At 68.3% G+C, this 57,671-nt stretch carries 45 protein-coding genes and 1 pseudogene (1 of these 46 running past the window's edge); 29 read left to right on the forward strand and 17 right to left on the reverse strand.

Features of this window, described 5'->3' with window-relative positions:
• The 13 genes and pseudogenes from ABB22_RS18510 to ABB22_RS14270 all read left to right on the forward strand — a co-directional run.
• A pseudogene (locus tag ABB22_RS18510) lies at positions 1-258 on the forward strand (methyl-accepting chemotaxis protein); the annotation flags it as partial.
• A 278-nt stretch (positions 259-536) separates the two neighbouring features.
• On the forward strand, positions 537-2,915 hold the full coding sequence (locus ABB22_RS14215) for a methyl-accepting chemotaxis protein (protein WP_057505292.1): 2,379 nt from the start codon (positions 537-539) through the stop codon (positions 2,913-2,915).
• A 133-nt stretch (positions 2,916-3,048) separates the two neighbouring features.
• Positions 3,049-3,822, forward strand: a complete 774-nt coding sequence (locus ABB22_RS14220; protein ID WP_055768921.1) for a flagellar brake protein — start codon at positions 3,049-3,051, stop codon at positions 3,820-3,822.
• Between the two features lie 86 nt (positions 3,823-3,908).
• On the forward strand, positions 3,909-4,400 hold the full coding sequence (locus ABB22_RS14225) for a chemotaxis protein CheW (RefSeq protein ID WP_055768918.1): 492 nt from the start codon (positions 3,909-3,911) through the stop codon (positions 4,398-4,400).
• Positions 4,401-4,512: 112 nt separating this feature from the next.
• Positions 4,513-4,893 (forward strand): hypothetical protein, encoded by a 381-nt coding sequence (locus ABB22_RS14230; RefSeq protein ID WP_055768915.1) that lies wholly within the window; start codon positions 4,513-4,515, stop codon positions 4,891-4,893.
• An 85-nt stretch (positions 4,894-4,978) separates the two neighbouring features.
• Positions 4,979-7,369 carry a methyl-accepting chemotaxis protein gene (locus ABB22_RS14235; protein ID WP_055768912.1) on the forward strand — a complete coding sequence of 797 codons (2,391 nt, stop codon included), beginning with the start codon at positions 4,979-4,981 and terminating at the stop codon, positions 7,367-7,369.
• A gap of 202 nt (positions 7,370-7,571) precedes the next feature.
• A complete protein-coding gene (locus tag ABB22_RS18910) occupies positions 7,572-9,722 on the forward strand; it encodes a methyl-accepting chemotaxis protein (RefSeq protein ID WP_057505293.1) in 2,151 nt (716 codons plus the stop codon).
• A 10-nt stretch (positions 9,723-9,732) separates the two neighbouring features.
• Complete coding sequence (locus ABB22_RS14245) at positions 9,733-10,578, forward strand: CheR family methyltransferase (protein ID WP_055773249.1); 846 nt, start codon at positions 9,733-9,735, stop codon at positions 10,576-10,578.
• Positions 10,575-11,171 carry a chemoreceptor glutamine deamidase CheD gene (gene cheD / locus ABB22_RS14250; protein WP_055773248.1) on the forward strand — a complete coding sequence of 199 codons (597 nt, stop codon included), beginning with the start codon at positions 10,575-10,577 and terminating at the stop codon, positions 11,169-11,171. The genes ABB22_RS14245 and cheD overlap by 4 nt, the downstream gene beginning before the upstream one ends.
• Positions 11,168-12,247, forward strand: a complete 1,080-nt coding sequence (locus ABB22_RS14255) for a protein-glutamate methylesterase/protein-glutamine glutaminase (RefSeq protein WP_055773245.1) — start codon at positions 11,168-11,170, stop codon at positions 12,245-12,247. The genes cheD and ABB22_RS14255 overlap by 4 nt, the downstream gene beginning before the upstream one ends.
• 3 nt (positions 12,248-12,250) lie before the next feature.
• Positions 12,251-14,794 (forward strand): sensor domain-containing protein, encoded by a 2,544-nt coding sequence (locus ABB22_RS14260; protein WP_082443829.1) that lies wholly within the window; start codon positions 12,251-12,253, stop codon positions 14,792-14,794.
• A gap of 178 nt (positions 14,795-14,972) precedes the next feature.
• On the forward strand, positions 14,973-15,761 hold the full coding sequence (locus tag ABB22_RS14265; RefSeq protein WP_055773242.1) for a YggS family pyridoxal phosphate-dependent enzyme: 789 nt from the start codon (positions 14,973-14,975) through the stop codon (positions 15,759-15,761).
• 85 nt (positions 15,762-15,846) lie between these two features.
• The gene (locus tag ABB22_RS14270) at positions 15,847-16,914 is read left to right on the forward strand and encodes a restriction endonuclease (RefSeq protein ID WP_055773240.1); all 1,068 of its coding nucleotides are present in this window, start codon (positions 15,847-15,849) and stop codon (positions 16,912-16,914) included.
• A gap of 44 nt (positions 16,915-16,958) precedes the next feature.
• On the opposite strand, the gene hutC is transcribed toward ABB22_RS14270, so the two are convergent.
• Together hutC and ABB22_RS14280 are read right to left on the reverse strand one after the other, a co-directional pair.
• A complete protein-coding gene (gene hutC / locus ABB22_RS14275; protein ID WP_055773237.1) occupies positions 16,959-17,690 on the reverse strand; it encodes a histidine utilization transcriptional repressor HutC in 732 nt (243 codons plus the stop codon).
• Positions 17,691-17,709: 19 nt separating this feature from the next.
• Positions 17,710-19,080 (reverse strand): formimidoylglutamate deiminase, encoded by a 1,371-nt coding sequence (locus ABB22_RS14280; protein WP_055773234.1) that lies wholly within the window; start codon positions 19,078-19,080, stop codon positions 17,710-17,712.
• 61 nt (positions 19,081-19,141) lie between these two features.
• Between ABB22_RS14280 and hutI the strand changes: the two genes are divergently transcribed.
• The 5 genes from hutI to ABB22_RS14305 all read left to right on the forward strand — a co-directional run bounded on the left by hutI (position 19,142) and on the right by ABB22_RS14305 (position 25,480).
• The gene (gene hutI / locus ABB22_RS14285) at positions 19,142-20,353 is read left to right on the forward strand and encodes an imidazolonepropionase (protein ID WP_055773231.1); all 1,212 of its coding nucleotides are present in this window, start codon (positions 19,142-19,144) and stop codon (positions 20,351-20,353) included.
• 80 nt (positions 20,354-20,433) lie between these two features.
• Positions 20,434-21,972: a histidine ammonia-lyase gene (gene hutH, locus ABB22_RS14290; RefSeq protein WP_055773229.1), complete on the forward strand. Its 1,539-nt coding sequence runs from the start codon at positions 20,434-20,436 to the stop codon at positions 21,970-21,972.
• A 94-nt stretch (positions 21,973-22,066) separates the two neighbouring features.
• Complete coding sequence (gene hutG, locus ABB22_RS14295; RefSeq protein WP_055773226.1) at positions 22,067-22,918, forward strand: N-formylglutamate deformylase; 852 nt, start codon at positions 22,067-22,069, stop codon at positions 22,916-22,918.
• On the forward strand, positions 22,915-24,582 hold the full coding sequence (gene hutU, locus ABB22_RS14300; RefSeq protein WP_055773223.1) for a urocanate hydratase: 1,668 nt from the start codon (positions 22,915-22,917) through the stop codon (positions 24,580-24,582). The genes hutG and hutU overlap by 4 nt, the downstream gene beginning before the upstream one ends.
• A 97-nt stretch (positions 24,583-24,679) precedes the next feature.
• Complete coding sequence (locus ABB22_RS14305; protein WP_055773220.1) at positions 24,680-25,480, forward strand: restriction endonuclease; 801 nt, start codon at positions 24,680-24,682, stop codon at positions 25,478-25,480.
• A 9-nt stretch (positions 25,481-25,489) separates the two neighbouring features.
• Here ABB22_RS14305 and ABB22_RS14310 read toward each other — a convergent pair whose 3' ends face one another.
• Positions 25,490-25,909, reverse strand: a complete 420-nt coding sequence (locus tag ABB22_RS14310; protein ID WP_055773217.1) for a DoxX family protein — start codon at positions 25,907-25,909, stop codon at positions 25,490-25,492.
• A 125-nt stretch (positions 25,910-26,034) separates the two neighbouring features.
• On the opposite strand from ABB22_RS14310, the gene ABB22_RS14315 reads away from it, so the two are divergent.
• The 3 genes from ABB22_RS14315 to ABB22_RS14325 all read left to right on the forward strand — a co-directional run bounded on the left by ABB22_RS14315 (position 26,035) and on the right by ABB22_RS14325 (position 29,719).
• The gene (locus ABB22_RS14315; protein ID WP_055773214.1) at positions 26,035-28,272 is read left to right on the forward strand and encodes a CocE/NonD family hydrolase; all 2,238 of its coding nucleotides are present in this window, start codon (positions 26,035-26,037) and stop codon (positions 28,270-28,272) included.
• A 99-nt stretch (positions 28,273-28,371) separates the two neighbouring features.
• On the forward strand, positions 28,372-29,175 hold the full coding sequence (locus tag ABB22_RS14320) for an NYN domain-containing protein (RefSeq protein ID WP_055773210.1): 804 nt from the start codon (positions 28,372-28,374) through the stop codon (positions 29,173-29,175).
• A gap of 37 nt (positions 29,176-29,212) precedes the next feature.
• Positions 29,213-29,719 carry a GNAT family N-acetyltransferase gene (locus tag ABB22_RS14325; RefSeq protein ID WP_055773207.1) on the forward strand — a complete coding sequence of 169 codons (507 nt, stop codon included), beginning with the start codon at positions 29,213-29,215 and terminating at the stop codon, positions 29,717-29,719.
• 112 nt (positions 29,720-29,831) lie between these two features.
• Here ABB22_RS14325 and ABB22_RS14330 read toward each other — a convergent pair whose 3' ends face one another.
• The 3 genes from ABB22_RS14330 to ABB22_RS14340 form a co-directional block, all read right to left on the reverse strand.
• Positions 29,832-30,557, reverse strand: a complete 726-nt coding sequence (locus tag ABB22_RS14330) for a hypothetical protein (protein WP_235504363.1) — start codon at positions 30,555-30,557, stop codon at positions 29,832-29,834.
• A 107-nt stretch (positions 30,558-30,664) separates the two neighbouring features.
• Positions 30,665-30,934 carry a hypothetical protein gene (locus ABB22_RS14335; RefSeq protein WP_055773203.1) on the reverse strand — a complete coding sequence of 90 codons (270 nt, stop codon included), beginning with the start codon at positions 30,932-30,934 and terminating at the stop codon, positions 30,665-30,667.
• Positions 30,935-31,640: 706 nt separating this feature from the next.
• On the reverse strand, positions 31,641-32,705 hold the full coding sequence (locus ABB22_RS14340) for a serine hydrolase domain-containing protein (RefSeq protein WP_055773200.1): 1,065 nt from the start codon (positions 32,703-32,705) through the stop codon (positions 31,641-31,643).
• Positions 32,706-32,755: 50 nt separating this feature from the next.
• On the opposite strand from ABB22_RS14340, the gene ABB22_RS18280 reads away from it, so the two are divergent.
• Positions 32,756-33,025, forward strand: coding sequence for a hypothetical protein (locus tag ABB22_RS18280; RefSeq protein ID WP_152984195.1), 270 nt, complete (start codon positions 32,756-32,758; stop codon positions 33,023-33,025).
• 643 nt (positions 33,026-33,668) lie between these two features.
• Here the strand turns inward: ABB22_RS18280 and ABB22_RS14345 are convergent.
• Positions 33,669-36,146 (reverse strand): S9 family peptidase, encoded by a 2,478-nt coding sequence (locus ABB22_RS14345; RefSeq protein WP_055773197.1) that lies wholly within the window; start codon positions 36,144-36,146, stop codon positions 33,669-33,671.
• A 227-nt stretch (positions 36,147-36,373) separates the two neighbouring features.
• Here ABB22_RS14345 and ABB22_RS14350 point away from each other — a divergent pair, with 227 nt between their 5' ends.
• Positions 36,374-37,384: a GGDEF domain-containing protein gene (locus ABB22_RS14350; RefSeq protein WP_082443825.1), complete on the forward strand. Its 1,011-nt coding sequence runs from the start codon at positions 36,374-36,376 to the stop codon at positions 37,382-37,384.
• 440 nt (positions 37,385-37,824) lie between these two features.
• Here ABB22_RS14350 and ABB22_RS14355 read toward each other — a convergent pair whose 3' ends face one another.
• A complete protein-coding gene (locus ABB22_RS14355) occupies positions 37,825-38,523 on the reverse strand; it encodes a YiaD family glycine zipper/OmpA-like lipoprotein (protein WP_055773194.1) in 699 nt (232 codons plus the stop codon).
• Between the two features lie 416 nt (positions 38,524-38,939).
• Positions 38,940-39,383: a Cif family virulence factor gene (locus ABB22_RS14360; protein ID WP_055773191.1), complete on the reverse strand. Its 444-nt coding sequence runs from the start codon at positions 39,381-39,383 to the stop codon at positions 38,940-38,942.
• 107 nt (positions 39,384-39,490) lie between these two features.
• Between ABB22_RS14360 and ABB22_RS14365 the strand changes: the two genes are divergently transcribed.
• Both ABB22_RS14365 and ABB22_RS14370 read left to right on the forward strand, forming a co-directional pair.
• On the forward strand, positions 39,491-41,173 hold the full coding sequence (locus tag ABB22_RS14365; RefSeq protein WP_055773187.1) for a long-chain fatty acid--CoA ligase: 1,683 nt from the start codon (positions 39,491-39,493) through the stop codon (positions 41,171-41,173).
• 158 nt (positions 41,174-41,331) lie between these two features.
• A complete protein-coding gene (locus tag ABB22_RS14370; RefSeq protein ID WP_057505294.1) occupies positions 41,332-42,207 on the forward strand; it encodes a crotonase/enoyl-CoA hydratase family protein in 876 nt (291 codons plus the stop codon).
• Positions 42,208-42,231: 24 nt separating this feature from the next.
• Here the strand turns inward: ABB22_RS14370 and ABB22_RS14375 are convergent, their stop codons facing one another.
• The 4 genes from ABB22_RS14375 to prfB all read right to left on the reverse strand — a co-directional run bounded on the left by ABB22_RS14375 (position 42,232) and on the right by prfB (position 48,428).
• Positions 42,232-44,406: a response regulator gene (locus tag ABB22_RS14375; RefSeq protein WP_055773180.1), complete on the reverse strand. Its 2,175-nt coding sequence runs from the start codon at positions 44,404-44,406 to the stop codon at positions 42,232-42,234.
• Position 44,407: 1 nt separating this feature from the next.
• On the reverse strand, positions 44,408-45,469 hold the full coding sequence (rpfG, locus tag ABB22_RS14380; RefSeq protein ID WP_055773178.1) for a cyclic di-GMP phosphodiesterase response regulator RpfG: 1,062 nt from the start codon (positions 45,467-45,469) through the stop codon (positions 44,408-44,410).
• 194 nt (positions 45,470-45,663) lie between these two features.
• Positions 45,664-47,196 carry a lysine--tRNA ligase gene (lysS, locus tag ABB22_RS14385; RefSeq protein ID WP_055773175.1) on the reverse strand — a complete coding sequence of 511 codons (1,533 nt, stop codon included), beginning with the start codon at positions 47,194-47,196 and terminating at the stop codon, positions 45,664-45,666.
• Between the two features lie 106 nt (positions 47,197-47,302).
• Positions 47,303-48,428 (reverse strand): peptide chain release factor 2 gene (gene prfB, locus ABB22_RS14390; RefSeq protein WP_152984196.1). Its coding sequence is split into 2 segments (ribosomal slippage): positions 47,303-48,352 and positions 48,354-48,428, totalling 1,125 coding nucleotides; the frame shifts between segments, so codons are not numbered across the junction.
• A gap of 167 nt (positions 48,429-48,595) precedes the next feature.
• On the opposite strand from prfB, the gene ABB22_RS14395 reads away from it, so the two are divergent.
• The gene (locus ABB22_RS14395) at positions 48,596-49,741 is read left to right on the forward strand and encodes a PPC domain-containing protein (RefSeq protein ID WP_055773173.1); all 1,146 of its coding nucleotides are present in this window, start codon (positions 48,596-48,598) and stop codon (positions 49,739-49,741) included.
• 128 nt (positions 49,742-49,869) lie between these two features.
• Positions 49,870-51,225 carry an ABC transporter substrate-binding protein gene (locus ABB22_RS14400; RefSeq protein ID WP_152984197.1) on the forward strand — a complete coding sequence of 452 codons (1,356 nt, stop codon included), beginning with the start codon at positions 49,870-49,872 and terminating at the stop codon, positions 51,223-51,225.
• Positions 51,226-51,537: 312 nt separating this feature from the next.
• Here ABB22_RS14400 and ABB22_RS14405 read toward each other — a convergent pair whose 3' ends face one another.
• Positions 51,538-52,407, reverse strand: a complete 870-nt coding sequence (locus ABB22_RS14405; protein WP_055773168.1) for a LytTR family DNA-binding domain-containing protein — start codon at positions 52,405-52,407, stop codon at positions 51,538-51,540.
• A gap of 163 nt (positions 52,408-52,570) precedes the next feature.
• Here ABB22_RS14405 and ABB22_RS14410 point away from each other — a divergent pair, with 163 nt between their 5' ends.
• Positions 52,571-53,779 carry an acyltransferase family protein gene (locus tag ABB22_RS14410; protein WP_055773166.1) on the forward strand — a complete coding sequence of 403 codons (1,209 nt, stop codon included), beginning with the start codon at positions 52,571-52,573 and terminating at the stop codon, positions 53,777-53,779.
• 85 nt (positions 53,780-53,864) lie between these two features.
• On the opposite strand, the gene ABB22_RS18285 is transcribed toward ABB22_RS14410, so the two are convergent.
• Positions 53,865-54,269 (reverse strand): hypothetical protein, encoded by a 405-nt coding sequence (locus tag ABB22_RS18285; protein ID WP_152984198.1) that lies wholly within the window; start codon positions 54,267-54,269, stop codon positions 53,865-53,867.
• A gap of 98 nt (positions 54,270-54,367) precedes the next feature.
• Here ABB22_RS18285 and ABB22_RS14415 point away from each other — a divergent pair, with 98 nt between their 5' ends.
• Positions 54,368-55,567 (forward strand): acyltransferase family protein, encoded by a 1,200-nt coding sequence (locus ABB22_RS14415; protein WP_082443821.1) that lies wholly within the window; start codon positions 54,368-54,370, stop codon positions 55,565-55,567.
• Between the two features lie 63 nt (positions 55,568-55,630).
• Here ABB22_RS14415 and recJ read toward each other — a convergent pair whose 3' ends face one another.
• Complete coding sequence (gene recJ / locus ABB22_RS14420) at positions 55,631-57,358, reverse strand: single-stranded-DNA-specific exonuclease RecJ (protein ID WP_055773164.1); 1,728 nt, start codon at positions 57,356-57,358, stop codon at positions 55,631-55,633.
• Positions 57,351-57,671 carry the 3' portion of a hypothetical protein gene (locus tag ABB22_RS14425; protein ID WP_055773162.1) on the reverse strand. 624 nt of this gene lie beyond the right edge of the window, so the window shows 321 of its 945 coding nt (coding positions 625-945); its start codon lies beyond the right edge, outside the window; its stop codon occupies positions 57,351-57,353. The genes recJ and ABB22_RS14425 overlap by 8 nt, the downstream gene beginning before the upstream one ends.

A 57,671-nucleotide genomic window follows, 5' to 3' on the forward strand; every position in this document is an offset into this window, starting at 1 on the left:
ACCACCCAGCAGAACGCTGCGCTGGTGGAGGAAGCCACCGCCGCGGCGCGTTCGATGGAGGAGCAGGCCAGCCACCTGGCGGCGGCGGTCGCGCTGTTCCGCATCGACGACGCGGCAGCTGCGGCCTCCCCTACCCGGGCTCCGGCCACCTCGCAGCCGGCAGTCCTGTCTCCCGCCGCTCCGCGGCGCCCGGCGCCTGTGGCCCCGCGCAAGGTCGATGCGGCGCTGGCCGACGGCGGCGACTGGCAGGAGTTCTGATCCGGTACCGGCGGATCCTGGCAGGCAGGATCCGTCGGTGGATGTTCCGGCGGCACGGACCGGAAGTGTCGCCGGAGACCCGCCATTCCGAAACGCCTGTTCCGTGATGCCGGTCCAGCTCCAATCCGGCGTCACGTCACGCAATGGCATGCCGAAGCCGCGGATGCTGAAGCCGCGCGAAGCAGCGCCGATAACGCGGGAAGGCAACTGGCCGTTTCGTGGTCCGAGGACGCAGGGCCACCCCTTCCATGCATGGTGACGGAAAAGGAACCAACCGTATGAACACCCACTCAGCCCTGCGCTTCTTCAGCGACCTGCCGCTGCGCCGGAAATTCGTGTTGATGCTCGCCATCCTGGCGGCCGGCATCGTCGCCCTGTGCCTGGTCGCCGCCCGGCGCAACCACGCCGAGCTGCTCCAGAACGAACGCAACGCTCTGCATACCCGCGTGGAAGCGGCGTTGGCGCTGGCCAACCGCTACGCCGACCGCGCCGCCGCCGGCGAGCTGAGCGACGAGGACGCGCGCCGGCAGGCGCTGGCGGCCATCGAATCGCTGCGCAGCGCCAACGGCAGCGACTACCTGTGGGTGAACGACGGACATCCCACCATGCTGATGCATCCCTACCAGACCGCGTTGAACGGCAAGGACCTCAGCGACACCACCAGCGCCGACGGCAAGAAGATCTTCGTCGAGATGGCCAGGCTCGGGCAGCAGGAGGGCGGCGGCTTCCTCGACTACACCTGGCCCAAGCCCGGCGTCGACGGGGCGGTGCAGAAAATTTCCTACGTCGGCCTGCACAAGCGCTGGGGCTGGATCATAGGCAGCGGCGAATACACCGACGACATCGCCGCGCGCGCCTGGAGCTTCAGCAAGGTGCTGGTACTGGCCGGCGTGCTGGTGCTGCTGTCGGCGCTGCTGCCGTGCTGGCTGATCGCCCGCTCCATCCTGCGCCCGCTCTCCGGGGCGCTGGGCGCGATCCAGGCGGTCTCGCACGGCGACCTGGACGTGCGCGTGGAGCACCATTCGCGCGACGAGATCGGACAGATGTATGCCGCCATCGGCGAGATGGTCGGCCAGCTCCGCACCCGCGCCGGACAGGACCGCGCGCGCGCCGCCGAGGACCTGCGCATCCGCACCGCGCTGGACGATGTCACCACCAGCGTGATGATCGCCGACGCCGACCTCAACATCATCTACGCCAACCGCCCGTTGATGGAGATGCTGGGCAAGGCCGAGCAGGACATGCGCCGCGACCTGCCGAACTTCGACATGCAGACGCTGATCGGCAGCAACATCGACATCTTCCACAAGCATCCGCCGCACCAGCGCAAACTGCTGGGCGACCTGCGCGGCACCCACCGCGCGCAGCTAAGCGTCGGCGGCCACGTGATGCGCCAGATCATCAACCCGGTCGCCGACGCCGACGGCAAGCGCATCGGCTATGTGGTCGAGTGGGACGACCGCACCCTCGAGGTGCAGGTGGAGAAGGAAGTCAGCGACATCATCGTCGCCGCCTCGCGCGGCGATCTGTCCGGCCGCATCCGGCTGGAAGACAAGAGCGGTTTCCTGTTGCAGGTCTCCGAGCAGCTCAACGGCCTGCTGGCGGCCATCGGCACCAGCGTCGAGCAGGTTTCCGGCGTGCTGCGCGCGCTCTCGCAGGGCGACCTCACCGTGCAGATGGAGGGCGACTACCGCGGTACGTTCGCCGACATGCGCGACGACGCCAACGCCACCGTCATCCAGCTCACCGGCATCATCGACCGCATCCAGACCGCGGCATCCAGCATCCACCGCGCGGCGGCGGAAATCGCCACCGGCAACAACGACCTGTCGCGCCGCACCGAGCAGCAGGCCGCCAACCTGGAAGAAACCGCCGCCTCGATGGAGGAGCTGACCTCCACCGTGCGCCAGAACGCCGAACACGCCCGCCAGGCCAACCAGCTGGCGCAGGGCGCGGCCGGTGTCGCCTCGCAGGGCGGACAGGTGGTCAGCCAGGTGGTCACCACCATGTCGGCCATCGAGGCCTCGTCGAAGAAGATCGCCGACATCATCAGCGTCATCGACGGCATCGCCTTCCAGACCAACATCCTGGCCTTGAACGCCGCGGTGGAAGCCGCACGCGCCGGCGAGCAGGGCCGCGGCTTTGCCGTGGTCGCCTCGGAAGTGCGTACCCTCGCCCAGCGCTCGGCGGGCGCCGCCAAGGAGATCAAGGACCTGATCGAGACCTCGGTCGACAAGGTCTCTGAAGGTTCGCAGCTGGTCCACCAGGCCGGCACCACCATGGGCGAGATCGTCAGCTCGGTGCAGCGGGTGACCGACATCATGGCCGAGATCAGTGCCGCCTCGCAGGAACAGAGCGCCGGCATCGAACAGGTCAACCAGACCGTGGTGCAGATGGACGAAACCACCCAGCAGAACGCTGCGCTGGTGGAGGAAGCCACCGCCGCCGCGCGCACGATGGAAGACCAGGCCAACGACCTGGCCACGGCGGTATCGATGTTCCGCACCACGACGACCCGCGCTGCGCCCGCTGCCCGGCCGCTACTCACCGTCGTGCCACCGGCGGCGAAGCCGCAGCCGGCGCCGGGCACGCCGCGTCCACGACCGGTGCCTGTATCCACGCTCCAGGCCGACGGCGGCGACTGGCAGGAGTTCTGAGCGGCGGACACTGCCGCATCGCACCGGTGCCATCGCATCGGTGCTAAAGAGCCTTGGAGCGGGGCCGATACTCCATGAAGCCCTGCCGGTATGCTGTTGCCTCCAGGCCTCCGCCACCCCTGTTCCAGAGATCATGTCAGAGCGCGAACCGACGGAATCCGCCCTTCCCTCCTTCGACGGCAACCTGTATGCCGACGAGAAGTACATGGTCCGCAATCCGCGCCAGATCCGCCTCCTGCTGCAGGCGATGATCGATCAGCGCGCCACGATCGCGGTCCATCCGGACGGCCGCGAACAGTCCTATCCCAGCGCCGTGCTGGAACTGGACGAGGACACCCTGCTGCTCGACGGCAGCCCGATGCCGCAGGTCAACCGCAGCGTCGGCGAGGCTTCGCGCCTGCTGTGCTTCGCGCAGGTGGACAAGGTCATGGTGCGCTTCCGCCTGGAACACCCGCAGGTGCTGGTCGAGGACGGACGCACGGCGTTCCGCGTCGGGCTCCCCGAAGAGGCCTACCACCTGCAGCGCCGCGAGCTGTACCGGCTGGAGACGCCGGTCGGCGATTCGCCCTGGTGCGTCTTCCCCGATCCGCAGGGGGGAGACCCCCTGCGCTGGCGCGTGGTGGACATCAGCGCCGGCGGCCTGGCCGTGCTCCTGCCCCCCGACCTGGACCTGCTGCGCCTGCAGCAGCGGCTGGGCGGGTGCGAACTGCTGCTGCCCGATTCGGCGCCGATCCCGGTCACCCTGGTGGTCTGCAGCCAGCTGATGCGCAAGCAGGCCAACGGCGTCGAGCAGCAGCGCGTGGGCCTGCGCTTCGAGGATCTGCCGCGCGGTGCCGATGCGGCCATTCAGCGCTACATCTTCCGGGTCGACCGCGAGCGCAAGGTGCGCAGGAACGGCGGCGCCTAGGGTTCCACCTAAAGTCCCGGCGGCCGGTGCCGATACACGGAGGTGAGCCATCTCCGCACCGCATGCCGCCAGGACCAGGAACCCAGATGAACGACACCAGCGCCCACGCTGCCACTTCCGGCGGCGAGTACCTCAGCTTCACACTCGGCAACGAGCATTACGGGGTGGATATCCTCAAAGTGCAGGAAATCCGCGGTTACGACGCTGTCACCCGCGTTCCCGACGCACCGGACTACATCAAGGGCGTGATCAACCTGCGCGGCACCATCGTGCCGGTCATCGACCTGCGCCTGAAGCTGCGCCTGGACGAGGCCCGCTACGATGCCTTCACCGTGATGATCGTGCTCAACGTGGAAGACCGCGTGGTCGGCATCGTCGTGGACAGCGTCTCCGACGTGATCCCGCTCAGCGCCGAGCAGATCCGCCCGAAGCCGGAATTCGGCGCCGCGGTGGACACCCGCTTCATCTCCGGCATCGGCACCCAGGACGAGCGCATGCTGATCCTGCTGGACATCGAGACCCTGCTCGATACCGCCGACCTGGGCCAGGCCGCCGTCGCGGAAGAAGCGGCCGCCTAAAACGTTATATCCGTCACATTTTCATGTGCGGCGTATCAATCATCGGCCGTGCCTGCCGATACCGAGCGCATGGCCGGCCGTTCGCCGGCGAAACCCCAATCCGGAGAAAAAGATGTCCAAGCCCTTCATTTCGCTGATGTCCGCGGCCCTGCTGGCAAGCCTGTCCCTGGTCGCCGCCGCCGACGAGATGATCCCGCCCGAGAACGCGGCCCGTTTCGCCGGCAAGGACGGCATGGTCTGCGGCAAGGTCGAAAAGGCCCGCTACGCCGAAGGTTCCGAAGGCCAGCCGACCTTCCTGCACATGGGCGGCTCGTTCCCGCGCCACACCTTTTCGGCGCGCATCCCCGGCTCGGCGCGCGGCAACTTCAGCTTCGACCTGATGTCGCTGGAAGGCAAGACCGTGTGCGCGATCGGCAAGATCCAGCGCGATGCCTCGCGCGCCGAGATCGAAGTCACCTCGCCGTCCAGCCTGAAGCTGGCCAACATCAAGTAATCCATCCCGACGTCGCCGCGCCGGCCATGCCGGCGCGGTCCCCGCCGTGCCTTGGCCGGGGGATGCAGCAGGAGACAGCGCAACCATGCAGTGGATCAAGAACCTCAACCTGATGCCGAAGCTGATGCTCACCTTCGGCATCGTCCTGTTCGTGATGCTGATCCAGGGCATCGTCGCCTATCGTGGCCTGCACTCGCTGGACAGCGTCACCAACGAGATCGCGGAAAAGCGCATGGCCGGCCTGCGCACCAGCGGAGAACTGGCCGGCATGGTCAGCGAGTACCGCAACGCGTCCTACCAGAGCCTGATCCGCGCCAGCGCCGACGTGAAGACGGAGGCCAAGACCCGTGCCGGCGAACTGCGCGTCCAGATCGACGAATCCATCGACAAGTATTCCAAGCTGATCGACAACCCGCAGCAGCGCAAGCTGTTCGACACCTTCGTCGCCGACTGGGATGCAACCAAGAAGTCCTACGACTCGGTCACCGAGCTGCTGGAACTGGACCTGCCCGACGACGCGATCGACACCTTCGTCGGCGAGACCCGCAACCTGCACCGCAAGGCCTATGCTTCGCTCGAAGCGCTGGCGACGGACGAGAACACCCGTGCGCAGGCAGCCAGCGGCCAGGCCGCCGACACCTATTCGGCCTCCGTCGCCGTCACGTTGATCGCGGTGCTGGTCGGCGCCGGCGCCGGCCTGCTGCTGGCCTGGCTGTTTGCCCGTTCGCTGGTCGGTTCGATGCGCGGCGCGGTGGACGTGGCCAACGAGATCGCCGGCGGCAAGCTCGACGGCACCATCGACACCCGCCGCTCCGACGAGGTCGGCGAGCTGCTGCGCTCCATGCAGCGCATGCAGCGCGACCTGCGCGAGCGCATCGAGCGCGACCAGGCCGTCGCCGCCGAGAACCTGCGCATCCGCACCGCGCTGGACTATTCCTCCACCGGCGTCTACCTGACCGATACCGACCTGCAGATCGTCTATGCCAACCGGGCGCTGGCGCACACGCTGGAGCGCTACGCCGACGACATCCACGGCGCGCTCGACCATTACGACGCCTCGCGTCCGCTGGTCGGCCAGCCGGTGACCTCGCTGGAGTTCCGCGGCGAAATGGACCGCAGCGTGCTCGACGCGCTGCAGCGCACCGGCGTGGCCTCGCGCGAAATGCGCTACGGCGAGGCCCAGTTCGCGCAGACCATCTCGGCCATCCGCGACGAGGCCGGCAGCGTGGTCGGCCATGTCGTCGAATGGCGCGACCGCACCACCGAGGCCATGGTGGAACGCGAAGTCGCGCGGGTGATCGACGCCGCCGCCGCGGGCGACCTGAGCGGCCGCATCGGCACCGATGGCAAGGACGGCTTCTTCCTGGAGCTGGCGCGCCAGCTCAACAGCCTGCTCGACGCCAACGCCAGCAGCCTGGAGCAGATCTCCGGCCTGCTGTCCGCGCTGTCGCAGGGCGACCTGACCGTGCGCATGCAGGGCGATTTCCAGGGCGTGTTCGCGCGGATGCGCGACGACGCCAACGCCACCACCGAACAGCTGACCGCCATCGTCGGCCGCATCAAGCAGTCCACCGCGGCGATCAACTCCGCCGCCGGCGAGATCGCCTCGGGCAACAACGACCTGTCGCGCCGCACCGAGCAGCAGGCCGCCAACCTGGAAGAGACCGCCGCCTCGATGGAGGAATTGACCTCCACCGTGCGCCAGAACGCCGAACACGCCCGCCAGGCCAACCAGCTGGCGCAGGGCGCGGCCGGCGTCGCCTCGCAGGGCGGCGAAGTTGTCGGCCAGGTGGTCACCACCATGTCGGCCATCGAGGCCTCGTCGAAGAAGATCGCCGACATCATCAGCGTCATCGACGGCATCGCCTTCCAGACCAACATCCTGGCCTTGAACGCGGCGGTGGAAGCCGCACGCGCCGGCGAGCAGGGCCGCGGCTTCGCCGTGGTCGCCTCGGAAGTGCGTACCCTCGCCCAGCGTTCGGCCGGCGCCGCCAAGGAGATCAAGGAGCTGATCCAGGACTCGGTCGGCAAGGTCGGCGAAGGCTCGCAGCTGGTGCGTCGTGCCGGCAGCACCATGGGCGAAATCGTCAGCTCCGTGCAGCGCGTGACCGACATCATGGCCGAGATCAGCGCCGCCTCGCAGGAGCAGAGCGCCGGCATCGAGCAGGTCAACCAGACCGTCACCCAGATGGACGAGACCACCCAGCAGAACGCCGCGCTGGTGGAGGAAGCCACCGCCGCGGCGCGTTCGATGGAAGAACAGGCCTCGCATCTGGCGGAAGCCGTAGCCCTGTTCCGCCTGGACGAACACGATGCCCCCGCGGTGGCGGTCAAGGTGGCGCCGGCCGTGGTGGCGGTCGCCGCCGCGGCGCCGGCTTCCCCGGCGCCGGTTGCCTACACGCCCGAGCCCAGGCCGCGCGGCCAGGCCCGCGCGGCCGTCGCCGAAGCACTCGATTCGGACTGGCAGGAATTCTGATCCGTCCCCACAGCAACCCCGGCATATGCCGGGGTTCTGCTGTCGGCCCTCCGCCGCGGCGAGCCGCACTTCCAGACTGAGCCCGCCGCCGCTTCCGGCCCCCGCAGCTCAACTTGCGGGATTCCTGGCCGATATCCAGCAGTGAAGTCCCGTCTCCGTGCCCGACGTCGCGGCGGCCATTCCCCCAAATCACCCATCGCGCATGAATATTCTCCGTACCTGGTCGAGTTTCATTTCCAACATCTCCGTGCGCGGCAAGCTCAACCTGCTCACGGTCATCATCGCGATCGGCGTGGTCGCGCTGGCGGTGGTCGCCGCCCGCATGCAGTACCTGGACCTCTACGAGACCCGCAAGGTCTCGCTGCAGAGCGACGTCGAACTGACCTACGGCGTGCTGGACCATTACGCCGAACGCGTCGCCGACGGCAGCCTCCCGCTGGAACGCGCGCAGGCCGAAGCCATCGCCGCGCTGGAAGCCATGCGCGCCAAGGGCGAATCCAGTTACTTCAACATCTACAGCACCGACTACGTCATGCTGATGCACCCGTTCCGCAAGGAGCTGGTCGGCAAGGACATGAAGGACTTCCGCAGCGAGGATGGCGTGCCGCTGTACCGCGACCAGGTCGAGGCCGCGAAGAACGGCGGCGGCTACGTCGCTTACGAATGGGCCAAGCCCGGGAAGAAGAAACCGGTTCCCAAGCTCGCTTACGCGGGCATGTACAAGCCCTGGAACTGGGTGATCTCCACCGGCGTCTACATGGACGACGTGCAGACCCAGGCGCTGCGCTTCACCGGCATCATGACTGTCGCCGGCGGCGTGCTGGTGTTGCTGGTGTTCGCGCTGAGCTGGGTGATCGGCAGCCGCATCGTGCTGCCGCTGCGCAAGGCCACCGCCGTCGCCGACGCCATCGCCAACGGCCGCCTGGACAACACCATCGTCCAGACCTCGCGCGATGAAGCCGGCCAGCTGCTGGGCAGCATGCAGCGCATGCAGGTGCAGCTGCAGGCGGTGATCGCCGCGCAGCGCGAGATGGAGCGCCAGCATGACGCCGGCATCATCAGCTACCGCATGGACAAGGGCGCGTTCCCCGGCGACTACGGGGTGATGGTCGACGGCACCAACCAGCTGGTGGGCAACCACATCGGCGTGAAAATGCAGGTGATCGAACTGGCGCAGCGCTATGCCGTGGGCGACCTCAGCCGCGATATGCCGCAGCTGCCCGGCGAGAAGGCCGAGATCACCGAGACCATGGCCACCATCAAGCGCAACCTCACCGCGATCAGCGCCGAGATCCGCCGCCTGAGCGGCGCCGCGGCCGCCGGCGACTTCAGCCAGCGCGGCGACGAGGAGCGCTTCCAGTACGACTTCCGGCAGATGGTGCACAACCTCAACGCGATGATGGAGGTCACCGACGGCAGCCTGGCCGAGACCTCCAGCCTGCTTCAGGCCATCGCCCGCGGCGATCTCACCGCACGCATGCACGGCGATTTCCACGGCGTGTTCGCCAGGATGCGCGACGACGCCAACGCCACCGTCGCCCAGCTGACCTCCATCGTCGGCCGCATCCAGCAGGCCGCCGGCAGCATCAACCTGGCCGCCTCGGAAATCGCCACCGGCAACAACGACCTGTCGCGCCGCACCGAGCAGCAGGCCGCCAACCTGGAGGAAACCGCCGCCTCGATGGAGGAACTGACCTCCACCGTGCGCCAGAACGCCGAGCACGCCCGCCAGGCCAACCAGCTGGCGCAGGGTGCGGCCGGTGTCGCCTCGCAGGGCGGCCAGGTCGTGGGCCTGGTGGTCACCACCATGGCCGACATCGAGGCTTCGTCGAAGAAGATCGCCGACATCATCAGCGTCATCGACGGCATCGCCTTCCAGACCAACATCCTGGCCTTGAACGCCGCGGTGGAAGCCGCGCGCGCCGGCGAGCAGGGCCGCGGCTTCGCTGTGGTCGCCAGCGAGGTGCGTACGCTGGCGCAGCGCTCGGCCGGTGCCGCCAAGGAGATCAAGGAACTGATCGAAACCTCGGTCGACAAGGTGTCCGAGGGCTCGCAGCTGGTGCACCAGGCCGGTACCACCATGGGCGAGATCGTCACTTCGGTGCAGCGCGTGACCGACATCATGGCCGAGATCAGCGCCGCCTCGCAGGAACAGAGCGCCGGTATCGAGCAGGTCAACCAGACCGTCACCCAGATGGACGAGACCACCCAGCAGAACGCCGCCCTGGTCGAGGAAGCCACCGCCGCCGCGCGCGCGATGGAGGAACAGGCCATGGTGCTGAACGACGCCGTGTCGGCCTTCCGCCTGCAGGCCTCCGCGCACGCTTCCCGTCCCCTGGCGCTGGCCAGCTGAGGTTTCCACGGTGTCCCTGTCCGCTCCCGCCTCCCGCGATTTCGAGTTCAACGACCGCGACTTCCGCCGCGTCTGCGAGCTGATCCACAAGCGCGCCGGCATCGCGCTGGCGCCGGCCAAGCGCGACATGGTCTACGGGCGCCTGTCGCGCCGGCTGCGGGCGCTCGGCCTGCAGTCGTTCGAGGAATACCTGGACCAGCTCGAGCGCAGCGGCGGCGACGAATGGCAGGCGTTCACCAACGCGCTGACCACCAACCTGACCTCGTTCTTCCGCGAGCCGCACCATTTCGAGAAGCTGCGCGAGGAGCTGCAGGCACGCGCCCACCGCGCGCCGCTGCATATCTGGTCGTGCGCGGCATCCACCGGCGAGGAGCCCTACTCGCTGGCGATCACCGCCTGCGAGACCTTCGGCAGCCTCGCCCCGCCGGTACGCATCCTGGCCACCGATGTCGATACGCAGGTGCTGGCCACCGGCGCCCAGGGCGTGTATCCGGTCGAGCGCATCGCCGGCCTCGATCCGTCGCTCAAGCGCCGCTACTTCCAGCGTGGCAGCGGCCCCAACGAAGGCAAGTGCCGGGTGGTGCCGGCGCTGCGCAAGCTGATCGAGTTCCGTCAGCTCAACCTGCTGGCGCCGCGCTACGACGTCGGCGGTCCATACGACGCCCTGTTCTGCCGCAACGTGATGATCTATTTCGACAAACCGACCCAGCGCGGCATCCTGTCGCGGCTGGTGCAGCACATGGGCGACGACGGCCTGCTGTATACCGGCCACTCCGAGAACTACCTGCACGCCGCCGACCTGATCCAGCCTTGCGGGCGCACCCTGTACCGCCGCGCGCGCGGTGCCGGGGCATGAGCATGGCCGCTCCCGCCGACGACGTGATGCGCTACCGCGACACGCGTTTCCAGACCATCGCCGCCAAACTGCTGCCCACCCAGTACCTGGTGGTGGACGACGACACCGCGCTGACCACCACGCTCGGTTCCTGCGTGGCCGCCTGCATCCGCGACCCGGTGCTCAAGATCGGCGGCATGAACCATTTCCTGCTGCCCGACGGCAACGTCGGCGACGGCGCCCCCGCGCGCTACGGCAGTTACGCGATGGAACTGCTGATCAACGACCTGCTCAAGCGCGGCGCCAACCGCAAGCGCCTGGAGGCCAAGGTGTTCGGCGGCGCCAACGTGCTCAAGGGCTTCACCAGCAATCCGGTCGGCACCCGCAACGCCGAGTTCGTGCGCCAGTACCTGCGCGCAGAACACATCCCGGTGATCGCCGAGGACCTGCTCGGCATCCATCCGCGCAAGGTCTGGTTCTTCCCGCAGACCGGGCGCGTGGTCGTGCAGCGCCTGCCGCATGCCCACGAGGCCGAAGTCGCCGCTGCCGAATCGGCGGTGCGCGCCCGCCTGTCCAAGGCGCCGGTCACCGGTGGCGTGGAGTTGTTCGAATGAGCCTGCAGGCCCCCTGCCGCGTGCTGGTCGTGGACGATTCGGCGCTGGTCCGGCAGATCCTCAGCGACCTGCTGGCGCGCGATCCGGGCATCGAGGTCGTCGGCACCGCCTCCGACCCGCTGATCGCGCGCGACAAGATCAAGCGCCTGAATCCGGACGTGCTGACCCTGGACGTGGAAATGCCGCGCATGGACGGGCTGGCCTTCCTCGAGAACCTGATGCGCCTGCACCCGCTGCCGGTGGTGATGGTGTCCTCGCTGACCGAGCGCGGCGCCGACACCACGCTGCAGGCGCTGGCGCTGGGCGCGGTGGATTTCGTCGCCAAGCCCAAGCTCGACGTCGCCCGCGGCCTGGAAAGCTATGCCGCCGAGATCTGCGCCAAGGTCAAGATGGCCGCCCGGTCGAAGGTGCGCGCGCTCGCCGTGCCGTCGCAGGCCAAGCGCACGCTGGACACGATCGCGCCGGCCGGCGCCGCGAATCCGTCGTCGCTGAAGTTCCGCACCACCGACCGCCTCATCGCCATCGGCTCCTCGGCCGGCGGCACCGAGGCGCTGCGCGTGGTGCTGGAGATGATGCCGGCCGACGCGCCGGCCATCGTACTCACCCAGCACCTGCCAGCCAGTTTCAGCACCGCCTTCGCCGAACGCCTGGACCGCCACTCGGCCATGTCCGTGCGCGAAGCCAGCGATGGCGAGGCGATCCTGCCCGGCCATGCCTACCTGCCGGTCGGCGGCCGCCACCTGCGCATCATCCGCGACGGTGCCCGCTGGCGCTGCCGCATCGACGACACGCCGCCGGTGAACCTGCACAAGCCTGCGGTGGACGTGCTGTTTCGTTCCGTCGCGCAGAACGCCGGCGCCAATGCCATCGGCGCCATCCTCACCGGCATGGGCGACGACGGCGCGCGCGGCCTGCTGGAGATGAAGCAGGCCGGCGCCCGCACCCTGGTGCAGGACGAAGCCTCCAGCGTGGTCTGGGGCATGCCCGGCGCCGCGTTCAAGCTCGGCGCCGCCGACGAGGTCGTAGCGCTGGACCAGGTGGCCCCGCGCCTGCTGGCCTGGGCGCAGCAGGGCTGACGGATGTCGCACGCCGGACCGGCCGGGCCATGGGCATCGACAGCGCGACCGGCCGATGCGGCCAGTGAAACGGCGCTGCGCCAATGCCTGCAGGAAGCGCCGGACGGCATTCTCGTTCTCGACCGGGACGACCGCATCCTGCTGCGCAACCGCAGGGCGGACGAGTTGCTGGGGCTGGCGCCAGAGCGCACGGACGCTCCCGCGCTGCCGGAGCTGCTGACCCCCGACGAGTACCTGCAATGGCATGAAGCGCTGCAGGCACAGCCGCCTGTACCGCTGCTGCTGGCCGCCGAGGCGCGGCCCGGACGCCATGGCGACCTCTGGCTGGCGGTCGGCCCGGGCGGGTTCCCGCGCTTGGCCGTGCTGCGCCCGGCCACCGAACATGCGCAGGAGCAGGAGCGCATCCGCCTGCTGTCGCAGGCGCTGGACTGCAGCGACAACGCGATCTTCCTGTGCGACAGCCAGGCGCGCATCCGCTACGTCAACGAGGGCTTCGTGCGCATGCTCGGTTATGCGCCGGACGAAGCATTGGGCAAGCTGCCGGGCGAACTGATCCGCGGCCCGCACACCGACGCGGCGACGCTGGACCGGCTGGGCGAACAGCACCGCGCCGGCCGCGCCCACCGCGACCACCTGCTCGGCTACCGCAAGGACGGCAGCCCGCTGTGGCTGTCCGTGGTGGCCACGCCGCTGGCCGATGCCAGCCGCAGCCTGGTCAACGTGTTCACCGACATCACCGAATCCAAGACCCACGAGGTGCTCAACGGCAAGGTGCTGGATGCGCTGGTGCGCGAGGAACCGCTGGCCACGAGCATGGCGCTGGTATGCCAGGAGGTGGAACGGGTTGCGCCCGACCTGCGCGTGGTGGTGACCCGTAGAGAGGCCGACGGGCAGTTGTCGGTCCTCGCCGCGCCCTCCGCCCTGATGCCGGCCGACGGCACGGCCGCCTGGGATCATCCGGCCTGCATGCAGGCGCTGCGCCGTGGACGGGCGGTGGAAGTGAAGGACATCGCCAGCGCCCCGATGTTCGACAGCCACCGCGCGACGCTGCTGGGACTGGGCCTGCGCGGCTGCTGGTCCAACCCGATCCGCTCCACCGCCGGCCAGGTGCTGGGCACGCTGGCGTTCCACTGCCACCGCCCCGGCCCACCGCTGTCCTGGCATCGCCGCCTGGCCGAACTCTGCCTGCACCTGTGCGCGCTGGCGCTGGAGCGCGAGCAGGCGCGCTCGCGCATGCACCGGCTGGCGTTCTACGACGTGCTCACCGGCCTGCCCAACCGGGTGATGTTCAACGCGCTGAGCGAACAGCCGTTGATGCAGGCCGAACAGCAGGGCGCGCCGATGGCGCTGCTGTTCGTGACCCTGGACCGCTTCAAACGCATCAACGAAAGCCAGGGGCATGCGGCCGGCGACGGCCTGCTGCGCGACCTGGCGCGCCGCCTGCACGACATCGCCGGTCCCGAGTCCGTGGTCGCCCGCCAGGTCGCCGACGAATTCACCCTGCTGGTTCCGCACTGCGCGCAGCACCAGGCCGTCACGCTGTGCGAGGAACTGCTGGCCATGGTCGCCGCCCCCAACGTGGTCGGCAGCATGACCCTGCATGCCAGCGCGAGCATCGGCGTGGCGATGTACCCCGAAGACGGCCGCGCGATGGACACCCTGCTGCGCCACGCCGACCTGGCCATGCGCCGGGCCAAGGACGAAGGCGGCGGGCGTTTCCGTTTCTTCAGCGCGGACATGAACCGGCTGGCGCAGGAACGCCTGCTGCTGGAGGCCACGCTGCGTGATTCGCTGCGCCATGGCGGCCTGCGCCTGCACTACCAGCCGCAGGTGCAGGGCGACGGCAGCAGCCTGTATGGCGTGGAAGCGCTGCTGCGCTGGCGCCATCCGCATCTGGGCGAGATTCCGCCGGCGCGCTTCGTGCCGCTGGCCGAGGAATGCGGGCTGATGACCGAACTGAGCCGCTGGGTACTGGAGGAGGCCTGCCGCCAGCATGCCGACTGGCGGCGCCGCGGACTGGAGGTGCCGCGGATCGCGGTGAACCTGTCGGCCAGCACCTTCGAACTGCCCTCGCTGGTGGATGAGGTACGCCAGCTGCTGGAACGCCACCAGCTGGCGCCCGGCGCGCTGGTGCTGGAGATCACCGAGAGCGTCATGCTCTCCGAACAACCGCAGGTGCCCGCCAACCTGCACGCCCTGCATGCATTGGGCGTGCGGCTCTCGCTGGACGATTTCGGTACCGGCTATTCCAGCCTCAGCCATCTGCACCGGCTGCCGATCAGCGAGATGAAACTGGACCGCAGCTTCATCAGCGAGATCGGCCACGATCCGACCGCCAGCGCGCTGATCCTGTCGGTACTGCGCATCGGTGAAAGCCTGGGCAAACACGTGGTCGCCGAAGGCGTGGAAACCGAGGCCCAGCGCCGGTTCCTGATCGACAACGGCTCGCCGGCGCTGCAGGGCTACCTGTTCTCGCACGCGCTTTCCGCCGACGACTTCGAACAGTGGCTGCACGACCAGGTCCCGCTGCAGCCACCGCTGCTCTGAGCGCCCGCCTCGTCCCCGCAGGCGCGGCTTCGGCCGCGACAGGGCGTTGCCGGGTAGCGCCCCGCCGCGGCCTATGCCGTTCCTGCAGAGGAACCCACGCCGGCGATTGCGGTGCCGGGCGTTTGCCGGCCGGAGCGCCGATAATGCAGCTGCACCATCGCTGCCCAAGGAACGCCCAATGACGGACACCCCCACCCGCCACGACCAGCACGGCCGCTACCCCCGCGCCGAGACCACCGACGATTTCCGCCACAACCTCGACGTGGTCCACGCGCGCATCGCCGCCGCCTGCCGCCGCGCCGGGCGCGACCCGGCCGGCGTGCGCCTGCTGCCGGTGAGCAAGACCATCGACGAAGCCCGCATCCGCCATGCCTATGCCGCCGGCTGCCGCTTCCTCGGCGAGAACAAGGTGCAGGAAGCCCACCACAAGTGGGAGGCGATGCAGGACCTGGGCGACCTGCGCTGGTCGGTGATCGGGCACCTGCAGACCAACAAGGCCAAGCTGGTGGCGCGCTTCGCCAGCGAGTTCCAGGCGCTGGACAGCCTGCGCCTGGCCGAAACCCTGGACCGCCGCCTGCAGCTGGAGGGCCGCACGCTGGACGTGTTCGTGCAGGTCAACACGTCCGAAGAAGCCAGCAAGTACGGCCTGGCGCCGGATGACGTGGCGGCCTTTATCCGCGAACTGCCGGGGTTCCCGGCCCTGCGCGTGCGCGGGCTGATGACCCTGGCGCTGTTCTCCGACGACACCGAACGGGTGCGCGCCTGCTTCGTGCGCCTGCGCGGGCTGCGCGACCGGCTGCGCCAGGACGCGCCGGACGGCATCGGCCTGGACGAACTGTCGATGGGCATGTCCGGCGACTTCGAGATCGCCATCGAGGAAGGCGCCACCGTGGTGCGCGTCGGCCAGGCCATCTTCGGCGCGCGGGCGGTCCCGGACAGCCATTACTGGCCGGGCGGCAACAGCTGAACGCCTGCCTGCCAGCACGCTTCGACCACGCGGGAAGCGCTATAAACTGCGCGCCTGCCCTCTCGCCTGCTCACCGGACGTAACGATGTTTTCCTGGATTTTGGCCCTGCTGCTCGCACTGTTCGTATGGGGCCTGACCTCCGCCTGGCTGTGGATGGTCAAGCGCCGGAAAACCGAGACGCAGCACGGCCTGGCCGCGCTGGCGGGAATGCGCTGGCGCGAGTTCTCGCAGATCGTGCGCCGCGCCATGAACGAACAGCGCGGCCTGCACGACCTGACCGGCGAGGACAACAGCGACCGCGGCACCAGCAGCGATTTCCTGATGGAACGCGACGGCCAGCGCTGGCTGCTGTCGTGCAAGCACGGCCGCGCCTACCGGATCGGCGCCCCGGCGATCACCGAACTCGGCGCCGCCCTGCGCCTGACCGGCGCGGCCGGCGGCATCCTCATCACCGAGGGCCTGGTCGAGCGCGACGGCCTGGCCGCGGCGGAAAAGGAATCCATCGAAGTGCTGGACGGCCGCGTGCTGTGGCAGTTCCTCGCTCCGTGCGTCCCGGAGGACATGCGCACGATGGTGGAAGGCATCGCCCGCCGCGAAGCGGCACGCCAGACCGGCATCGCCGCGCTCGGCGCGACGGCGGTGGGCCTGCTCGCCGGCCTGGGCTACATGACCGCGCAGGTGGACGAGAACCTTTCCCCGCGCCCGCCCGCGCCGGTGGCCGCATCGACGCCGGCGGCCGATGCGCGCCATCCCGCGTCCGCAGCGGAAGCGCCCGCCCCGGCAGCGGCGCCCGCGATGGCCGACGCCAGCGCTTCCACCGCTACCGCCAGCGCGGCTCCGCAGCCGACACCGGCCGCGTCTGCCGCCGTGGCCGCGACGGACGACCTGCAGGAAGATCCCGATCCGGAAACCCTGCTGCGCTACCAGCAGGCCGTGTCCAGGAAACTGGCCGCCACGCCGGGCGTCATCAGCGGCATCTGGCTGACCCGTTCCACCCTGTCGGTCGAACGCAGCGGCGACGACGCCACGGTCTGGCCGCTGATCTGCCGCGAGGTCGAGCACTATCCGGCGCTGCGCACCGTGCGCGTCCAGCTCAACCCGCGTCCCGGCACCGGCGAGCCGGTCCGCTGGCGCCAGTGCCGGACTTTTTGAAGCGGTAACCCGGAAAAGCAAAACAGCCGCCGTTCCGCTGCTTCCTAGATCTTCGCTCCGGGCGCAAACCGCGCCACCAGATCGTAGGCATCGCCCAGGAATTTCTGCCGCACCCAGGTGATCGGCGTTTCGCCGCGCCAGGTCTGGCGGTCGATCACCAGGCAGGCGGTACCCACCGGCACGTCCAGCAGCGCGGCTTCGGCGGCGGTGGCGGCCACCGCGCTGATGCGATGCTGGCCGCGCGTCCACGACACGTTCTGCAGCAGCCAGCTGCCCGGTGCGTGGGCGGAGAAATCCACCGCCAGCGTTTCCGGCACCGCCCCTGGGTTGATCAGGCGCCGCTCCAGCGCCAGCGGCCGGCCGTCGGCCAGGTGCAGGCAGCGCATCGCCAGCAGCTCGCCCTCGCCCACCAGCCGCAGCTCCTCGGGCACCGCTGGATCGGCGCGGCGCTGCTGCCGTTCCAGCAGCTGGAAGCCGTAACGGTGGCCGCGCCCGTTCACCGCCAGCGCGATGTCGGGGATCTCCAGCGCCACCTGCTCCAGGTGCGGCGGCTGCCGCGCGACGAAGGACCCGGCGCGGCGGCGGCGTTCGATCATGCCGCTCTCGGCCAGCGCGGTGAGCACCTTGTTCACCGTCATCCGCGAGCAGGCGTACTGCGCCATCAGTTCGTGCTCGTAGGGAATGCGGAAACCGGGCGCCCACTCGCCACTGAGGATGCGGCCCTCGATGTCGCCGCGGATGCGCTGGTTGAGGCTGGGCGCCTTCTTGTCCTTCACTCGTGGATCCTGCCTGGAGTCAGCCCAGTATCCGCTGCAATGCCGCCCGATAGCGCGCGGCCACCTCGTCGCGGCGCACATGGCGGCCGTCGCGCACCCATTGCCGGCCTTCGCGCCACACCGAACGCACTGCGCCGCCGCGCGCGGCGAACACCCAGCTGTCCAGCAGCGCGTCGCCCGCGCGGCCATGCAGCGACGGATGCGCGGCATCCAGTTCGACCAGATCCGCCGGCGCGCCGGCGACCAGCCCGGCCGCCACGCCCAGCGCCTGCGCGGCGCCCTCCTGCGCCTGCTGGTACAGCCAGCGGCCGCTGGACAGTTCGCCCGGGGAGACCACGTTGCGCCCGCGCAGCGCCAGCCGCTGGCCGTATTCGAGCAGGCGCAGTTCCTCGGCCGCGTCGATCAGCACGTTGGAGTCGGAACCGACGCCGAAACGCCCGCCGTGCTGCACGAACCCGCGCATCGGGAACAGGCCGTCGCCGAGGTTGGCCTCGGTGACCGGGCACAGCCCGGCCACGGCGCGGCTGCCGGCGATGCCGCGCACTTCGTCGTCCAGCAGGTGGGTGGCGTGCACCAGGCACCAGCGCTCGTCCACCGGCGCATGGTCCAGCAGCCAGCGCACCGGACGCTGCCCGCTCCAGGCCAGGCAGGCCTCGACTTCGCGCACCTGCTCGGCGATATGGATGTGGATCGGTCCGTCCACCAGCGCCGGCAGCGCCTGCAGTTGCTCCGGCGTGCAGGCGCGCAGGCTGTGCGGCGCCAGCCCCAGCACCGCGTCCGGCGTGTCGCGCAGCGCCTGCCGGCAGCCGTCCAGCAGCGCGGCGAAACCGTCGACGTCATGCAGGAAGCGGCGCTGCGCCGGCAGCGGTGCGGCGCCGCCGAAATCGCTGTGCGCGTAGAACACTGGCAGCAGGGTCAGGCCCAGCCCGGTCGCGGTCGCGGCAGCGGCGATGCGGCCGGACATTTCGGCGTGATCGGTGTAACGCCGGCCATCCGGTGCGTGATGCAGGTAATGGAATTCGCCGACCCGGGTGAAGCCCGATTCCAGCATCTCCATGTAGGCCTGCTCGGCCACGGCCTGGAGGTCATCCGGGGTCAGCCGGTCGAGGAAGCGGTACATCAGCTCGCGCCAGCTCCAGAAACTGTCGCCCGAGCGCCCGCCGACCTCGGTCAGGCCGGCCATGGCGCGCTGGAAGGCGTGGCTGTGCAGGTTGCCCAGTCCCGGCACCACCGCGCCCAACGGCTGCGCGCCGGGGCCGGCCGGCGCACCGGCGGTCACCGACACGATGCGGCCATGCGCGCACTCGATGCTCACCGACTGTGCCCAGCCCTGCGGCAGCAAGGCCTGCGCGGCGTGGAAACGGACCGGACTGGAAACTTCGTTCGCCATCACTGGACACTCTCCGTGGGTGGTGATTATTGTATATACAAATAAACGCGGAAGGGTGCACATGCACTGCGATACGGTCTGGCACAACGCCCACCTGATGACGCTCGACGACGCCGCGGGCGGCTTGGGCATCGTCCGCGACGGCACCGTCGCCGCGCGCGACGGGCGCATCGTGCATGCCGGCCCGGCCGCGGACGCGCCGGCCTTCGACGCCGCCCGCCGCATCGACTGCGAAGGCCGCTGGATCGGCCCGGGCCTGGTCGACTGCCATACCCACCTGGTCTACGCCGGCAACCGCGCCAATGAGTTCGAGCAGCGCCTGCAGGGCGTGAGCTACGCCGACATCGCCCGCGCCGGCGGCGGCATCGTCGCCACCGTGCGCGCCACCCGCGAGGCCGACGACGACGCGCTGATCGCCGCCACCCTGCCCCGCCTCGACGCGATGCTGGCCGAAGGCGTCACCACCATCGAGATCAAATCCGGTTACGGGCTGACGCTGGACGACGAGCGCAAGCAGCTGCGCGTGGCCAGACGGCTGGAACAGCTGCGCCGGGTCGACGTGGTGCCCACCTTCCTCGGCGCGCATGCGGTGCCGCCGGGCCGGCAGGCGCAGGACTACATCGACGAAGTCTGCGAGGCCATGGTCCCGGCCATCGCCGCCGAAGGCCTGGCCGAGGCGGTGGATGTGTTCTGCGAGAACATCGCCTTCTCGCGCGAACAGGCCGCGCAGGTGTTCGAGGCCGCGCATCGCCACGGGCTGGCGGTGAAGATCCACGCCGAACAGCTGAGCAACCAGCATGGCGCCGAACTGGCGGCGCGGCATGGCGCGCTGTCGGCCGACCACATCGAACACCTGGACGAGGCCGGCATCGCCGCGATGCGCGCGGCCGGCACCGTCGCCGTGCTGCTGCCGGCCGCGTTCTACTTCACCCGCGACACCACCGTGCCGCCGATCCAGAAACTGCGCGAGGCCGGCGTACCGCTGGCGCTGGCCACCGACAGCAACCCCGGCACCTCGCCGCTGACCAGCCCGCTGCTGGCGATGAACATGGGCGCGACCCTGTTCCGCATGACCGTGGACGAATGCATCGCCGGCTTCACCCGCGAAGCGGCGCGCGCGCTCGGCCGCTACCACCGCGTCGGCCGGCTCGCCGCCGGCATGGACTGCGACCTCGCGATCTGGGACATCGACGCCCCGGCCGACCTGGTCTACCGCATGGGTTTCAACCCGCTGCATGCGCGCGTGTTCCGCGGGCAACCAACAACACCGTAGGTGCGGGGCTTGCCCCGTACCTCGCCGAAAACCGTGCGGGGCAAGCCCCGCACCTACCCTTGAAAATCTGGAGTAACCCGATGATTTCCCCCCTCGTGCTTCGCCCCGGCCATGTTCCGCTGGCCCAGTGGCGCCAGATCTACCGCGGCGCCAGCGTGCGCCTGGACGCATCGGCGCAGGCCGCCGTGCTGCGCAGCGCGCAGGTGGTGGAAGCCATCGTCGCCAAGGGCGAGCCGGTGTACGGCATCAACACCGGCTTCGGCAAGCTGGCCAGCGTGCGCATCGAGCGCGAGGACCTGGAAACGCTGCAGCGCAATATCGTGCTGTCGCATGCCGCCGGTGTCGGCGAGCCGATGCCGGCCAGCGTGGTGCGGCTGATGATGGCGCTCAAGCTCACCAGCCTGGCGCAGGGCGCCTCGGGCATCCGCACGCAGACGCTGGCGCTGCTGGAAGCGTTCCTGCAGCACGACTTCATCCCGATCATTCCGTGCCAGGGCTCGGTCGGCGCCTCCGGCGACCTGGCGCCGCTGTCGCACCTGGCCTCGGTGATGATCGGTGTCGGCGAAGCTTTCGTCGATGGCGTGCGGATGTCCGCCACCGATGCGCTCGCACGGATCGGCCATGCCCCGCTGACGCTCGGCGCCAAGGAAGGCCTGGCCCTGCTCAACGGCACCCAGTATTCGACCGCCTATGCGCTGGCCGGCCTGTTCGAGATCGAGACCGTGTTCCAGGCCGCGCTGGTCACCGGCGCGCTGTCGGTGGAAGCGGCCAAGGGGTCGGACACGCCGTTCGACCCGCGCATCCACAGCATCCGCGGCCAGCGCGGGCAGATCGCCACCGCCGCCGCGCTGCGCACGCTGATGGCCGGTTCGGCGATCCGCGAATCGCACCGCGACAACGACGTGCGCGTGCAGGACCCGTACTGCCTGCGCTGCCAGCCGCAGGTGATGGGTGCGGCGTTCGACGTGATCCGCCAGGCCGCGACCACGCTGGAGATCGAGGCCAATGGCGTGTCCGACAATCCGCTGGTGTTCACCGACACCGGCGAGGCGCTGAGCGGCGGCAACTTCCACGCCGAGCCGGTGGCATTCGCCGCCGACATGTTGGCCATGGCGGTATGCGAGATCGGCTCGATCAGCGAACGCCGCATCGCCATGCTGGTGGATCCGGCGCTGTCCGGCCTGCCTGCGTTCCTGACCCCGAAGCCCGGCCTGAATTCCGGTTTCATGATCCCGCAGGTCACCGCCGCGGCGCTGGTCTCGGAGAACAAGCAGCGCGCCTATCCGGCCAGCGTCGATTCGATCCCGACCTCGGCCAACCAGGAAGACCACGTGTCGATGGCCGCGCACGGCGCGCGCCGCTTGCTGGCGATGGCGGAGAACGCCGCCAATGTCGTCGGCATCGAACTGCTGGCCGCCGCGCAGGGCTGCGACTTCCACGCCCCGCTGCGCTCCAGCGACGCGCTGGAACAGGCTCGCGCCACCGTGCGCGCGCAGGTGCCGACCCTGCAGGACGACCGCTACTTCCACCCGGACATGGTCGCCGCCACCGCGCTGGTGCGCGACGGCGCCCTCGCCCGCGGGCTGGAAAGCGTGCTACCGCAGGTGGAGGCCCTGTAACGCCGGGCCTCGCCCCGCCGGGGCCTGCCCCGGCGACATGGCTTCAGCGGGGCTTTGCCCCGCCCTACATTCCACACCCTGCGGAGATGCGCAGATGAACACCCCTCCCGACTGGCTGCAGGTCCACGAAGGCGACGCCCCGCTGATCGTCAGCTTTCCGCACACCGGCACCGAACTGCCCGACGAGCTCGCCGGCCATTTCGTTTCGCCGTGGCTGGCGCGGCGCGATGCCGACTGGTGGGTGCACGAACTGTACGCCTTCGCACGCGGCCTGGGCGCCACCACCGTGCGTACCGCGGTCTCGCGCTCGGTGATCGACGTCAACCGCGATCCGTCCGGCGCCTCGCTGTATCCCGGGCAGAACACCACCGGCCTGTGCCCCACCACCACTTTCGACAACCAGCCGCTATACCGCGCCGGCCACGAACCGGGCACGGCCGAGATCGCGCGCCGCCGCGACAGCTACTTCGCGCCCTATCACGCCGCGCTCGCCGCGCAGATCGCACGCCTGCGCCAGCGGCACCCGACCGTGGTGGTCTATGACGCGCATTCGATCCGCTCGCACATCCCGCACCTGTTCGATGGCGAACTGCCGCAGTTCAACATCGGCAGCGCCGGTCCCAGCGGTGCGCCGGATACCTCCTGCGACAACGCGCTGACCGACGTGGTCGAGAACCTGTGCGCGATCAGCGGCATGAGCCATGTGCGCAACGGCCGCTTCAAGGGTGGCTGGATCACCCGCCACTACAGCAACACCGCCCATGGCGTGCATACGCTGCAGATGGAACTGGGCTGCCGCGGCTACATGCACGAACCGGCGCCCGAAGACGTCGACGAGCACAGCTGGCCCACGCCCTACGACCCCGACCACGCCACCCCCGTCCGCAACACCTTGCAGCAAGTGCTTGGCGCTTGCCTGGAATTTGCTACCCGGAGAAATGCATGACCCGCCACGACCCTACCCGCAGCCCGCGCGCACCGCGTGGCAATACGCTCAACTGCAAATCCTGGCAGACCGAAGCGCCGTTCCGCATGCTGCAGAACAACCTGGACGCCGAAGTGGCCGAGGATCCCGCCTCGCTGGTGGTCTATGGCGGCATCGGCCGCGCCGCACGCGACTGGGAGAGCTACGACAAGATCCTGGAAACGCTCAAGCGCCTGGACGACAACCAGACCCTGCTGGTGCAGTCCGGCAAGCCGGTCGGCGTGTTCCCCACCCATCCCGACGCGCCGCGCGTGCTGATCGCCAACTCCAACCTGGTGCCGCACTGGGCCAACTGGGAGCACTTCAACGAGCTCGATAAGAAGGGCTTGATGATGTACGGCCAGATGACGGCCGGCTCGTGGATCTACATCGGCTCGCAGGGCATCGTGCAGGGCACCTACGAAACCTTCGTCGAGATGGGCCGCCAGCACTACGGCGGCAGCCTCACCGGCAAGTGGATCCTCACCGCCGGGCTGGGCGGCATGGGCGGCGCGCAGCCGCTGGCCGCCTCGCTGGCTGGCGCCAGCTCGCTGACCATCGAATGCCGCCAGAGCAGCATCGATTTCCGCCTGCGCACCCGCTACGTGGACGAGCAGGCCAGCGACATCGACGACGCGCTGGCGCGCATCGCCAGATACACCGCCGCCGGCGAAGCCAAATCCATCGCCCTGCTCGGCAACGCCGCCGAGATCCTGCCGGAACTGGTGCGTCGTGGCGTGCGCCCGGATGCGGTCACCGACCAGACCAGTGCCCACGACCCGGTGCACGGCTACCTGCCGATCGGCTGGACGGTGGAGCAGTGGCTGGCCGAACAGAAGGCCAATCCGGAGCAGGTGCGCGACGCCGCCAAGGCCGCCATGCGCGTGCACGTGGAGGCGATGCTGGCCTTCCATGCCGCCGGCATCCCGACCGTGGACTACGGCAACAACATCCGCCAGATGGCCTTCGACGAGGGCCTTGAGAATGCCTTCGACTTCCCGGGCTTCGTACCGGCCTACGTCCGGCCGCTGTTCTGCCGCGGCGTCGGCCCGTTCCGCTGGGTCGCGCTGAGCGGCGACCCGGAAGACATCTACAAGACCGATGCCAAGGTGAAGGAGATCATCGCCGATGATCCGCACCTGCACCGCTGGCTGGACATGGCGCGCGAGCGCATCAGCTTCCAGGGCCTGCCGGCGCGCATCTGCTGGGTCGGGCTGGGCCTGCGCCACAAGCTCGGCCTGGCCTTCAACGAGATGGTCCGCAACGGCGAACTGAAGGCGCCGGTGGTGATCGGCCGCGATCACCTGGATTCGGGCAGCGTCGCCTCACCCAACCGCGAGACCGAATCGATGAAGGACGGCAGCGACGCCGTGTCCGACTGGCCGCTGCTCAACGCCATGCTCAACGTCGCCGGCGGCGCCACCTGGGTAAGCCTGCACCACGGCGGCGGCGTGGGCATGGGTTACAGCCAGCACTCCGGCGTGGTCATCGTCTGCGACGGCAGCGCCGAAGCGGACCAGCGCATCGCCCGCGTGCTGTGGAACGACCCCGGTACCGGCGTCATGCGCCACGCCGACGCCGGCTACGACATCGCCATCGACTGCGCGAAGGAAAAGGGACTGGACCTGCCGGGTATTCTCGGCTGATCGACCTCCTTCCAAGGCAGCCGCCGCAACCGGTGGCCGCCGTCGATGCATGCGTTGCGCCCTGTTATCTTCATGCTTGGACGCAAGGAGGGCCGGCATGGGACGCAGACGGCGCAACGACGGATTGATGGACGCCATGGCTGCGTTGCCGTGGCCAGCAGGCATCGCGGCCGGGATCCTCGGGTTCCTGGTACTCCGTCTTGGATTGCCTGCATGGCTGGGCGACGCCGGGCCATTTGCCGGCGCGCTTTCCCCGATGTCCGGCGTGCTGGCTTGTCTATGGCTGGCTGCCTGCCTGTTGGGCGCCCTCATTTCCGCTATCCGCAGCAGGAACCGCCGTCGCCTGCTCGACACCCGCACCGACCTGGAAAGCCTGTCCGCAACCGGCTGGCGCAATTTCGAACGCCTCGTAGGTGAAGCCTTCCGCCGGCAGAGCCATGCCGTTGAAGAGAACCACCACGGCGGCCCCGACGGCGGTATCGATCTGGTGCTGGTCAAGAACGGCCGCCGCATCCTCGTGCAATGCAAGCAATGGCGAAGCGAGCAGGTGGGCGTGGCCATCGTGCGCGAGATGTACGGCCTGCTTGTCCATCACCACGCCGACGCGGTGAAGATCGTCTCCACCGGCGCCTATACGGAAGCCGCAGCCGCCTTCGCGGCAGGCAAACCCATCGAACTGATCACCGGCGAACAACTGCTGGCGATGATCCGTGCAGTGCAACCGGCAGCGCCCACATCGGCATCCGCTACCGATGCACGGCAACCCGCCAGCGCATCGCCCACCCACGTGACGACCTGCCCGCGTTGCGGCGCTGCCATGGTGGAGCGGCGCAACCGGCAAACCGGCGCCTTCTTTATGGGCTGCAGCCGTTTCCCGACCTGCCGGGGCACGGCCTGAGGTGCACGCTCAGCGCGGCCGCCCGACCACCGCATAACGCCCGCCGCCGGTCACCGCCAGCAGCACCAGCCCGCCGGCAATGGACAGGTTCTTCAGGAACTGGGTCATGTTCATCGCGCGCTCGGCGCCTTCCATGCTCCAGAACGCATGGCCGAGCACGCCGGTGCCCAGCACGAACAGGACGAACAGCAGCGCCAGCAGCCGCACCTGGATCCCCAGCAGCAGGGCGATGCCGACCAGGAATTCCATGCAGACCGCCACACCGGCTGCCACCTGCGGCAGCGGTGCGTGCAGCGAGGCCATGTAGCCGACCGTGCCTTGGAAATCGGTCAGCTTGGCCCAGCCCGACACCACGAACAGCACCATCAACAGGATCCGCGCCAGCAGGATCAGCCCATCGCGGTTGCGTTCCACCCATCCATCCAGCATGGCAGCACTCCCGGTCGTTTCCGGTATCTGACGACCGGCGTCGTAAGCGCGGCGTGACGTATCGGAACGGCCCTCCCGTGTCCGCGATATGGTATCCAGACGCATTCTTCGATCATCGACCGTCCATGTCCCTGTCGCGCCTGCTGGGCCTGCTGCTGTTGCTCGCCACCGGAACCACCTTCGCCCGGCCGGCGACCGTTCCCATGCCGGCGCATCTGCTCGACGGGGGCATGGACGCGGCCATGCCTGGTTTCGCCCGACAGGTGATGGCGCACTACCGCGACGAGGATCGGAAGCGTTACCTGGGAACGCTGTTCCGCCTGCAGTCGGCCACCGGCCAGTATCCGCAGGCCATCGCCAGCATCCACGAACTGCGCCAACTGGGAGACCATGCTGCTGGCCAGTCACCGCTGTTCCTGCAATACGAAATCCATGCCCTCGCCAGACAGCGCCAGGCCAACACGCACGCGTCCTATGCCGATGCCTGGCAACAGGAATTCGCCGAACGGTTCGGAGCGCTCGACGAGCGCACCGCACTGCAGGCCGAGTTCGCCTTCGGCGGCTGGCTGCCGCGCATGCGCGACGAACTGGATGCACAGATCGCCAGTGCCCGCGGCAAGCCGCGGCTGTCCATCGATGAAGCCATCGCCCTGGTCCGCGCGTGGCAGGTGCACGATGCCTATGCCGCGTTCCAGCCGTACTTCACCACTGCCCTGAAGGTGGATGACGCACGCCGCTACGCGATCGACCGCGACGCGATGGTGCGCACGCCCGACGGCGTGGAACTGGCCGCGCTGGTGGTGCGCCCGGAGACGGCGCCGCCTCTGCCGGTGCTGCTCACTTTCACGATCTATGCCAACGACGACTGGGCCTGGGCCGATGCCAAAAAGATGGCCGCGCACGGCTATGCGGGCGTGGTCGCCTACAGCCGCGGCAAGGGCCGCAGCCGCGATGCCATCGTCCCCTTCGAACACGATGGCGCCGACGCCGCTGCGGCGATCGCATGGGCCGCGGCGCAGCCATGGAGCGACGGCCGCGTCGGCATGTACGGCGGCAGCTACAGCGGCTACACGCAATGGGCAGCGCTCAAGCAGCGACCGCCGGCGCTGAAGGCCATTGCCACCTCGGCCACGGCGGCGCCGGGCATCGACGTGCCGATGGAAGGCGGCGTCTTCCTGAATTTCATGTACCCGTGGCCCTTCTACGTCGCCGGCAACCGTTCGCTGGACGACGCCACCTACGGCGACAGCGAACGCTGGGAGAAGCTCAACCGCGAGTGGTACCGCAGCGGCCGCGCCTACCGCGAGCTGCCGCGCATCGACGCTGCCTCCAATCCGGTGTTCGAACGCTGGCTGCAACACCCGGTCTACGACGACTACTGGCAGGCGATGACCCCACAGGGGCGCGAGTTCGCCGCCATCGACATCCCGGTGCTGGTCACCACCGGCTATTTCGACGGCGCGCAGATCGGTGCCCTGCACTACTTCCGCGAACACCTGCGCCAGCGCCCCGACGCCGACCACACCCTGCTGATCGGCCCCTACGAGCACTTCGCCATGCAGGCCGGCGTAGCGCCGGTGGTGCAGGGCTACACGCCGGACGCCTCCGCGCGCCACGACCTGCAGGCACTGCGCCTGGCCTGGTTCGATCATGTATTCAAGGGCACGCCCAGGCCGGAACTGCTGGCCGACCGCGTCAACTGGCAGGTGATGGGCGCCGACCGCTGGCGGCACGCCCCCACGCTCGAAGCGATGGCCACGCGCAGCGAACGCCTGTACCTGCTTCCCGGCGAGGCTTCGCACCGGCTGGCCGACGCACCGTCCGCTGATGCCGTCACCGTTCAGCGCGTGGATTTCACCGATCGCGGCGACGCCGGCTGGACGCCTTCGCCCACCGTGCTCAACCGCGAACTCGATCCGCACGCCGGGCTGGTGTTCCGCGGCGAACCGCTGCCGCACGACACCGAACTGGCCGGTCCGTTCGGCGGCGAACTCGATTTCGTCCTCAACAAGGCCGATGCCGACATCGCCATCGGCATCTACGAACAGACCGCCGCCGGCGACTACCTCGATCTGGCCTGGTGGCTGCAACGCCTGAGCCATGCCGCTGACCGCAGCCACCGGCAGCTGCTGCAGCCGGGCGCGCGGCAACGCCTGCGCATCGCCGACACCCGCCTGCTCGGCCGCCGTCTTGCCGCCGGCAGCCGGCTGGTCGTCACCGTCGGTGTCGTCAAGCAACCCGATCAGCAGCTCAATCTCGGCAGCGGCAGACCACCGGCCGACGAAACCCTGGCCGATGCCGGGCAACCCCTGGAGATCGGCTGGTTCGGCAGCAGTTATCTGGATTTCCCGGTGCGCGAATGACCTGCCGGGCCGATACGACGCAAAAAAATGGAACCCGATCCGCTGCTTGCATCAATACTGCTATCTTCCGGGCTGGAATGAACGCAGGAAATCAATGGAATGAGCGCGCAACCCCACCATCCTGACGGCCGTGTCGCGGTGCTTGTCGATTGCGACAACGTGCCGCCCGACATTCTCGAACACGCCCTTCTGATGGCCGCGCAGTTCGGACGCGTCGTCCTGCGTCGCGGCTACGGAAACTCCGGCACACTGAACAGCAGATGGCAGGATGCGCTGATTCGTTTCGCCTTCACCCCATATCTGCAGTACCAGTACGCCTCGGGCAAGAACACGGCCGATATCGCGTTGGCACTCGACGCATTGGAAGCAATGTTCGATGGCCGCGTCGAAACCTTCTGTCTGGTCACCAGCGATTCCGACTTCGCCTATCTTTCCCGCAAACTGCGCGAACGAGGGGCCACCGTCTGCATCGTCGGAGAGCCCAAGACTCCGGATGCCCTGCGCAACGCCAGTGATCAGTTCTTCGAATGGACACGCCCGACTACGACAGTGGAACCCGTCGACGAGACCACAGCCAAGACATCGGTCAAGGTCGAAGCTCCCAAGCAGGAGACGGCCAAGGTCGACCCTTCACGCCCGCTACCCAAGCGTCGTCCACGCTTCGTTATCGAAGCGGTAGCCCTCCTTGCCGGCTCCACCTCGGATGGTAAGGTTTCCCTGGGTGCCTTGGGCCAATACCTGAAACGTACCGATCCGGCGTTCTCGCCAAAGCTCTACGGCCATTCCGGTCTTCTGGATATGCTCAAGACCTATGACCTGCTGGTGCCACAGCAGGAAGTGGGTGGTCACTGGTCGGCCAGCGTGAAGCAGACCACCGAGCTCGAAGGTGCAGCGGAGCCCTGAAACCACGAAAATCGCGATTCATGCACTGGACCGAACCATGAACATGATCATCCGCGATGAACACCCTGGCGACGTCGATGCCATCGCCCGCCTCACCGAAGCCGCATTCGCCAATGCGCCGCATGGCAGCCACACCGAACACCTCATCGTCGCCGCCCTGCGCGAGGCCGGGCAGCTGAGCGTCTCGCTGGTGGCGCGGGAAGGCGACGATCTCATTGGCCATGTCGCGGTGTCGCCGGTGACGTTGTCCTCCGGTGACGCCGACTGGTACGGACTCGGTCCGATCTCGGTGCGTCCGGACCGGCAAGGCCGCGGCATCGGCTCGGCATTGATGGCTGAAGCCATCGAAAAGCTCAAGGCGATGGGCGGCGCCGGTTGCGTGCTGCTGGGCGATCCGGGCTACTACGCACGCTTTGGGTTCGAGGCATGCGGACAGTTGGTATTGCCCGGTGTGCCTGCGGAGTATTTCCAGGCGTTGCCGTTGGCCGATGGAGTACCCGCCGCTGAAGTCCGCTATCACAGCGCATTCGAGGCGGGCGCCTGAGCTGCTCGGCCATGGACGGGCTCACGACCCGCTTTCACAAGCTGCCCGGACATCAAGCTGATCTGCCACGCTGCCGCTTCGCCTGCCGTCGACCGATACGCCAACGCGCCCTTCAATGGCGGGCGCGTCGAACGCTTTTGCCACTGTTGCCCTGTGCGGTCGAGCGGCTCCGGGCGAACTCGGGAAAGGTCTCCGCCAGCGACGCCTTGTCCGGCAGGATGTAGAAAACCCCGCCCCGTTCGAACGTCTTGCGGACGACCTGCTCGTAGAACCCGGGCGAGACGTTGATGCAGCCATGGGTGATGCGGTTGTCGTCCGGTGAAGGCGATGCGAGACGTTCAGGGCGCCTCTCGGACGGCACGCCGGTGGCGGTGGGATGGATGGAGACCGCCGAATCGTAATCCACCCACAGCACGCGTCCGGCATCGATCGACGGGCCGAAACCGCCGACGAAGCGACCCGCGGGCGTCGTGCGATCCCGGCCCGGAATCTCGCGAAGCGCCAGGCCGGCGACACCGGGAGCAATGTGATCGCCGATTGCCGAGCCAAACAGCGCCGGCGCCGCGCCACGAAGCCTGCCGTCGCCACCGAACACCAGGATCTGTGCAGCGGCCTTGTCCATGATCGCGAAGGGATAGCCTTCGCTGTCCCTGCTTGCAACCACCCAGCCGGCGAGCTCGATCACCGTGTCGGACACGTCCTGGCCCTGCGGAAGCTGATCGACGGACGCTTCCGCCTGCGTGGCGGCATCCTCGGCACTGGCCACGCCGATGCCCGCGCATGCCAACACCACCAACAGCGCGCCATGAACGATCCGGACGGCAGCGTATCTGTACATGCGGATGGAATGACTCCCTGGAACAAAGACCGTGTGATGGAAGGAAACCAGTGGCCTGCAAAGGCCACCGGTTCCTGATTCAGGCGTTACGAACGGTGCAAGAGCGGTCAGCCGCGCGCCGCGCGGCGAGGCGCCGTTTCGAGCTGCTGGACGCGACCTTCGATCTGGTCCAGGCGTTGGTTGGCCCGCTGCGCTGACTGATTGGCGGATTCGGCGCTCTGGGCTGCGCCCTGCACCTTGGCGTCGAGCTGGTCCAGGCGGGTGTTGATGTTCGCGAACTCGTTCTTGTAGGTGGCACAGGCGCCAAGGCCAGAGGTGGCGACGAATGCGACGCCGAGCATGCCCGCGGTTTTCAGATGTTGTCTGGTCAGAAACATTCCACTCCTCCTTCGTCGGGGAGCTTGGAATATAGCGGCCTTTTCGCAGAAGCCATGACCCCGCCTTCAGCTGATGTTGGCGCACGTGGAAGGGTCGTGAAGATGCGTAAACGCGCAGGAACTGCGACCTGGATCCATCGATATCGTGCAGAACCTGCAGCATCCGATCAGCTGTCACAAAGCTGTCTGAAGCATCCGAGCCCCAGTCAGGGACGAGCAGCCTGCCTTGATGAGTGCATCGCTTTTACACGGCGGGTCTTCCAGGGATGTCGCCGGCTCCTCCCGATTCATCTGCGAGGACAGCCATGTCGATTGCTTCGATGCGGCATGGTCACGCGACAACACCGGCAATGCGCCGGATACAGGCATGCGGACACTGCGTCGCGCTCCCTGCGCAAAGCGGGCAGCAGGAGTCACATCGGTGACGTTGGATGATGACGACCTCATGCACCGCGCGGAGTCGCCTCTGCGGCGACTCCGGCGAAGGGTCCGGCCGTACTCCGCGCGCCTGGAGCGCAAGAGCGCGGCATCGGCTCAGCGCTGATCAAGGCTGGCAGCCAAGCGAGCTGTCGCGTTGCGCTTCAGTTGAGCGACAGCAATGGCGTCTGCTGCCCATGGGCCCATTGCGGGCTTACGACCGACACCAGAGATCCACCATGTGGAAGGACGGGTCGCGCCCGCCGGACGTCCTGCGGATATGGAGCGGCTACTTTATTTCTGGAAACGCAACGTCATCGCCATAGACGATGCCCACGATGGTTTCCAGAAACGCATTGGTCGGAATGCGCTCGCCATTGGTCGAGTAGGCGATGGCCACCTCGTCCTTCGGGTTGTAGATGACCCGCGAATGAGAGCCGAGCACGTCGCCGGCGTGGCCCAGAAAACGCTTCTCTCCGTACCTGAACTCCGCCAGGCCCCGGCCCCAGCCGTTGCCCGGGGCCGGCTCCATCTGCTCCAGGGTGTCCCTGCGCAGGATCCTGTACTGGAACAGGCCGGTGATCAGCGCCCCCATGTCCCGCGTCGTGCTTGCGATGTCACCCACGCCGATCACATTGGAGTAGGCGATGTCCTTGATTTCTCCCCACTGCCCCGCGAATGCATAGGACTTGAAGGTGTTGGCGGGATGGGATCCTGCCGAGGCGAAATTCCTCAGGCCAAGCGGCTCTGCGATCTCCTGCGCGACGATCTCATGGTAGGCACGCCCGTATTTCTGCTCGAGGATCATCCGCAGCAGGAAGTAGGCGGAGTTGGAATAAGCGACGCGTTCGCCGGGCTCGAAAGCCGTGCCCTGCCGCTTTATCTCCTCCAGGATCTGCGGCTGGCGGACTTCGTCGACCACCCAGACCGAGCCGTTCCGGATCGCGAAATTCCCCAGGCCACTGGTATGCGCCAGCAGGTTTCCGATGGTGATTTCCCGCGACGACGGCATGTCGGGATAGAAGGCGGACAGGCGGTCATCCAGGCTCAAACGCCCGTCTTCGATCAACTTGAACGCCAGGATCGCCGTCACCATCTTCGTCACGGACGCGATCTGGTACTTGCTGTTCCCATCATGGGCAACGCCAGGCAGGTTGTTCTGCCCGAAGCTCCTGCCATAGACCTCGCGGCCGCCCCTGAAAATGGTCAGGCTGCCGATGCCGCCATTGTTGTTTTCCACGTAGCCGAGGAAATCGTCCAGCCTTTCCTCATGCAGGTCCTGCGCCGATACAGGGGCCGCATGCGCGAGCACGAACGCCGGAAGAAGCAACAACAGGGCAGCCAATCTCTTCATATCGCTCGCTTGGGTGGATGGGGTGGGTGATGCCCTGCCAGCGACAGGCAATGAACCTGTCGCACCGGATGAGCGTTGCTTTGACAGAGCCAGCCAGTCCCCAGTTGCCGGGTCCGGACGGCGATGGCCGGAAGGTGATCGGCCATGGTTCCAGGCCGTCATCAGGCGCTGCCCTGGCAATCTTAGGTCGGCCGAATCCGGCCAACAAGCGATCGGCGGACCGGCATTCCGCCCTGTCGGCCGAGCGGTATCGCCTCGCCTTTTTCTGCTTCGGATCAATGCGGGAAACCCGCTACGGCGAATTCCGCAGCGGGGTTTGACAGCCTGAAAGGCGGAGCTGCACAGCCCCCGTCATTGATGCTGGCGCCTTCCGCGCATGACCAAATGGCAGGTGGTGCGCAGAGACCGCATGGTCCCCCAGTCCGGTCTGCCAACCGTGTACCGTCCGCCATCGCGATCGACAGCGCCATGGTGGACTCCCACGAAACGGGGAATCCGACAGCAGCCTTTTCAAGCGTTCCATCGACGTTCCCTCCATCACGACGACGCACCACGCTTGAATGCGCAGGATGCCCGCAAAGGAAACAGCAACAGGCACGCCCTCCCCCGCTTGCGACTCCTCGCCGCGCACGCCAGCCCACGCGCTGCACGATGGGCCATTGCACTGCCCCGCGCGCCACGGTGAGCAGATCATCGGCTGTGCGGTGCGCAGGCTTCGTTTGTCCGGCGCTGGCTGGAGCATTGTGGGTTTGCGGTGGGCGATGGTTGTAGGTGGCAGTCGGCAACGGGGTGTTGTTGATCAGCCATGGCAAGAAGGGCGAGCAGGCGGTCCCGGGCAGCAGTGATTCAACCACCAGCGCACGCCGCTGGCTTTATTCGCGCAACCCAATCCGCCAACACGCGGAAAGGAAGAAGCCCGCTTGCGCGGGCTTCTTCCTGTTGATCGATCAACTCACCTTCGGCTCACTTGGACGAAGCCGCCGGCGCGTTCTTCACGTAGCGGTCGAACCAGGCCAGCATTTCGGCCACCAGCTGTTCGTTGGATTCCAGCGCGGTGTACCAGTGCGGTTCGTGCGGCAGCATCACCAGGCGGGTGGTGCCGCCGTTGCCGCGGATGGCCTGGTAGAGCTTGCGCGACTGGAACGGTTCGGTGCCGGGGTTGGCGTCGTCCTCGCCATGCACCAGCAGCAGCGGCAGCTTGATCCTGTCGGCGTAGAAGTACGGCGAGGCCTTCAGATACACGTCCTGCGCCTGCCATACCGAGCGGCGCTCGTTCTGGAAGCCGAACGGGGTGAAGGTCTTGTTGTACGAACCGCTGGTAGCCACGCCGGCCTTGAACAGGTCGGTGTGGGCGATCAGGTTGGCGGTCATCAGCCCGCCGTGGCTGTGGCCGGTGACGCCGATGCGGTTGCGGTCCACCACGCCCAGTTCCACCGCCTTGTCCACCGCGGCCTTGGCGTCGGCGGTGAGCTGTTCCAGGTAGGTGTCGTAGGCGCTCTTCGGGTCGCCGACGATGGGGAACGAGGCGTTGTCGATGATGGCGTAGCCGGCCAGCAGCATCAGCCGGTACGGCGCCAGGCGGGTGAAGGTCTGCTGCGAGCCGGACACCTGCCCGGCCTGCGCGCTGTTGGCGAAGTCGGCCGGATAGGCGTAGAGGATGGCCGGCAGGCGCTGGCCTTCCTTGTAGCCCGGCGGGGTGTACAGGGTGAAGGACAGGTCGATGCCGTCGGCGCGCTTGTAGGTGACCAGCTTCTTCTGGATCTGCCGCACTTCGGGAGTGGGGTCGGCGATGTGGGTCAGCGCACGGCCTTCGGCCGCGTACTGCGCTTCGCCTTCCTTCGCCGCGGCGTCGCGCGCACCCAGTTCGCGCAGCCAGGCGTTGGGCGGATCGATCACCGACTGGTGCCAGGTGAGGTAGCCGCCCGGCGCGGCGGTGAAGCCGAGGAACTGGTCGTAGGCGTCGGGGGCGCTGCGGAACAGGCGCTCGCTCTTGAGCGTGGCTAGGTCCAGGCGGTCGAGGAACGGGCGGTCGCCCTGCGGCGATGCGCCCTGCCCGCGCAGGAACACCTTGCCGTCCTCTTCGCGCACGACCACCGCGCCGCTGGGCAGGCGCTGGTAGACGAAGCTGCCCGGGTCGCCGTACAGCTCGTCGCTGGACAGGTCCCACAGCAGGCGCGCTTCCTGTTTCGGATCATCGATGTCGACGATGCGGGTCTGTTGCCAGTGGCGGTTCTCGTCGTATTCGTGCAGGAAGCTGCGCTGCGGCCGCGCGGTCCATTCCAGGCCGGCGTAGCGCTGGGTGGTGCGGGCGATCTCGCGCGGCGCCGCGGTGAACGGTGCGGACTGCAGCATCAGCCTGTCGCGCTGCGGCACGCTGACGTTCCAGTCGCCCTTGTCCAGCGCCTCGGCCCAGACCAGGGTGGCCGGGTCGGTGGCGCGCCAGTCGAAATCGCGCGGGCCTTCCGGCACGCCATGCACCGGCACCCGCTCGGCCAGCGGCAGCGCGGCGATGCGCACGCTCTTGCCGGTGGCCACATCGAGCACGTCCACGTCGTAGGCGAAACGCTGGTAGGTGACCGCGTGCGAGAACGGCGGCTTGAGGGTCTGGGTGAGCACGTGCACGCCGTCGGGCGCGCCGTTGACGCCGTTGTACAGCTGCGGCGCACCGACCGGGCTCACCTTGCCGGATGCGGCCTCGACCACCGCCAGCTGCGACTGGCCGTAGTAGGCGAACAGGCGTTCGTCGTGTTCGCTGGCCAGGGTGTCGCGGGTTTCGTAGGTGCTGCTCACGCCCTTGGCGCCGAGCGATTCCTGTACGTCCGGGCCATACACGTCATCGCCTGCCGGCGCCGGCCTCTGGTTGGCAGGCACCAGCTTGACCAGCAGGCGGTTGCCGCCGTCCAGCCACTGCACGGTGCTGCCGAACATGGGGTTCAGGCGCGCCCCCGCAACCTGCCGGACCTGGCCGCTGGCGGCGTCGCCCACCCACAGCTGCACCGAATCGGCGACGACGTTCTGGAAGGCGAAACGCTGGCCGTCCGGCGACCACAGCGCACCACCGGCGCAGGCGTCCTTCGGCAGCGGCACGCGGGTTTCCTTGCCGCTGCCGATGTCCACCAGGGTGAAATCGGCCACGCAGGCCGGAATGCCGTAGCCGCCCGGGGTGTCGTGGCGGCTGCGGTTGCCGGGCTCCAGGCGCAGGCCGGCCAGCTTCAGATAGGGCCGGGCGACGCGGGCGATGGACGGATAGGTCTGGCTGGTGGTCAGCAGCAGGCGCCTGCCGGTGGGGTCGACGCTGGGCGCCGGCGGTGGCGGCGCGGTCAGCACCTTCAGCAGTTCGGCCGGCGGCTTGGCGTATTCGGCATGCGCGGGCATGCTGGCCAGCAAGGTGGTGGCGGTCGCGGCGAGTACCGCGGACCAGGCAGTGCAACGGACGCTCATGGTTTCCCTCATGCGCTGGAAAGACGCCGGCATGGAAGCCGGTAGCGGCCGAATCTAGCACCGCGCCCGCTGCCGGCGGATGGGCCATAAGCAAGGGGTCGCCCACCCGCGGGGCCAGGCCACGGCCGGCATGGCCGGGCCTCCGGAGGGGCGGCGGCGGAAGACAAGCCGAAGGTGCGCACTGAGTGAAGGATTGATTGCCACCTTCCTTGCTATGTTGCGCAGTCATGAAACCCGCCGCCGGACCTCCGACGATTCCCTCGCTGCCGCGCGAACTGCGCAGCGTGCCGCTGCGTACCATCGCCCCGGTCGCCACGCTGGCGCTGCTGGTGTTCGCCGGCTGGCTGGCATGGCACCGCCTGCCGCTGCAGATGCTGGCCGCGCTGGCCTGCGCGGCGCCGGCCGCGGTGGCGACCTGGCTGGTACACAAGCGCACTGCGCAGTTGTCCAGCGCCGGCCTGCTGTTGTGCCTGTCGAACGTGGCCGGCTGCCTGTTGGCCGTGGGCGAACTGGGCCACCGCGCCCTGCCCTGGTCGCTGCTGGCGTTGATGGTCAACTTCTTCCTGGTCCACAACCGCATCGCCACCCCGGCGAACCTGGTGATGGTGGCCGGCCTGCTGGCGATGCCGGGCGTGCTGCGCATGCCGGCGCTGGATATCCAGGCGCTGGTGGTGATCGCGCTGATCCTGGGCTTCGGCTTCCGCTTCTCGCGGCGCCTGCAGGGCGATCGCACACGGCTGGAGCTGCTGGCCTCGCTGGACGAGCTGACCGGCCTGCCCAACCGCCGTGCGCTGGAAAAGACCCTGGTGCAGGAGATCGGCAGCGCCCGCCAGGGCCGGTTCCGGCATGCGCTGGTGATCCTGGACATCGACCACTTCAAGGACGTCAACGACCACTACGGCCATACCGCCGGCGACAATGCGCTGGTCGAGCTGGCGGCGATCCTGCGGCTGGAGCTGCGCGAGCAGGACAAGGTGTTCCGCTTCGGCGGCGAGGAGTTCGTGATCCTGGCCGAGGCCGGCAGCCGCGACGCCCTGGCCAGCTTCACCGAGCGGGTGCGCGAATCGGTGCAGCAATCCCTGCACGGCCCCGGCGGCGGCATCACCATTTCGCTGGGCGCGGCGATGTATGCCGGCGAGCAGTACTGGCAGGACTGGTTCTCACGCGCCGACGCGGCGCTGTACCTGGCCAAGGGCAATGGCCGCAACAGCGTGGTGATCGCCGAGGACCTGGGCTGAGCCGCACGACGCTCCCCGGCAGCACTGCCGGACAAACGGAGAAGAAACCTGCCCGTCGCTGATCACGGGACAACCCCGCGCCGGAGCGTCCCCGGCGAGGCCCCGCCGGGCCTTGCCCGGCGCTACAGGGCAGCAGCGCCCCTCTTCTGTAGAGCGGGGCAAGCCCCGCTGGAGCATTACCGGCCAAACCCCGCCGGGCGTTGCCCGGCGCTACAGGGCAGCAGCGCCCCCTCTTCTGTAGAGCGGGGCAACGCCCCGCTGGAGCATTACCGGCCAAGCCTCGCCGGGCGGTGCCCGGCGCTACAGCGCACGGTGCGCCCCGGGATCATCTGTCCGGCAATCACGCCTGCCGCGCCGGCCGCGGCCTCGTGCCGCGGCGGGAATCCACAAAAAGAAAGAGCCGCTTGCGCGGCTCTTCCAGGACCGGGACTACGGCCGGGTCACGAACGCAGCGGGATCACGCGGATCTCGACGCGGCGGTTCTGCGCGCGGCCGGCGTCGGTATCGTTGCTGGCGATCGGGTAGTTCTTGCCGGCGCCCAGGGTCTCGATGCGTTCGCGCTGCACGCCCTGCGCGGCCAGATAGGCCGCCACGGCGTCGGCGCGTTCCTTGGAGATGCGGTTGTTGACCGCGTCGGTGCCGATGCTGTCGGTGTGGCCGACCACTTCGATCATGGTCTGGTTGTACTCGGCCAGGGTCGAGGCCACGCCGTTGAGGGCGCCATAGAACTGCGGCTTGAGCGTGGTCTTGTTGAAGTCGAAGGTAATGCCGTCGGGCAGATTCAGGGTGATGTTGTCGCCCTGGCGCTGGACGTCGATGCCGGTGTTGGCGGTGCGCTCGCGCAGGGCGCGTTCCTGGCGGTCCTGGTAGTTGCCGACGGCCGCGCCGCCCAGCGCGCCAATGCCAGCGCCGATCATCGCGTGCTGGCGGCGCTCGGTGGCGCTGCTGCCGCTGAGCAGTCCGGCGGCGGTACCGATGGCCGCGCCGATCAGCGCCCCCTTGCCGGTGCGGTTCTGCTGCTGGGTCTGGTTGCCGTACGGGTCGCTCTGTACATAGGAACCGCCAGTAGCGCAGGCCGACAGCACGGCGGCGGTCACCAGGCCGATGGAAAGAGTGCGGATAACGGTGCGGGTGCTCATCGGGGAATCTCCGTCTAGGGCCGGCCATGCCAGCGTGATTTGCGCGGGCAGCATAAACAGGCCTGCGCGATTGGCGCATGACGACACGGCGCCCCGCGGGGCCTCCATTCAGGTAGCTGTCCGAGGGCGGAACCGGAGGGTGCGGTCCAGCAAGGAGCTGGCGGCGGGCAGGTAGCGGTGGAATGAGCAGGCGCCGCCCGCGAGGAAACGTCCAGGCCGGTAGGATCCATGACGCATGGTGCCCGGCCAGAGCATTCCCCCCGGGGGTGCGGAATCGCGGATTGCCGCGCATCGATGCAGCGGCCGCTTCGACTCCCGTTCGGTGCGCGGATTCCTGTTCCGACGCGGGAACCTTCAAGGGACAGCGGACCGACGGTGCGCATGCCTCCCTCCCCCGCGGGCAAGAGGGGGCGAATCTATTCCACGGCAGGCGCCCAGCTGGCGCTGTAGACCTGCCACCGGCCATCGCGCTCGCGCCAGTGGCTGGTCACCTGCTGCAGTTGCCCGCGCTCGGGCAGGAAACGGCCGTCGCCGCCGGTCAGCAGCACGCCGAAGCGGACCGTCGCGGTATCGCCCTGCCCCATCTCCACCTGCAACGGTCCGGTGCGGATGCCCACCTTGGCGTTGAGCAGCAGCTGTCCGCGAAGCAGTCGATCCAGTCCATCGTGGTCCAGGGCATCGTTGCCGATGAAGTCGTCGGCGACGTCGGCCATGAAGTCCCTGGGCCTGCCCTGCTCCACCGCTTCCTGCATCTGCGCCACGGCCTGGCGCAGGCGCTGCTCGGGTGCCTGCCGCGCGCAGGCGGCCAGGGCCAGCACGATCAGCGCAATACGCGCGCAGTTGAGGACCGTTCGGATCATCGCTCCCTTCGCCTTTTCCATTCTGGACGGTATGCTGCGGTGACGGCCGCCATCGGCGGACGGCCGCCCATGCCAACTAGACCACAAACCATTTCCTGGAGGGGAAGATGAATCAGGAACGTCCCTGGCTGCAGAGTTATCCCGCCGGCGTGCCGGCCGAGATCGACGTCGATGAATTCCGCTCCGTGGCCGCGGTGTTCGACGCCTCCGTGGCCAAGTTCCGCGACCGTCCCGCCTACTCCAATTTCGGCAAGGTGCTGACCTACGGGCAGGCCGATGCCCTGGTCACGCAGTTCGCCAGCTACCTGCTGGGCGAGCTGCAGCTGAAGAAGGGCGACCGCGTCGCGGTGATGATGCCCAACTGCCTGCAGTACCCGATCGCCACCTTCGGCATCCTGCGCGCCGGCCTGACCGTGGTGAACGTCAACCCGCTGTATACCGCCCGCGAACTCAAGCACCAGCTGGTGGATGCCGGCGCCTCGGTGCTGGTGGTGGTGGACAACTTCGGCGACACCGTGCAGCAGGTCATCGCCGATACGCCGGTCAAGCAGGTGGTCACCACCGGCCTGGGCGACATGCTCGGCTTCCCCAAGGGCGCGATCGTCAACTTCGTGCTCAAGTACGTGAAGAAGATGGTGCCGGACTACCGCATCCACGGTGCGGTCCGCTTCCGCGAGGCGCTGCGCCTGGGCGCGCGCCATGCGCTGCCGCCGGTGGACGTCAGCCACGACGACATCGCCTTCCTGCAGTACACCGGCGGCACCACCGGGGTGGCCAAGGGCGCCATGCTGACCCACCGCAACCTGGTGGCGAACATGCAGCAGGCCTCGGCGTGGATCTCGGCCTCGGGAGTCAAGCCGGGCGAGGAAGTGATCATCACCGCGCTGCCGCTGTACCACATCTTCGCGCTGACGGCGAACGGCCTGGTCTTCATGAAGCTGGGCGGCCTGAACTACCTGATCACCAACCCGCGCGACATGAAGGGCTTCGTCAAGGAGCTGCGCAACAATCGCTTCACCGCCATCACCGGCGTCAACACGCTGTTCAACGGCCTGCTCAACACGCCCGGCTTCGAGGACGTGGATTTCTCCGCGCTCAAGGTCACCCTGGGTGGCGGCATGGCGGTGCAGCGTGCGGTGGCCGAGCGCTGGAAGAAGATCACCGGCACCACCCTGGTGGAAGCCTACGGCCTGACCGAGACCTCGCCGGCGGCCTGCATCAACCCGCTGGACCTAGCCGAGTACAACGGCGCCATCGGCCTGCCGATTCCCTCCACCGACGCCTGCGTGAAGGACGACGACGGCAACATGGTCGCCACCGGCGAAGTCGGCGAGCTGTGCATCCGCGGCCCGCAGGTGATGAAGGGCTACTGGCACCGCCCGGACGAGACCGCCAAGGCGATGGATGCCGACGGCTGGCTGCACACCGGCGACATGGCGCGCATGGACGAGAAGGGCTTCTTCTACATCGTCGACCGCAAGAAGGACATGATCCTGGTCTCCGGCTTCAACGTGTACCCGAACGAAGTGGAGGACGTGATCGCGATGATGCCGGGCGTGCTGGAAGTAGCCGCGGTCGGCGTGCCGAACGAGAAGTCCGGCGAGGTGGTCAAGGTGGTGATCGTCAGGAAGGACCCGAACCTGACCGAGGAGCAGGTGAAGGAGTTCGCCCGCGCCAACCTGACCGGCTACAAGCACCCGCGCATCGTCGAGTTCCGCAAGGAACTGCCCAAGACCAACGTCGGCAAGATCCTGCGCCGCGAACTGCGCGACGCGCCGCCGGCCGGCTGAAGCCCGCCTGTCCAGCCGTCCCCGTGAAGGCCCCGCCGGCTCCGGCGGGGCCTTCGCGCATTCACGGGACCGGTACCGCGTGTAGGATCGCGGAGTGCCAGCGTCCGGCCCGCCGCCCACGCTTCCGATTCCGCGGGCCTCCTGCAAGGACCCAGCCCATGAATGCGATCGAACTGCTGCCTGTTGGCGCCCCCGCCACCCCCTACTCCACCATCCGCGTGCACGACGACGCGGCCAGCGACGTGCACTGGCTGCACATGCATGCCGACGCCGGCCCCGGCGTGCGCCCCTGCTTCCGCAAGCCGCTGATGACCGAGATGCATGCCTACCTGGATGGCATCACCGGCGCTCCGCAGGCCCGTTCCGGACGCCTGCGCCACCTGGTACTGGCGTCCGCGGCCGACGCGTTCAATCTGGGCGGCGACCTGGATGTGTTCTCCGGCCTGATCCGCGCACGCGACGGCGAAGGCCTGCTGCGCTATGCGCGCAGCTGCATCGACGGCGTGTACCGCTTCCACGCCGGCCTGGACGGCAGCTTCCGCACCATCGCCCTGCTGCAGGGCGACGCGCTCGGCGGCGGCCTGGAAATGGCCTTGTCCTGCCACACCATCGTCGCCGAGGAAGGCGTGGGCATGGGGCTGCCGGAGGTCCTGTTCGGTCTGTTCCCGGGCATGGGCGCGTACAACTTCCTGAGCCGCCGCGTGTCGCCGCAGCTGGCCGAGCGCATCATCCTGGAAGGCCGCGTGCACACGGCCGAGGAAATGCACGCCATGGGCGTGGTCGACATCCTGGTACCGCGCGGCCAGGGCGAGCAGGCGGTGAACGACCTGATCCGCCAGCAGCAGCGCATCCCGCAGTCGTACCTGGCGATGAACGCGGTGCGCGGCATCTCCAACCGGGTCGATTACCAGGAGCTGCTGGACATCACCCGGGTATGGGTCGATGCGGCGCTGGCGCTGGACGAGAAGTCGCTGCGCACCATGGACCGGCTGGTCAAGGCGCAGACCCGCCGCAGCGGACAGGTGCGCGGTTGAGCCGAGCCTGGGCGGCGATGGACCTCAGCCGGTCACATCGTCGTGCGACTGCGCGCGCCCGCGGGCGCGCGCGTCCAGCGCCTGGCGTCCCTCCTGCAGCGCGGCACCGATGCGCGCGTGCAGCGGCTTCCATTCGCCCTTGAGTTGCCAGTCGGCCATGCGCATCAACTCTCCCCCCTGCCGGGCGACTTTCAGCAACCCAAGGTTGGCGGCCACGCCCTTGATCGCGTGGGCGTGCTCGCGCATCCGCGTCCAGTCCTGCGCCTGCGCATCGCCGGGCAAGGCGCCGATCCCGCTTTCCAGGTCCTCCAGGCACTGGCGCACGAACTCGCGCTCGAAGCCCTTGCCCATGCCCAGCGCCGCCAGTTCGTCGAGCACGCCGGTATCGAGCACGGCATCGCCATCGATGACGGCGGGAACCACCTCGGCCATGTCGCGGCTGCCGGCAGCGGCGCCGCTGGCGATGTCGGCCATGGTTTCCAGCAGCCTGGCCGCCACCACCGGCTTGGCCATGAACGCGTGCGCGCCGGCCTGGTTGCAGCGCTGGATCGCCTCGGGCGTGACGTCGGCGCTGAGGATCACCACCGGCGTGCGTGCGCCGCCGCCGGCCTGCATCACCCGCAGTTGCCTGAGCAGGTCCAGCCCGCTCATGCCCGGCATGTGCAGGTCGGTGATGGCCACGTCGAAATCGCGCGCGGCCATCGCATCCAGCGCTTGCTCGGCGCCATGCACGCAGGTGACGCGGTGGCCGGCCTTCTGCAGCAGCCGCTGCAGCACCATGCGGTTGGCTTCGTGGTCGTCGGCGACCAGGATGTCCAGGCTGCGCACGCGCGCGCGGTGGCGGCGGAACGGATCGGTGAAGGCGATGACATTGCCCGGGTCTTCGACCGCCAGCGGTTCGGCCGCCGCGGCCGCCTCGCCATCGGCCGCCGCCAGCGCGGCGCGGCCCAGCGGCAGCTCCACCCAGAAGCAGCTGCCGACCGGCAGGTTCTCGCGATAGCCGATCTGGCCGCCCATCGCCTGGGCCAGGCCCTTGGCGATCGCCGTGCCCAATCCGGTGCCCTCGTGGCGCCGGGCCATGGAAACATCGGCCTGCTCGAATGCGTCGAACAACCGCGGACGCAACGAAGGCGCCACGCCGATGCCGGTATCGAGGATCTCGAAGCGCAGCCGCAGCGGTCCATCCTCCCCGGACGGACTCACCGAGACGCGGATCTCCACCTGGCCCTGATCGGTGAACTTGACCGCGTTGCCGGCCAGGTTGAGCAGGATCTGGCGCAGATGGCCGACATCGCCATGCAGCCCGTCGGGCACGCCGGACTCCACGAATACCCGGTAGTCCAGCCGCTTGGCGCGCGCCTGCGGCCCCAGGATCAGGCCGATCGACTGGACCAGCTCGGCCAACGAGAAATCCTGCGCGCTGATGCGCAGCTTGCCGGCCTCGATGGCGGATATGTCCAGCACTTCCTCCACCAGCGCCAGCAGGGTCCGCGCCGAGGCCTGGATCGTGCCCAGGCACTCGCGCTGCTCCTCGTCCAGGCGGGTGGTGGCGAGCAGTTCGGTCATGCCCGACAGGCCGTTGAGCGGCGTGCGGAACTCATGGCTCATGTTGGCCAGGAAGCGGCTCTTGGCGTCGCTGGCGCGGCGCGCTTCGGCCATGGCCTCGGTCAGCTGCCGCAGCAGGCTGGAGAAATACAGCGGGATCGCCGCCAGCCCGACCAGCAGGCCGATGCCCAGGCCCAGGTTGCGTTGCCAGTAGTCGCTCAGGGCCAGGGTGATGCCGAAACTGGCGGTGGCCATGACCACCGCGAGCATCAGGTAGCGGTTGCCGAAACGCATGCCGTTGCCGACGGTCACCCACATCACCACCACGTAGATGCAGGCCATCGGCTCGCCGATGGTGCTCATCGCCGCCGACATCAGTGCGTAGTCGTCGACCATGCCGAGAATGCGGCGCAGGTCCGAACGCCCGGGCTTCCACAGCAGCCAGCCCATCAGCGCCAGCGACAGGCCCTGCGCGATCAGGATCAGCGCGATCACCAGCCGCAGCTGCGCCGGTGGCAGGCTCCAGCGGCCGGCCGACAACAGCACGTAACACAGGATCAGCGCGATCATCACGATGCGCACCAGCGCCTGCGCGTGCTCGCTGTCCCCGCGTTGCCGCAGGCGTTGCCGGAGCCAGGCGAACGCGTTCGTCATTTCAGGCTTCCGGTCTCGGGAAGGCGGCCGAATAGCGTGCGCAGACTTCCTCCAGCCGTTCCCTCGCCTGCAGCAGCGCATCGACGCAGCGCGGGCAGAACAGGCGCCCGCGCTGGGCATAGAGATAGGCCAGCGCGGCGTCCATCGACCAGGCTTCCTTGTAGGGGCGCGGCGACAGCAGCGCGTCGAACACGTCGGCCACCGCGACGATGCGCGCCTCCAGCGGGATCGCATCGCCGACGAGGCCATCGGGGTAGCCGCTGCCGTCGTAGCGTTCGTGGTGGCGCAGGGCGATGGTCGCGCCCATCTGGATGAAGCGGTTGTTGCTGCCGCTGAGCAGTTCGTGGCCGATGCGCGGGTGGCGGCGCATGACCACCATCTCCTCCTCGTCCAGCTTGCCGGACTTGAGCAGGATGGAATCGGGGATGGCGATCTTGCCCATGTCGTGCAGCGGCGCGGCCATCTCGATGGTGCGCACGTCCTCGCTGGGCAGGCCGAGCTCATCGGCGATCAGTCCGGCGACATGGGCCATGCGCTCCAGGAAGGCGCTGGTGCCGGCGTCGCGGTACTCGATGGCGCGCGCCAGCCGCGACAGGGTCTCGCGTTCGCGCTCCTCGACCTCGTGCATGCTCGCCAGCAGCCGCTGTTCCAGCGACAGCGCACGCTGGCGCACGCTCTGGCTGTGGCGGCGCAGCTGCAGCAGGTTGTTGCAGCGGGCGCGCAGTTCGCGCGGGCGGATCGGCTTGACCAGGAAGTCGATGACCCCGGCTTCCAGCGCGCTCTGCCGCAGCGGTTCGTCGCCGACCACGGTGATCAGCACGATGGGCACGTCGCGGTTGCCGGGCAGGCGCCGGAAGCGCTGCGCGAACTCCAGGCCGTCCATGTTCGGCATGCGGTAGTCGAGCAGCAGCAGGTCGGTCTCGTGCGACTGGCACCAGGCCAGCGCCTCCAGCGGATCGGCGAAGTCGTGCACGCCCAGTTCCGGCGAGATGTCTTCCAGCACGTGCCGCACCATGCTGCGGGCCGATGTCTGGTCGTCGACGATGACGATTTCCAAGCGCATGTGACTGTCTGTCCGATGAAACCGCTGTTGCCGGGAAGGGAGGCTCCCGGCACGCCGCGCCTCCTCACCGGCCCCTGAGGGCGCGATCCGGCGGACATCGCATCATCAACCGCATGCGCCGGCCCTGCAATACACCGGCGCGCGGACGAGGGTCCTCGCGCGCCCTTCACGGGGACCGGTACGACCTGCCGCGGTCAGTTTTCCGGGCGCATGTACGGGAACAGCAGCACGTCGCGGATCGATCCGCGGCCGGTCAGCAGCATCACCAGGCGGTCGATGCCGATGCCCAGGCCACCGGTCGGCGCCATGCCGTATTCCAGTGCACGGATGTAATCGGCATCGAAATGCATGGCCTCGTCGTCGCCGCCCTGCTTGGCCTCCACCTGCGCCTGGAAGCGCGCGGCCTGGTCTTCCGGGTCATTCAGCTCGGAGAAGCCGTTGGCGATCTCCTTGCCGTTGATGAACAGTTCGAAGCGGTCGGTATAGCCCGGACCGGCATCACTGGCCCGGGCCAGCGGCGAGACCTCGACCGGGTGATCGGTGATGAAGGTCGGCTGCACCAGGGTGTGCTCGACCGTGGCCTCGAAGATCTCCAGCAGCAGCTTGCCCCAGCCCCACGACGGCTTGACCTTGATCTTCAGCCGCCCGCAGTGGCCCAGCAGCGCGTCGCGGTCGGTGCAGTCGGCCGCGCTGATCTCCGGGTTGTGGTGGCGTACCGCCTCGTCCATGCGCCAGCGGCGGAAGGCGGGGGCCAGGTCGATGGTCGCGCCATCCCATTCCACCGTGGTGGTGCCCAGCACCTGCTGCGCCACGTCGCGGATCACGCCCTCGGTCAGGTCCATGACCTCGTTGTACGTGGCATAGGCCTCGTACAGCTCCATCATGGTGAATTCCGGGTTGTGGCGGGTGCTCACGCCCTCGTTGCGGAAGTTGCGGTTGATCTCGTACACGCGCTCCAGGCCGCCGACCACCAGCCGCTTGAGGTACAGCTCCGGCGCCACGCGCAGGTACAGGTCCAGGTCCAGCGCGTTGTGGTGGGTGGTGAACGGTTTGGCGGTGGCGCCGCCGGGGATGTAATGCATCATCGGCGTCTCGACTTCGAGGAAGTCGCGCGCGTCCAGCCAGGCGCGCATGGCGCGGATGATCTTGGAGCGCTTGATGAACACCTCCCGCGACTCCGGGGTCACGATCAGGTCCACGTAGCGCTGGCGGTAGCGCTGCTCAACGTCGGCCAGGCCGTGCCACTTGTCCGGCAGCGGGCGCAGCGACTTGGTCAGCAGGCGCAGGGCGGTGGCCTTGACCGACAGCTCGCCGGTCTTGGTGCGGGTCAGGCCGCCTTCGACGGCGATGATGTCGCCCACGTCCCAGCCCTTGAACGCGGCATAGGCCTCGTCCAGCGCGGTGGCCTGCAGGAACAGCTGGATGCGGCCGGATTCGTCCTGGATCTGGGCAAAGCTGGCCTTGCCCATGATCCGCTTGGCCATCAGCCGGCCGGCCATCTTCACGGTGCGGCCCGAGGCTTCCAGCGCCTCGGCGCTCCACTGCTCCTTCTTCTCGCCGTCCTTGCCATCGAACTCTTCCAGCAGCGCACCGGCGAAGTGCTGGCGGCGGAAGTCGTTCGGGTAGGCGATCCCCTGCCCGCGCAGCGCCGTGAGTTTCGCGCGGCGCTCGGCGATGAGGCTGTTCTCGTCGGCGGGGGGCTGCTGCGCGGGGGTCTGGTCGTTCATGGCGTTGGCTTGGGTGGTTGCGGGGGGAGGAAACAGGCCCGGCCATCATGCCGATGGACAGGCGGTAGAGCCAATGGGCACGGCCGCACCAGCGGCCGCGCCGTTCTTACGCGTCGATGCGTTTGGAACCGGCTTCCAGGCCGGACTTGAGGCTGGCCTCGACGAATTCGTCCAGGTCGCCGTCCAGCACCTTCTGCGTGTCGCTGCGCTCGATGCCGGTGCGCAGGTCCTTGATGCGGCTCTGGTCCAGCACGTAGTTGCGGATCTGGCTGCCCCAGCCGATGTCGGACTTGGTGGCTTCCAGCGCGTCACGCTCGGCGTTGCGCTTCTGCACTTCCAGCTCGTACAGCTTGGCCGCCAGCATCTTCATCGCGCGGTCGCGGTTGGCGTGCTGGCTGCGCTCGGTCTGGCAGGCCACGACCGTGTTGGTCGGCACGTGGGTGATGCGCACCGCCGATTCGGTCTTGTTGACGTGCTGGCCGCCGGCACCGGAAGAACGATAGACGTCGGTCTTCAAATCCGCCGGGTTGATGTCGATGTCGATGCTGTCGTCCACTTCCGGCGACACGAACACCGAGGTGAAGCTGGTGTGGCGGCGGTTGTCCGAGTCGAACGGGCTCTTGCGCACCAGCCGGTGCACCCCGATCTCGGTCTTCAGCCAGCCATAGGCGAAATCGCCTTCCACCCGGAAGGTCGCCGACTTGATGCCGGCCACGTCGCCGCCGGAGACTTCCATCAGCTCTGCCTTCCAGCCGCGGCTTTCGGCCCAGCGCAGGTACATGCGCAGCAGGATTTCGGCCCAGTCCTGGGCTTCGGTGCCACCGGCACCGGCCTGGATGTCGACGAAGGCGTTGGCCGAATCCATCTGCCCGGAGAACATGCGCTGGAATTCCAGCTTCTCGATCTGCGCCTGGTACTTGTCCAGGTCGGCGACCACGGCCAGCGCGGTGTCCTCGTCCTGCTCGCTCTCGGCCAGGTCCAGCAGTTCGCCGCATTCGGCCATGCCATCGAGCACGTTGGCGATGCCGACCACGGTCTTCTCCAGCAGGGAGCGCTCGCGGCCCAGGTTCTGCGCGTATTCGGCGTTGTTCCAGATGTCCGGGTTTTCCAGCTCCCGGGTTACTTCCTCAAGACGTTCTTTCTTGACGTCGTAGTCAAAGATACCCCCTGAGCGAGACCACGCGATCGGTCAGATCGGCGATTCGCTGGCGGATGGGATTCAGTTCGATCATGGTCGGTCCATGCAAGTGCGGACAAGCCGGCAATTCTAGCATCGCGCACCCGCCTCGTCGGCGATGCGGGAAGCGGGCCGGGTTCTCACGGAGCGGCCGGCGCTTGCCGTTAGAATCCCGGCCAGCCGTGCCCCCGCGCGGCCCTTTCAACCGATAAGGACTCTCGCTTGAATACACGCCCCCCCCGCCTGTTCGCCGCCCTTTCCCTGCTCACCCTGGCCCTGGCCGCCTGCCAGAAGCCCGGTGGCGGCGCTGACGACAATGCCCCCAGCCTTGCCGTGGGCGACAGCGTCTCCGGTGAAATCACCTCCTCCAGCCGCCTGAACTACAACGATGGCAGCCGCCACCAGGGCTACAAGGTCGCCCTCAAGAGCGGCCAGGCCGTCGCCCTGGAACTGGGCGGTTCGCTCAATGGCCAGCTGTCGGTATTCGATGGGCAGAGCCTGCTGGCCACCGCCTCGGCGCGTGGCTACGAGGGCGAAGCCGGTCCGGGCGACGTCAGCCTGGCGTTCAAGGCGCCCAAGGACGGTACCTACCTGGTCGCGGTGAACAGCGCCGGTTCGGATTCGTTCGGCCCGTTCAAGCTCAAGAGCAGCGCGGTCACCCCGTACGACGGCAAGCCGCTGGGCGCCGACAGCGAAGCCATCGACTGGCTGATGGGCGACAAGCAGGAATACAGATTCAAGGTGGACAAGGCCGGCATCTACACCATCGGCATGGAGTCGGGAACGCTGGACTCCTACCTGCACCTGACCGGCCGCAACGTCGACATCGAGGACGATGACAGCGGCAACAACCTCAACGCCCGCATCCGCGCCTACCTGGAACCGGGCGACTACACCATCGGCGCCTCGTCGCTGAACGGCAGCACCGGTTCGTTCAAGCTGAAGGTCGGCCTGACCCCGGTCGACAAGGATCTGGTCATCCGCGACGGCAGCGCCCTGACCATCGGCCAGACCGCGCAGGGCATGGTCGATTCGCGCGGCCGCCGCAGCTTCGTGCTCAACCTGGACAGTGCGCGCCACCTGCAGTTCGACGCCATCGCCGATAACTTCGATTCGGTGCTGCGCATCAGCGGACCCGGCATCGATGCCGAGGACGACGACGGCGGCAATGGCACCAATGCCCGCCTGACCCTGCACATGGGCCCGGGCCACTACACCGTGACCGTCTCCAGCTTCGGCAGCCAGCAGGGCGTGTTCGAACTGGAGACCAGCGACCTCGGCGCCGACATGGCCGCACCGGCCAACAGCAACCGCAAGGATGCCGCCGATGCGGCGGCCGAAGCCGCAGCAGCGGCGGTAGCGAACTGATCGTCTCCGGCCGGCGGGCACGCGCCTGCCGGCCGTTCGACTCCCCCTGGGCCACTCCCGGAGCGTCCGTGCGCGACGCGCCCGGTACCGGCCCTGTTTCCCCCGTTCCAGACCAAGGAAAAACCAAAGTGAAGCGACTTGCAGCAGGATTGCTGACCCTCGCCATCGCCACCGGCCTGAATGCCACCGTTCACGCCGCCCCCGCCGCCCGTCCGCTCGCCAGCAACGGCGAAGTCTCCGGCGAAATCACGTCCGCCGCGGCGTTGAACTACAGCGACGGCAGCCGCAGCCAGTTGTTCAGCCTGCAACTAGCCGCCGGCCAGGCGGTGTCGCTGAAACTCGATGGCCCGTTGAAGGGCAGCCTCGCCGTTTTCCATCGCGACCTGCTGGTCAGCCGATCCGGCTCCGGGTCCAGCTGCGACTGCGGCGACAGCGCCCGGCTCAGCCTGCGCGCAGACAAGGCCGGGCAATACCTGGTCGCCGTCAGCGGTGCCGATGCCAACGCCTATGGCCCGTTCCAGCTCACCGCCACGCCGATCGTCGCCTATGACGGCCAGCCGCTGGCCGCCGGCAAGCGCATCGCCGACTGGCTGGTCGATTCCCGCCACACCTATTCGCTGCAGGTCGACAAGCCCGGCCTGTACACCCTCAACCTGGAATCGGACGCCTTCGACACCGTGCTGGGCCTGAGCGGCAACGGCGTGGAACTGGAAGACGACGACGGCGGCAACAGCACCAATTCGCGCCTGGTCGTTCCGCTGCAGCCGGGCCGCTATACGGTTAGCGCCGGCGGTTTCAGCCAGAGCAGCGGCGCGTTCTATCTGGGCGTGGAACGGACCGACCTCCCGGAAGGGCTGGTGTTCGAGGATGGCCACGCGCTGCCGATCGACGACATGGCCAGCGGCTTCATCAACGCAGGCGACACCCGCAGCTTCGTGTTCTCCCTGCCCGATCGCCGCCGCGTGCAGTTCGACGCCAGCAGCCGCGACCTCGATACCCTCCTGACCCTGCAGGGTGCCGATATCACCCTCAGCGACGACGATGGCGGCGACGGGGTCAATTCGCGCCTGTCGCAGGTACTTGACCCGGGCGAATACAACGTCTCGGTGCGCTCGGTGAACGGCCGCGGCGGAATTTTCCAGCTCGCCACCAGCACCGCGCCGGCAGCGGATGGCCCGACCCGCCCGGTCCTGGCCCTGGGCCGCGAGACCAGCGGCCAGCTGATCCCCGGTTCGCGCAGCCTGTACACGCTCGACATCCCGCGCAAGGGCCGTTACGTCATCACCATGACCGGCAGCAACGGCCTGGACGGCATGGTCACCCTGATGCGCGACGGTCAGGAAGTGGCCTCGCAGGACGACAGCGAGACCAGCCTGGACCCGATGCTGGAAGTCGAACTGGAAGCCGGCCGCTACGTGTTGATGGCGCACAGCTTCGACCCGTCGGCGAGCGGCGCCTATCGACTGCTGGTCCGCCGCAGGTAAGTCACGGCTCCGTAGCGTTCATCAGGGAATCCCCGGCAAAGCCCGGCATCGCCGTGGCTTTGCGGTGCCGGGCAACGCCCGGCGGGCTTGCCTTGTAATACCCCAGCGGGGCGTTGCCCCGCTCTACAAGAAGCGGATCGCTGCGGTTTTGTAGCGCCGGGCAACGCCCGGCGGGCTTGCCCGGTAATGCCCCAGCGGGGCGTTGCTCCGCTCTACAGGAAGCGGGTCGCTGCGGTTCTGTAGCGCCGGGCAACGCCCGGCGGGCTTGCCCGGCATGCCCCGTTCAGACGGGAGCCCGGCCGGGCGGGAGCGCTATTCAACGCCGCCGCGGGCGCGCAGTCCTGCCCGGTAGCGGCGGCTGCAGGGCAGCACCGTGGCGTCGCGCAGGTGGACCCGGGCGTCGCCGCTGTCCAGCGGCTCGATCGAGGCTACCTGTGACAGGTTGACGATGTAACTGCGGTGGATGCGCACGAAGCAGTCCGGGTCGAGCTTGGCCTCGATCCCGGCGATGGTGCTGCGCAGCGGGTAATCGTGGTGGCGCACCCGCAGGTTGACGTAGTTGCCGGCGGCCTGCAGCCATTCGATGTCGGCGGCGGCGACCAGGAATTCGCGGCCGAGCTTGCGCACCAGGAAACGCTCGGGACGATCCACCGGCTCCACGGGCGGCCCCTCGTCTGGCAGCGACAGCAGCATGGCTTCGCCCTGCAGGCGGCGCAGCAACAGGCGATAGCCCTCGATGGTCAGCACCATGCCGGCGTAGGAGCGAACGTCCTTCAGGTATTCGTAGCCGAACTCGCGCCACCATGACCCGAAATCGTAGCTGTCTCCGGCACTGGCGTAGGCCAACTTGCGGATCGCCACCATCCCGGCCACGTGCAGCATCGACCACGCAAGGCTCCCCAGCAGGTGCAGCGGCAACAGCCGTCGCCAGTCATCCACGTGCAAAGGGAAGCGGCGAGTGAACCAGACCACAGCAGGCACCAGCGCCAGCGCCGCCAGGGCGGAGCTGGTTTCCCATACCATCGGTTGCCAGGCGCTGAAATCCAGATGCTGCCGTCGTACATCCATGTTCACGGTGATGCTGTTGGCCAGCCCACTGGCGAGGTACTGGACCACCCAGAACCCGATCTCGGTGAAACGTCGCCACGGTTGATAGCGCTGGTAGAAGGTCGGAGGGCTCATATCCATCCGCGCATTGTAGGGGCTGCCCCTCGCTCCCCCGTCCCCGGCCCATCCCTCGAATCCGCGGCTTGTCCCAAACCCCTATCGCATGGTCACTTTCCGGTGGAAGAGCAGCCCCACGGGCGCGGACGCTGTCTGCATCCCCACCAACGGATACCGACGCATGCCACGCCGGCACGACATCGACGCCCTGCGCGTCATCGCCTTCTCCCTCCTGATCCTCTACCACTCGGCGATGGTCTACGTGGCCGACTGGAGTTTCCACATCAAGAGCACGTATCAAGCCGAATGGCTGCAATACCCGATGATCGCGCTGAACCGCTGGCGGATGCCTCTGCTCTTCATGATCTCCGGCATTGCCATCGGGCTGGCACGGGTCGAGGGCCACCGCCTGCGCTTCGCCGGAACACGCAGCCTGCGCCTGCTTCTTCCGCTGGTGTTCGGCATGCTGGTGGTGGTGCCGCCGCAGACCTACTTCCAGATCATCCAGCAATACGGCTACACCGGCGGATTCGCGCACTTCTACAAGCTCTATGCCAGCGGTGGACTCTGTCGCATAGACCAATGCCTCGTCACCCCGACATGGAACCACCTGTGGTACCTGGCTTACCTGTTGCCCTACACCCTGCTGTTGCTGGCGGCGCTTCCGCTGCTGCAATGGTTGCGGGGACGTTGGGGGAATGCAGGCGAGCCCAGGCGGCTATCGGTCTTCATGTTGCTGACACTGCCTGTTCTCTGGCTGCTGGGCGTTCGCCTGTGGCTGGCACCGCGTTTCGAGGAAACCCATGCCCTGCTCAATGACTGGGTTGTCCATGCGGAATCGCTGCCGCTGTTCCTATTAGGCTACGTGCTGGCGATCCAATCAGGATTCTGGAACTGGGCGCGGCAGCAGCGCTGGCGAACACTGGTCGCAGCGCTGCTGGCGATTGGCGTGGAACTCTGCCTGCGCTGGTTCGGCCACCATCCTCCTTCCGGGCCGATGCCGGAATGGGCACTGCACGTCCCGTGGTACCTGGTCGAACGCATCGCCCGCGTCACCTACACCTGGATGGCGTTGCTGGCGATCCTGGGCTGGGGCCGTGCCCTGCTCGACCACCCTTTCCGTTGGCTCCCCTATGCGGGCGAAGCGGTGTTTTCGTGGTACATCCTGCACCAGACCCTGATCATCGCCATCGCCTACTGGCTCATTCCCATGAAACTAGGAGGGGGACTTGAAGCCGCCCTGGTCGTCGGCGGTACCGTCGCGGGCTGCCTGATGGTGCACGAATACCTGATCCGCCGTGTAGGTTGGCTGCGGCCGCTCTTTGGCCTGAAGCCAAGGCCAGCCGCACCATCGATACCGATACCCAAGACCGCCGGCATGCAGCCATAAGCCTCGCAGCGGGCGGCGGAACCGGGCCGCACATCCGTCCAGGCCGGCCTGCGATGTTCCACGGGCAATTGCATCGGGTTGCTGATCAGGTAGTCGTCGCTGACCAGCCATAGGCAAACGGCGCGCGCGATGCGGGGCATTGCGTTCCAGCCACTGAAATGGATCGCGCTGATGCATGCCAGGGACCACGCATGCGCAGCGCCAGGATGAAGTGGCGCTGTGCGTGCGCGGGCCACGCCACAACTTCGAACACGCCATCGACCAGGGATTTGGGGAATACGTGTCCCCACTGCCCGGCCAGGCGCAGGGCCTCGGCATGGCCGCAATCCATTTCGGCGGCAGGCAGTTCGCCATCCTTGAGCAGTCGCCGTCGAAGCACAGCCGGGCAGGCACCGCCGGTAAGGATCACTCGCACGAACCGGTTCGGTATCGCGCATCCGCCGCATTCAAGCCGGACGCGCCATTCCAGCCATCCCCATGCGCCCACCATTCGTCACTTTCCGCCCCCGGGCCATCCCCTCGTGCTGGCCCGGCGCATCCGCCGCGGCAAGGCTGGCCGCCTCTCCAATGCGATGGGATGGAATCACGATGCAACGCCGCCACGACCTGGACCGGGTCCGCGTCTTCGCTTTCTGCCTGCTGGTGCTCTACCACGTGGGCATGTACTACGTGAGCTGGGGCTGGCACGTGAAAAGCCCGGCCGCCAGCATCGCGCCGGAACCGTTCATGCTGCTGACCAGTCCCTGGCGGATGTCGCTGCTGTTCCTGATCTCGGGCGTGGCCACCGCCTTCATGCTGCGCGGCACCGCCGGTGGCTTCCTGCGCCGGCGTTCGCGCCAGCTGTTGCTGCCGCTGCTGTTCGGGATGTTCGTGATCGTGCCTCCACAGGCTTACCTGCAGGTGGTCGAACAGCTGCCGGGCGGCTATTCCGGCGGCTGGCTCGACTTCTATGGCAAGTACCTGGGCGCTTACCACGGCTTCTGCGGCATCGACGGCAAATGCCTGATCCTGCCGACCTGGAACCACCTGTGGTTCCTGCCCTACCTGTGGTGTTACACCCTGTCGGCCTGGCTGCTGTGGCGGTTCCTGCCGGAGGGTGCGCTGGCCGGGCTGCGCGCATGGACCGGCCGCATCCTGCATGGCTGGAGAGCGCTGCTGGTGCCGGTGCTGCTGCTGGCGGCGGCAAGGCTGCTGCTGGTGGCGCGCTTCGAGCAGACCCACGCGCTGGTCGACGACTGGTACAACCATGCCCAGTACGCGAGCGTGTTCCTGATCGGCTTCCTGGCCGCCTTCGACGAGGGTTTCTGGCAGTCCCTGCATCGCCTGCGCTGGCCGGCACTGCTGCTGGCCCTGGCCAGCTATGCACTGATGATCCACAGCTGGTATTTCTCCGGCCACGACGATGCCAATCCGGTGTCCGAAACGCTGCGGCTGTGGTTGCGCGGCGCCTGGGCGCTGGACCAGTGGTGCGCCATCGCCGCCCTGCTCGGCTTCGCCTTCCGCTGGCGCGATGTCGACAGCCCGGTGCTGCGCTACCTGAGCCTGGCCGTGTTCCCGCTCTACATCCTGCACCAGACGGTGATCGTGGTGCTGGCCCACGCGCTGAAGCCATTGCACATCCCGGCGGCGGCCGAAGCCGTGCTGCTGGTGGTGGCGACCTTCGCCCTGTGCCTGGGCGCCTATGAGCTGATCCGCCGCGTCGGCTGGCTGCGGCCGTTGTTCGGGCTCAGGCCGCGGGCGGCGCCAGCGGCCATCGCGCTGGCGGGCACTGCCGACGCGCGATCCTGACCACACCGCCCCATCCGGGAAAAAGGCCCGCTGCCGTCTGGCGGCGGGCGATCGGCTCGCCCATCAGACCGTCTGGCAATGCTCGACGATCAACTGGATCGCGCTGCCGCCGCGGTAGTCGTCGCCGACCAGACGATAGGCCAAGTGCACATGGCGGCCCGGATCGTTGCCGGTCCAGCCGCCAAAATGGATGGCGTTGAGTGCGCCGGCCATGCCCGGCAGGCGCAGCTCCAGTTTCAGGTGGCGCTCCTTGAGCACGCGCCACTGCACGACCTCGAAATGGCCGTCGAACAAGGGCTCGGGGAAGCCCTGCCCCCAGGGCCCGGCCAGGCGCAGCGCCTCGGCATGGCGGAAATCCAGTTCGGCGGCGGACAGTTCGCCATCGCTGAGCAGTTGCTGCCGCAGCAGGGCTGGATCCAGCGTCGCCAGCACCTGCCGCTCGAACGCCTCGCGGAACGCGTCCAGCCGTTCCTGCGGCAGGCTCAGGCCCGCGGCCATGGCGTGGCCGCCGAAGCGTTCGATCAGGCCGGGATGGCGCGCATCCACCGCGGCCAGCGCGTCGCGGATGTGGAAACCGGGGATCGAGCGCGCCGAACCACGCAGCGCCTGTGCGCCCGGCTCGGCCGGGGCAAAAGCGATCACCGGGCGATGCAGGCGGTCCTTCATCTTCGAGGCCACCAGCCCGACCACGCCGGGATGCCACTGCGCGTCGAACAGGCAGGCCGCGACCGGGCGATGGCCGTCGTCGGCCAGCAAGGCGCGCGATACCGCCAGCTCGGCGTCGTCGGTCATCGACTGCTGCACCGCGCGGCGCTCGGCGTTGATCTCTTCCAGCAGGGCTGCAATCCCGCGCGCCTGCGCGGCGTCCTCGGTGAGCAGCAGCTCGATGCCGAGCGCCATGTCCTCCAGCCGCCCGGCCGCATTCAGGCGCGGTCCCAGTGCGAAGCCGATGTCGCTGGCGCTCAGCCTGCGCGCGTCGCGGCCGCTGGCCTCGATCAATGCGCGAAGGCCCACGCAGCACTGCCCGGCCCGCAGCCGGCGCAGGCCCGCAGCGACCAGCGCCCGGTTGTTGTCGTCCAGCACGACCAGGTCGGCGACGGTACCCACCGCGACCAGGTCCAGCAGCGGGGTCAGGTCGGGCCCCTTGTCGTCGGCGAACGCACCGGCCTGGCGCAGGTGCCGCCGCAGCGCCATCAGCACGTAGAAGATGACGCCGACGCCGGCCAGCGCCTTGCTCGGGAACGCATCGCCGCCGAGGTTGGGGTCGACGATGGCGTCGGCCGCCGGCAGCTGTTCCCCGGGCAGGTGGTGGTCGGTCACCAGCACCTGCCAGCCCAGCGCCTTGGCCGCGGCCACGCCGGCATGACAGGCGATGCCGTGGTCCACCGTCACCAGCAGGTCGGGCTGCAGCGCCGCCAGTTCGGCCACCAGCGACGGCGACAGGCCATAGCCGTGCACCATGCGGTTGGGCACCGCGTGCACCACGTCGCGCGCGCCGAGCAGGCGCAGGCCGCGCACGCCGACCGCGCAGGCGGTGGCGCCATCGCAGTCGAAGTCGCCGACGATCAGGATGCGGCGGCCGTCGGCGATCGCCGCGGCCAGCAGCTCCACCGCGGCCTGCATGCCGCCGAGCAGTTCCGGCGCGTGCAGCTGCGCCAGCTTCGGTTGCGCCTGCTCCTGCGAACGCACGCCGCGCGCGGCATAGATGCGGCGCAGCAGCGGCAGCGTGCCCTCGTCCCACTGCCCGCCTTCGACGGCCTCGCGGCGGACGATCTTCAGGGCATCACTCATCGCGCAGCGCCGCCAGCGGCTTCTTCCAGAAACGCCAGCGCTGGCCGCGATGGATGCGGTAACGCACGCCATCCTCGAAATCGAGCAGCAGTTCGCGCAGTTCGCCGCGGCCGATGGCATCGAGCAGCGGCGCGATGGCGTCGTGGGTGAGCTGCTCCAGCGAGCGCAGCTGGCGCAGGTCCACCAGCGCGTCGACGGCCTGGCTGTCATCGGGGACCGGGCCATCGGCACGGACGCCGGCCATCGCCGCCAGGCCCTGCAGCAGCGCATCGCGGCTACGCACCTGCGCATGCGCCGTCCGTACCGATTGCGG

The organism is Stenotrophomonas nitritireducens, assembly GCF_001431425.1.
Classification (GTDB): domain Bacteria; phylum Pseudomonadota; class Gammaproteobacteria; order Xanthomonadales; family Xanthomonadaceae; genus Stenotrophomonas; species Stenotrophomonas nitritireducens.

What these genes read in the sequence shown, in the direction of transcription:
- ABB22_RS14215 (WP_057505292.1), top strand. Translation starts at nt 537, where the DNA reads ATGAACACCCACTCAGCCCTGCGCTTCTTCAGCGACCTGCCGCTGCGC.
- ABB22_RS14220 (WP_055768921.1), top strand. Translation starts at nt 3,049, where the DNA reads ATGTCAGAGCGCGAACCGACGGAATCCGCCCTTCCCTCCTTCGACGGC.
- ABB22_RS14225 (WP_055768918.1), top strand. Translation starts at nt 3,909, where the DNA reads ATGAACGACACCAGCGCCCACGCTGCCACTTCCGGCGGCGAGTACCTC.
- ABB22_RS14230 (WP_055768915.1), top strand. Translation starts at nt 4,513, where the DNA reads ATGTCCAAGCCCTTCATTTCGCTGATGTCCGCGGCCCTGCTGGCAAGC.
- ABB22_RS14235 (WP_055768912.1), top strand. Translation starts at nt 4,979, where the DNA reads ATGCAGTGGATCAAGAACCTCAACCTGATGCCGAAGCTGATGCTCACC.
- ABB22_RS18910 (WP_057505293.1), top strand. Translation starts at nt 7,572, where the DNA reads ATGAATATTCTCCGTACCTGGTCGAGTTTCATTTCCAACATCTCCGTG.
- cheD (WP_055773248.1), top strand. Translation starts at nt 10,575, where the DNA reads ATGAGCATGGCCGCTCCCGCCGACGACGTGATGCGCTACCGCGACACG.
- ABB22_RS14255 (WP_055773245.1), top strand. Translation starts at nt 11,168, where the DNA reads ATGAGCCTGCAGGCCCCCTGCCGCGTGCTGGTCGTGGACGATTCGGCG.
- ABB22_RS14260 (WP_082443829.1), top strand. Translation starts at nt 12,251, where the DNA reads ATGTCGCACGCCGGACCGGCCGGGCCATGGGCATCGACAGCGCGACCG.
- ABB22_RS14265 (WP_055773242.1), top strand. Translation starts at nt 14,973, where the DNA reads ATGACGGACACCCCCACCCGCCACGACCAGCACGGCCGCTACCCCCGC.
- ABB22_RS14270 (WP_055773240.1), top strand. Translation starts at nt 15,847, where the DNA reads ATGTTTTCCTGGATTTTGGCCCTGCTGCTCGCACTGTTCGTATGGGGC.
- ABB22_RS14280 (WP_055773234.1), bottom strand. Translation starts at nt 19,080, where the DNA reads ATGGCGAACGAAGTTTCCAGTCCGGTCCGTTTCCACGCCGCGCAGGCC.
- hutI (WP_055773231.1), top strand. Translation starts at nt 19,142, where the DNA reads ATGCACTGCGATACGGTCTGGCACAACGCCCACCTGATGACGCTCGAC.
- hutH (WP_055773229.1), top strand. Translation starts at nt 20,434, where the DNA reads ATGATTTCCCCCCTCGTGCTTCGCCCCGGCCATGTTCCGCTGGCCCAG.
- hutG (WP_055773226.1), top strand. Translation starts at nt 22,067, where the DNA reads ATGAACACCCCTCCCGACTGGCTGCAGGTCCACGAAGGCGACGCCCCG.
- hutU (WP_055773223.1), top strand. Translation starts at nt 22,915, where the DNA reads ATGACCCGCCACGACCCTACCCGCAGCCCGCGCGCACCGCGTGGCAAT.
- ABB22_RS14305 (WP_055773220.1), top strand. Translation starts at nt 24,680, where the DNA reads ATGGGACGCAGACGGCGCAACGACGGATTGATGGACGCCATGGCTGCG.
- ABB22_RS14310 (WP_055773217.1), bottom strand. Translation starts at nt 25,909, where the DNA reads ATGCTGGATGGATGGGTGGAACGCAACCGCGATGGGCTGATCCTGCTG.
- ABB22_RS14315 (WP_055773214.1), top strand. Translation starts at nt 26,035, where the DNA reads ATGTCCCTGTCGCGCCTGCTGGGCCTGCTGCTGTTGCTCGCCACCGGA.
- ABB22_RS14320 (WP_055773210.1), top strand. Translation starts at nt 28,372, where the DNA reads ATGAGCGCGCAACCCCACCATCCTGACGGCCGTGTCGCGGTGCTTGTC.
- ABB22_RS14325 (WP_055773207.1), top strand. Translation starts at nt 29,213, where the DNA reads ATGAACATGATCATCCGCGATGAACACCCTGGCGACGTCGATGCCATC.
- ABB22_RS14330 (WP_235504363.1), bottom strand. Translation starts at nt 30,557, where the DNA reads ATGTACAGATACGCTGCCGTCCGGATCGTTCATGGCGCGCTGTTGGTG.
- ABB22_RS14335 (WP_055773203.1), bottom strand. Translation starts at nt 30,934, where the DNA reads ATGTTTCTGACCAGACAACATCTGAAAACCGCGGGCATGCTCGGCGTC.
- ABB22_RS14340 (WP_055773200.1), bottom strand. Translation starts at nt 32,705, where the DNA reads ATGAAGAGATTGGCTGCCCTGTTGTTGCTTCTTCCGGCGTTCGTGCTC.
- ABB22_RS18280 (WP_152984195.1), top strand. Translation starts at nt 32,756, where the DNA reads ATGAACCTGTCGCACCGGATGAGCGTTGCTTTGACAGAGCCAGCCAGT.
- ABB22_RS14345 (WP_055773197.1), bottom strand. Translation starts at nt 36,146, where the DNA reads ATGAGCGTCCGTTGCACTGCCTGGTCCGCGGTACTCGCCGCGACCGCC.
- ABB22_RS14350 (WP_082443825.1), top strand. Translation starts at nt 36,374, where the DNA reads ATGAAACCCGCCGCCGGACCTCCGACGATTCCCTCGCTGCCGCGCGAA.
- ABB22_RS14355 (WP_055773194.1), bottom strand. Translation starts at nt 38,523, where the DNA reads ATGAGCACCCGCACCGTTATCCGCACTCTTTCCATCGGCCTGGTGACC.
- ABB22_RS14360 (WP_055773191.1), bottom strand. Translation starts at nt 39,383, where the DNA reads ATGATCCGAACGGTCCTCAACTGCGCGCGTATTGCGCTGATCGTGCTG.
- ABB22_RS14365 (WP_055773187.1), top strand. Translation starts at nt 39,491, where the DNA reads ATGAATCAGGAACGTCCCTGGCTGCAGAGTTATCCCGCCGGCGTGCCG.
- ABB22_RS14370 (WP_057505294.1), top strand. Translation starts at nt 41,332, where the DNA reads ATGAATGCGATCGAACTGCTGCCTGTTGGCGCCCCCGCCACCCCCTAC.
- ABB22_RS14375 (WP_055773180.1), bottom strand. Translation starts at nt 44,406, where the DNA reads ATGACGAACGCGTTCGCCTGGCTCCGGCAACGCCTGCGGCAACGCGGG.
- rpfG (WP_055773178.1), bottom strand. Translation starts at nt 45,469, where the DNA reads ATGCGCTTGGAAATCGTCATCGTCGACGACCAGACATCGGCCCGCAGC.
- lysS (WP_055773175.1), bottom strand. Translation starts at nt 47,196, where the DNA reads ATGAACGACCAGACCCCCGCGCAGCAGCCCCCCGCCGACGAGAACAGC.
- ABB22_RS14405 (WP_055773168.1), bottom strand. Translation starts at nt 52,407, where the DNA reads ATGAGCCCTCCGACCTTCTACCAGCGCTATCAACCGTGGCGACGTTTC.
- ABB22_RS14410 (WP_055773166.1), top strand. Translation starts at nt 52,571, where the DNA reads ATGCCACGCCGGCACGACATCGACGCCCTGCGCGTCATCGCCTTCTCC.
- ABB22_RS18285 (WP_152984198.1), bottom strand. Translation starts at nt 54,269, where the DNA reads ATGGTGGGCGCATGGGGATGGCTGGAATGGCGCGTCCGGCTTGAATGC.
- ABB22_RS14415 (WP_082443821.1), top strand. Translation starts at nt 54,368, where the DNA reads ATGCAACGCCGCCACGACCTGGACCGGGTCCGCGTCTTCGCTTTCTGC.
- recJ (WP_055773164.1), bottom strand. Translation starts at nt 57,358, where the DNA reads ATGAGTGATGCCCTGAAGATCGTCCGCCGCGAGGCCGTCGAAGGCGGG.